Genomic DNA, 56,949 nt, shown 5'->3' on the forward strand with positions numbered 1-56,949 from the left:
CCCTGGCGCTGCTGCGACGTGTTTGTTTGGGCCCCGGCCCCGCCATCCCTGGCGGGTCGCAAGGTCGCGCACCGGGCAGTGCCCGGTAAACGCGCGCTGTCCGGTTGGGCCGTTGCGGGTATTTGGATTTGTGCACGCCATCCCTGGCGCTGCTGCGACGTGTTTGTTTGGGCCCCGGCCCCGCCATCCCTGGCGGGTCGCAAGGTCGCGCACCGGGCAGTGCCCGGTAAACGCGCGACCTTGCCCTGCTCAGGGCCAGCGTGTAAGGTAGCGCTCTTTTGGCGCGGCGGGCATCGGAACGCCAGCAGAATCTGGAGGCAATCTGACCATGCGAATCATTCTCCTGGGAGCGCCGGGGGCCGGCAAGGGTACTCAGGCCCGCTTTATTACAGAGAAGTTCGATATTCCGCAGATCTCCACCGGCGATATGTTGCGTGCCGCGGTGAAAGAGGGCACTCCGTTGGGGCTGCAGGCCAAGGACATCATGGCCGCCGGCAAGCTGGTGTCCGACGATCTAATCATTGCGTTGGTTAAGGACCGTATCGCCCAGCCGGACTGCGCCAACGGCTTCCTGTTCGACGGCTTCCCGCGCACCATCCCCCAGGCTCAGGCGCTGCTGGATGCGGATGTCGTCATCGATTATGTATTGGAAATTGCCGTGGACGACGAGGAGATCGTCAAGCGTCTGTCCGGCCGCCGGGTGCACGAGGGGTCCGGCCGCGTGTACCACGTCGAGTACAATCCGCCCAAGGAAGAGGGCAAAGACGATGTTACCGGCGAACCGCTGGTACAACGAGGTGACGACAGCGAGGAGACTGTGCGCAAGCGTCTCGCTGTTTACCATGAGCAAACCGAGCCGTTGGTGGGCTTTTATTGCGAGCTGGCCGAACGTTCCCCTGAGACGGCTCCCGTATATCGCAAGGTGATGGGGGTGGGCTCCATGGACGATATTCGCGAAAAGATACTCACAGCCCTGACCGTTTCAGAGGACAAGTGACAGAAGTCGGAGAACAGAGGGAACTGTCCTATGGACAAAATAGTGAAGAAAGCCGCCGGAACTTACCCGATACTTTCCGTCTTCTGTCCTCTGTTTTCTGATCTCTGACATGCCCACCGCCGTTATCCTGATGAACCTGGGTACCCCCGCTGAACCCACGCCCACCGCGGTGCGGCAGTTCCTACGTGAATTTTTGTCCGATCCGAGGGTGGTGGAAATACCCCGCCCGCTGTGGATGGCCATTTTGCACGGCTTGGTACTCCCACTGCGGCCGCGCCGCATCGCTCCCGCCTACCGCGAAATCTGGGATCGCAGCGCGGACGGCGAACCGGTAGAGGGTTCTCCCATCCTCTACTACACCCGCCGCCAGGCGGAATTGCTACAGGAATATCTGAGTGGTCAGCGCGCGGATATTACCGTCACCCACGCCATGACCTACGGCAAACCGGGGCTGGAGGAAACCGTCGCACACTTGCGCCGGGAAGGTTTCGGGTCATTTCTGGTTTTCCCGCTCTACCCTCAATACTCCGCCACCACCACTGCGGCGGTTTACGACCAGGTGGCGCGCTTGTATCGCAATAACCGGGATATTCCCGATATCACCCTGGTGCGGGATTACTACCGGCACCCTTTATATATCCGCGCCCTGGCCAACTCGGTGCGTGAGCACTGGCGGAAGCGGGGGGCGGCTGAAAAGCTGTTGTTGTCATTTCACGGTATCCCCAAGGCGAATATCGCCAAGGGAGACCCCTATTACCGCCAGTGCTGTGATACGGCGGAACACCTGGCTGCGGAGCTGGAACTGGGGGAGGACCGCTGGCAGATCAGTTTCCAGTCCCGTTTTGGCAAGGCAGAGTGGCTACAGCCCTATACCGATAAACAACTGATCGAATGGGGGGGGCAGGGCATTTCCAGTGTGGACGTGATCTGCCCGGCATTTTCCGCCGACTGCCTGGAAACCCTCGAGGAAATTTCAGTGGAGAATCGCGCTAATTTTCTCGACGCCGGTGGTAAAGATTACCGCTATATCCCCGCGCTAAACCTGCGCCCGGATCATATCGAAGTGCTGGCGACAATTGTTCAGGAAAAACTGCCCGAAAACCGCCAGTAAATTCCCATTTGCCAGCTCCAAATCGGCTGAAAACGGATTTGCGGGCGGATTTGCCAAAAAAATCCCCTTTTTATGTAAAAAAATCCATTTTTTTGACCTTTTTTCTTGCAAAGCCAGTTTTTTTTATTAACTTTGATACAGTTGCATCGAATTACACGTTGCGGCTGACCCTGAAATGACTTTTCCGCTGCCTTCCGGCAGTTTTTTTCATGGAGAGTCTTCAGAGAGAGAAAACGGCAATACTGCCGGCACACTTTTGAGTTTGCTGAGGTATTTCTTCCACCGAGTGAGGAGATAAGGGATGGCACGAGTAGCGAAAAAGAAAGCGCGGAAACGCCCCGCGAAACCCAAATCACCGGCAGCGGTATCGCCGGCCATAGACAAAGCGCAAAAGGCTGTGGATTCGGCGGCCAAATCGCTGGATGCCCAGCTGGATCGCGTCGCCAAGGCCCGGGCGCGGGTGCAAAAAAGTGGTACCGCCGCTGCCAGGAAATCTTTGAGCAGCGCGAACGCGAAAGCAAAAGACTTGCGCGCCAAAATGGCCGAGGCCAAGATTGCCCTAGCCAAGGCCAAAGCAATGGACTCAGTACGTGAAGCCGAGGAGGCCGCCAAGCAGAGAGTGGCCGAGATGGCGGAGAAACTGTCTTCCAAAGCGGAGAAGGACCTGGTCGCAGCGCTAAAAGCCTTTGAATCCCGCTGGGCCAGGGATCGCGCCAAGAAGGATGCCAAGAAAATAAAGGCGGCGGAGAAAAAAGCCTCGGCCAAGATAAAGGCTGCTGCCAAGAAAGCCGCGACTAAAGCCAAGGCCCTGGAGAAGAAGGCCGCGGCCAAATCCAAGGCAGAGGCCAAGAAGGCCACCAAGAAAGCGGCGAAGAAGGCCGGCCGTCCGAAGAAGAAAGCCGCAGCCAAGAAAACTGCAGCGAAGAAGACCACAGCCCGCCGCGGCCGCCCGCCGAAGAAGCGGGGACGCCCACCCAAGAAAACGGCGGCCAAGAAGTCTGCAGCTAAGAAGACTGCGACCAAAAAGACCGCTGCCAAGAAAAAGACCGCCCGTCGCGGCCGTCCGCCGAAGAAGCAGTAGTTTATAGCGGCGGCGATAATAGCCCCAGTTGTATACGGGGCTCTCCTGCAAAGCCCTGGCTGTGGCCGGGGCTTTTTCATTCGGGCCGTCTCTGGCCCTCACCCTTCGGTCAACCTTCGGTTATGCAAAACGGATGGCATGACTCATTGGGCGGGACATGACACAATTCGCCCCTCGCTTAGTATTGGATCGAGAGTGCTGTGAAAATCCTTGCCCTGGACACCACTTCCGGAGCCTGCTCCGTGGCCCTGCACTGTGACGGACAGACCCGCGAAGAGTTCGTGCTGGCGGAGCGGGATCACACGCGGCGCCTGCTGCCTATGGTGGACCGGGTGCTGGCGGACGCCGGGCTCACTCTCGGCCAGTTGGACACCCTGGCGGTGAGCCGCGGCCCCGGCTCCTTTACCGGGCTGCGTATTGCGATCAGTTGTACCCAGGGGCTGGCGTTCGCAGCAGACAAGCCGGTGGTACCGGTTTCCAGCCTCGCTGCGCTGGCCATGGGCGCCCGGCGGAATCACCCGGAGTGGGGCCAGGCGCCGGTCGCTAGCGCGTTGGATGCGCGCATGCAGCAGGTTTACTGGGGTGTTTACACCGCGCAGGCTCCGCACGACAGCCTGCTCCCGGAGGCGGTACAAAATCCCGAACAGGTGGTGCACCAGTTGAACCGGGCCGACTTGCCGCGACCGCTGTACGCTGCCGGTCCCGGCTGGCACTACGCCGAGTTCGCGGAGGCCCCGCTGACGGAAATCGACAGTCGGGTGCAGATCCACGCGCGGGATATTGCTGAACTGGCGCTGTCGCTGTGGCGGAAGGGGGCCGCGGTGGCTGCGGAGGAACTGGAGCCCCTGTACCTGCGCAATGAAGTCAGCTGGCAGAAAAGAAAGAAAATCCGTTCGCAGTAGTTAACACCCTATGGATACCATTCAGATAGTCGTTCTGGCCCTGATTCAGGGTCTTACCGAATTCCTGCCCATTTCCAGCTCCGCTCACCTGATTCTGCCCGCCGAGGTGCTGGGCTGGCCGGATCAGGGGCTGGCATTTGACGTGGCGGTGCACTTCGGCTCGCTCATCGCGGTGCTGGTATATTTTCGCCGCGATGTCTGGGTACTACTGCGGGACGGTTTGGGTGGGCTGGTGAACAATCGCTACACCGACGAGGGGCGCCTGGCCTGGCTGATCGTGCTGGCCACCATTCCCGCGGGTCTTGTCGGCCTGATTTTCAAGGGCTACATTGAAACGCATTTGCGTTCCGCAGCGGTGATCGCCGCTACCACCATCGGCTTTGGCGTGCTGCTTTGGTGGGCGGATATTCGGGGCAAGCGCACTGGGACACTGGCGCAGCTCAATTGGAAGAAAGCCCTGGCGATCGGAATCGCCCAGGCTCTGGCGCTGATCCCCGGCACTTCCCGCTCCGGCATCACCATGATGGCGGGCCTGATGCTGGGTATGAAACGCGAGGATTCCGCGCGCTTCTCGTTCCTGATGTCGATCCCGGTGATTGCGCTGAGTGCCATGCTGTTGAGTTTCGATTTGCTCTCCTTGGAGGTGGTGCCCTGGGGCGACATACTGCTGGGCACCGTGCTGTCCTGTATCAGCGCCTACTTGTGCATTCATTTCTTCCTGCAATTTATCAGCCGCATCGGCATGGCTCCTTTTGCAATCTACCGCCTGCTGCTGGGCGCCGCGTTAATCTGGATGATCTGGGGGTAATTTATTGTGAAAACAGTCGCTTTTATCGGTCTCGGCGTGATGGGTTACCCGATGGCTGGCTACCTGGCCAAGGCGGGCCACTCGGTGCGCGTCTACAACCGTACTGCCAGCCGCGCGCAACAGTGGCTGGCGGATTATTCGGGAGAGGCCTGTGCAACCCCCGCGGAAGCCGCGCGAGATGCCGAGATGGTATTCGCCTGTGTGGGCAATGACGATGACCTGCGCCAAGTGGTAGCGGGCGACCAGGGCGCCTTTGAAGGCATGGACAGCGGAACCCTGTTCGTCGACCACACTACCGCCTCCGCCGACATGGCGCGGGAGCTGGCTGCAATTGGCCGCGAAAAGGGGATCGGCTTTCTGGATGCACCGGTGTCCGGCGGCCAGGCGGGCGCTGAAAACGGGGCCCTGACCGTGATGGTGGGTGGCGAAGAGGCCGATTACCAGCGCGCCCATCCTCTGATCGACTGCTACGCGCGCGCGGTCAACCGGCTGGGGCCCGTGGGCAGCGGTCAGTTGTGCAAGATGGTCAACCAGATTTGCATCGCCGGGGTGGTCCAAGGGCTCGCGGAGGGTCTGCACTTCGCCGGGGCCGCGGGCCTGGACGCGGAACAGGTGATCGAGGTGATCTCCAAAGGCGCGGCCCAGAGCTGGCAGATGGAGAACCGCTACAAGACCATGCTCGCCGGCGACTACGAACACGGCTTCGCGGTGGACTGGATGCGCAAGGACCTGGCCATCGTCCTCGACGAGGCCCGGCGCAACGGCGCACTGCTGCCGGTCACCGCGCTGGTGGACCAGTTCTACAGCGAGGTGCAGGCCATAGGCGGCGGTCGCTGGGATACCTCCAGCCTGCTGGCGCGACTGATGAATGTGCGTTCCTTTGACTGAATGCCGATATCGGTGCAATGCACCCTGTAGGAGCGGCCGTTGGCCGCGATCGATGTCAGCGTCTTAACTTGCACTTGATCGCGGCCAACGGCCGCTCCTACACAGGATTGATCAGAGAATGAAAGTCCTGCTGCTCTCCGCCTACGACGCCGACAGCCACAAACGCTGGCGCGAGGGCTTAGTGGCGGCGATTCCGGAATGGCAGTGGACAGTGCTCACACTGCCGCCGCGCTATTTCAGCTGGCGTATCCGCGGCAATAGCCTGAGCTGGGGCAGGGGAGAGGCGGCGGAAACCCTGAGCCGCCCCTGGGACCTGATCGTCGTCACCTCCATGACAGACCTCTCTGCGCTGCGCGGCCTGGTGCCGCAGATCGCCGCCGTGCCCACCGCGGTCTATTTTCACGAGAACCAGTTTGCCTATCCGAGCACTGCGGATGCCTTCACCTCGGTGGAACCACAGTTGCTGAATATCTACACCGCGCTCAGCGGCAACCTGCTGCTGTTCAATTCCGACTACAACCGCCGCACCCTGCTCGAGGGCGCGCAGGAACTACTCGGGCGTTTCCCCGATTGTGTGCCCCCGGACCTCTGCCCGGAAATCGCCGATAAATCCCGTGTTCTGCCGGTTCCTCTGGAAACTGAAGTCTTTGCAGGTCCGGGAGCGAGGCCGGATAAGCCAACCTTTATCTGGAATCATCGCTGGGAACACGACAAGGGCCCCGATATCCTGCTGGCCGCTCTGCGCCGATTCGCACAACACCAATTGCCCTTTACCCTGCACCTGGTCGGCCAGCAGTTCCGCCGTCAGCCTGCGGAATTCGCGCGGATTCGCAAGTTGTTGCAAAAGCACAACGCACTGGGCGCCTGGGGCTATCGCCAGGACGGGGCGGAATACCGGCGGCTGTTGCGGGAAAGCCACGCGGTGCTCTCCACTGCGCGACACGATTTCCAGGGGCTGGCGGTACTGGAAGCGGTGGCCGCCGGCTGCCAGCCCCTGGTGCCGGACAGCTTGGCCTATCCGGAATGGTTCGGCCGTGGCGGTTACCACTTCCCCGAAGATACCGAGTCCTGCGCCGCCAACCTGAGCAGGGCCATGTTCGAGTGCGCGAACCGCATCGGTTGCGGTGAACCCCTGCCAGTGCCGGATGTTTCCGATCTCAGTTGGCAAAATCTGGCGGGCGAATATCGCAGCCTGCTCGCCGGCCTGGTCGGTTCCCTGTAGGAGCGGCGGGGCGGCCATCCGCCGCTGGCCGCGATCAGTCTCATTTCAGTGCTCGGTCTTCACGTCACGCCCACTACCTGAACCGATCGCGGCCAGCGGCCGCTCCTACATCGGGGCCGCAATGCCGGGCCATACAACCCCAGCCGGGAAAAGGTTATTATTCCGCCTTTCCCGAGAATGCAGCACGGACTATTGTGGATTTATGACTAAGCAGCGCATACTGACCGGCATCACCACCACCGGCACCCCCCACCTGGGCAACTATGTGGGAGCGATTCGCCCCGCCATCGCCGCCAGCCAGCAGGAAGACAACCAGTCTTTTTATTTCCTGGCAGACTACCACGCGCTGATCAAATGCCAGGACCCGGAGCTGGTGCACAGGTCCACCCTGGAAATCGCCGCCACCTGGCTGGCGCTGGGCCTGAATACCGACAAGGTGATCTTCTACCGCCAGTCCGATATCCACGAGATCCCGGAACTCACCTGGCTGCTCACCTGCATGACCGCCAAGGGCCTGATGAACCGCGCCCACGCCTACAAGGCGGCGGTGGACGCCAACCGCGCCGACGGCGAGGACTCAGACTTCGGCATCACCATGGGCCTGTACAGCTACCCGATCCTGATGGCCGCAGACATGCTGATGTTCAACGCCAATAAGGTACCCGTGGGCAAGGACCAGGTGCAGCATATCGAGATGGCCCGGGATATCGCCCAGCGTTTCAATCATCACTACGGTGAACACTTTGCGCTGCCGGAAGCAGTGGTGGACGACCATGTGGCGGTGCTGCAGGGCCTGGACGGTCGCAAGATGAGCAAGAGCTACGGTAACACCATTCCGCTGTTCCTGCCGGAAAAGCAGCTGAAAAAACATATCAACAAAATCAAAACCAACCTGCTGGAACCGGGTGAACCCAAGGACCCGGACACTTCCACCGTATTCCAGATCTGGCAGGCTTTTGCCAGCGAGGGGCAGACCGGGGAAATGCGCAAGGCCTTCGAGGAAGGCATCGCCTGGGGTGAAGCCAAGAAGCAGCTCTTCGAGCTGATCAACAGCCAGATCGGCGAAGCCCGGGAGCGTTACAACGAACTGCTGGCCAACCCGGCGCAGATCGAGGTTGAGCTGGAAAAGGGCGCGGAAAAGGCCCGCGCCTATTCGGCGCCCTTTATCGAAACACTGCGCCACGCGGTGGGCATTCGCAGGATTCGCTAACTCTCGCCGCCTCGGCGATCTGACTACTTTGTAGGAGCGGCGGCCATCCGCCGCTGGCCGCCCCGCCGCTCCTACAGAGAAGAAGTAGAAGAACAGGTAGGAAACAGGGAGTTTACCGATGGCTGAAGCGCAGACAGACCCCGGCAATCAGCCCGGAGGCGGCGGGAACGGTTGGGTCAACCGCGCCCTCAACTTTATCGAAGTCGTCGGCAACCGACTGCCGGACCCGGCGGTACTCTTCCTGATCCTGATGGTGGTGGTCTGGGTTCTCTCCTGGCTGCTCTCCGGGGTCGACTTCCAGGCCCTGCACCCTGCAACCGGTGAATCCATCCGGGTGACCAACCTGCTCTCCGGCAGCGAGATGGCCCGTTTTCTTTCCGGCATGGTCACCACCTTTACCAGCTTTGCACCGCTGGGCGTGGTGCTGGTGGCGATGCTCGGCGTAGGCGTGGCGGAGCAGAGCGGCTTTATCAACGCGGTGCTGAAAAAACTGCTGGCGGTGACGCCGCAAATGCTGCTCACCCCGATGCTTATTCTGGTAGCCATTGTCAGCCACACCGCGGTGGATGCGGGCTATGTGCTGGTAATTCCCCTGGGCGGAGTGATTTTCTATGCGGCGGGCCGGCATCCACTGGCGGGTATCGCCGCCGCTTTTGCCGGCGTCTCCGGTGGTTTCTCCGCCAACTTCGTACCCTCCGCCATCGATCCGCTGTTGCAGGGATTTACCCAGTCGGCGGCGCAGATCGTCGATCCGCAGATGCAGTTGAACCCCCTGAACAACTGGTTCTTTACTTCCGCTTCCTCGGTGGTGATCGTATTGCTGGGCTGGTGGCTTACCGACAAGGTCATCGAGCCGCGATTGGAGGGAGTCGCCATCGATGGCAACGATGAGGAAATGCCGGAGATCCGGGACCTCGGCGGACGCGAAAGAAAAGCGCTCTATCTCTCCCTGGCAGTGATGGTCGCAGGCATCGCCGGCTTGGTGGCCTGGCTGATCCCGGGAGCTTCGGCACTGCGGGATGCGCAGGGGCAACTGGCCTCCTTCGATGCGCCGGTGATGCGCTCCATAGTACCGCTGATTTTCCTGCTGTTTATTCTGCCCGGTGTGGTGTTCGGCTATGCCGCCGGCACCTTCAAAAAATCCAAGGACGTGATCGACGCGATGTCCCGGACCATGAGTTCCATGGCCTACTACATAGTGATGGCGTTTTTTTGCGCGCTGTTTATCGCCGAGTTCGCGCAGTCCGGCCTGGGGACATTGCTGTCGGTCAAAGGCGGCAATGCGCTTGCGGCGATGGATCTGCCGGGGCCGGTGACCCTGATCGGCATTATCCTGCTGGTGGGCTTCGTCAACCTGTTCGTCGGTTCCGCCTCAGCCAAATGGGGGCTGCTGGCGCCTATCTTCGTGCCTATGCTGATGCAGATCGGCTTTTCCCCAGATCTCACCCAGGCCGCCTACCGGGTGGGGGACTCCTCCACCAATATCATCACCCCGCTGATGCCGTACTTCCCGCTGGTGGTGGTCTACTGCCAACGCTACGTGAAGGGCACCGGGATCGGCACCCTGGTATCGATGATGCTGCCTTATTCAGTAGTATTCCTGGTGTGCTGGTCGCTGTTCCTGGTGGCCTACTGGTCGCTGGGTATACCGCTGGGGTTGCAGGCCAGCTACACCTATCCCTGAGGATGTCGATGAAAATAGCTTACCTGTACCTCGCGATAGCGATCGTTACCGAAGTCATTGCCACCACCGCGCTCAAGGCCTCGGAGCAGTTCACCAGGCCCATTCCCACCGTGATTGTGGTGCTTGGCTACGGCACTGCCTTCTATATGCTGTCCCTGGCGCTGCGCACCCTGCCAGTTGGCATCGCCTACGCCATCTGGGCGGGCCTGGGCATCCTCCTGGTGGCGGTTGCCGGGGCCGTAGTCTACCGGCAGGTGCCGGATTTGCCGGCGATGATCGGAATGGCGATGATCGTCGGCGGGGTAGTGGTGATCCATGTTTTTTCCGAGACGGTACAGGGCTGAAGGATGAGAGAGCTTCCGGAACGGATGGAGCTGCAACTTTTTGCGGCTCATCGGCGTACAGTGATGTTGTGGGGCCTGAATCCACGCCGAAACCGCCGATTCAGATGTAATTCAACCGGAACGTGACGCCTAGATGGAAGCGAAAGACGACGAACTGGCGATATTGATCGCGCGCTGTGCGATAAATGATCAGCAGGCCCTGCAAAATCTGTACGACCGCTGTGCCGGCTTTCTCAACAGTATTGCCTACCGCATAGTCGGAAGCGACGACTTGAGTAACGAAGTGCTGCAGGACGCCTTTGTACAGATATGGCAAAACGCCGCTTCCTACCGCCCGCACCTGGCCAGGCCATTAACCTGGATGAGCAGTATCGTGCGCTACCGGGCATTGGACCTGGTCAAGGCGGAAGCGAAGCATCGGCGCCGGCCTGTCGATGCCGGCGATGAAGAGCAGTGTCTCGAAAGCGCCAGCACCGGCGATACGCCGCAGGGACTGGTTGAACAGGGGCAGGACCGGAGAGCGATTGACGAGTGCCTGCGCGAACTCAACGTAAAAGTCGGGCGATGCATCGAATTGGCCTACCTTTACGGTTATTCCCGTGAGGAATTGGCAGTGACACTGGATACCAAGGTCAACACGGTGAAATCGTGGTTGCGCCGGGGCTCCGAGAGGTTAAGAGAATGTCTGGAAACGAAGATCGAGCTGGTGAATTGAACCGGGGGCTCGCTTTCGAGTATGTATCCGGCACCCTGCCCGGCGATGAGCGCGCGGCATTTGCGGCGCGCCTGCGCGAGGATCCCTGGCTTCAGCGCGAAGTCAGGTTTTGGGAGGAGCAGCTTATGGCGATCCAGGATGATAATCAGGTCCGCGCTCCAAAGTCCTCCACTTGGACAAGGATCCAGGCTCGCATCAATCGGGCAAATGACCCAGGGCGGCAGAGCGTTCACGTATGGCAGTGGCCGTGGAAGTACGCCGCCCTGACGCTGTCATTCGTGTGGATATTCAGCGTGGCTTTCTGGGCCTACGACCGCGAGCAGGTGCCGGCGCTGCCAAACGCCGATTATGTCGCGGTACTGGTCGCCGATGACGGTGAGCCCCTGCTGACCGCGTTGACCTCCAGCGATGGCAGGCAGCTCTGGCTGAAATGGGAGCAAACACTCGATTTACAGGATCACAGCGTGCAACTGTGGGCGGCGTCGCGTCGCGACGGGCAGGTGCGCCCGTTGCTGGTATTCGACAAGCAGCAGTCGGTGTTGTCACTTGACGAGGCAAACTATCGCCTGATTCGCGATTCCGCCTACCTGATGCTGACACGTGAAGAATACGGTGGCAGCCCGATCGATGAGCCCAGTGATGAGTTGCTGGCCAAAGGGGTCTGCGTGCGCCTGAACGAGCGCACCTGAAAATACATGGCGGCCTGAGACAGAGTGACTACGCGCACAATTTTGCTGTCCTCGGTTCGCCATCAAATTTCCCCTATGCTACGATGCCAAGCCGTTGGTGAACGGGCCAGTACTATGAACCTAGAAACCGCAGTTGGGTCACGAAAGTCCAGGCGAGCTCTTGGCGCACTTGGCAAATTTAAAAATCGACTCATCACCAATAAGGTGACCACGCGATCTTTAAATTCACTATGCACTCCAATATCTTATCTGCCTTTTTCACGCCCAACTGCGGTTTCCAGGTTGAAAAGAGTTATAAAACGCGGCTTGCCGCTCGCCGTGCTGATGCTTTTTCTGGCGCCGCTGGGGTGGGGCGAAGAGTTTGGTCTCGTGGACCCGCACCTCGCCGACTGTGTCTCCCGGCTTGCAAAGAAAAATGGCTGGACCTCCGCTGATCAGGTGACCGATATCCGCTGCCACAGCGAGGCGATTGAAAACCTGGCGGGGCTGGCCGGATTCTCCAACCTTAAAAGCCTTTCCCTGTATAAAAACCGCATCGCCCGCGCCCAGCTGCCACCCCTGAAGAAGCTTGAAACGCTGAACCTGGCCCGCAACCAGCTGCAGTCGCTGGAACTCGCTGACCTGCCATCCCTGGAGACGCTGTATTTATTCGGCAACGAGCTGAAGTCCTTGTCACTGGAGAAGCTGCCCAAGCTCAAGTTGCTGAAAGCCAATAACAACGTGCTAGAGGCATTTCACTATAAAGAACTGCCAAAGGTCGAAAAGATTTATATCTTTGATAACCAGCTTCAGCATGTCGATATCCACTCTCTTCCGGCGATGAATTATATGGATTGCCGGCAAAACCCTATGCCGGACCCGCTCTATGAAGAAATGGACGAAATGGGCCATGTCACTTTTTTGCACGACGGTAATGCCGACGATTGGTAGCTTCCGGCGTGCACCATTACTCAGTCTCACGCTCGGATTGAGTCTGATTGTTGCCCGGCCTGCCGATGCGCAAGAGCACGACCTGCATTTTGAATCCCGCCTGCGCGGCGCTTATGTGGATGCCGGGAATACCGACGGTCGCGCGACTTCCCTGCTATTGCGTTTCACACTGGAATCCGAGTGGAGTGGGATATTTTCCACCCTGGCTGAAATCGACCACGTTTCCACCGGGTGGCGGGATGAACACAGCGATGGCGCTCGCTTCAATGACATGCCCCTGATCCCCGACGTGCCGGGTACTGAGGTCAATCAGGCGGCACTGGGCCTGACTTTTTCCCAGGCGGAAGTCTTGTTGGGACGCCAGCGTATTACCCTGGACAATCAGCGGTTTATCGGTTCCAACGGTTATTGGCAGAACGACCAGACCTTCGATGCGCTCTCGGCCAGTTACGAATTGTTCAGCGCGTCCAGGCTGTTTTATGCCTACATCGCCAATGCCAACCGGATTTTCGGTGACGATGCCGACGGGCAGCCCCGCCGGAATGATGGTTATTATCCCGGGGGCAGCGATCCGGAGGAGAGTGGTTTTTTGGGGGATCACGAGCACAACAGCCACCTTATCAACGCCCATTTTAACGAGTGGGACTTCAGTGACCTGGGCATTTATTACTATCACATCGACAACCGCGATGTCGGAGCGGAGTCCAATCGGAGCCTCGGTTTGCTCTACGGCTTCGAGCGGCGTATTGCCGGTTTGAAGTGGCGCTCGGAAATTGAGGGCGCCCTGCAAAAGCGCATGCAGATCGAGGATGCGCCGACAAATTCATACTCGCGTATTGAATTCGCGCTGGCTTTACACTCCCTTGAAGTGGGGCTGCAGCAGGAACGTCTGGGTGCCAGCGGGGGAGTTGGATTTGTCACGCCGCTGGCATCAGTGCACGACTTCCAGGGCTGGGCCGACAAAGCCTTTGCCATTGATAGCGAAGGAATGGTTGATCGCGCAGTAAAAGCGAGCTGGAGAAAATCTCCGCTGAAAATTGACGCCCGCTACCATTTTTTTAAAAGCGTCACCGATGATGTCGACTGGGGGCGCGAATTTGACCTTGACCTTATCGTAAAGGTTGCCCGCCAACACCGCATCCAATTGCGCTACGCCAATTATCAGTCAGCGTCGCAGAGCGCTGTCCTTTCCGATGAGCAGCGTCTGTACCTGGATTACAGTTTTGAATTTTGACCCTGTCAGTCGTTAGAATCTGTTCATAATCGGCAAGAGCCGCGCCTCTCTCCAGTTGGGGGTAAAAGCGGGCGCCGCAGTGACGCCCGACGCTGAGAATCAGTTGCGTCCGGCCATCACGCCGCCGTCCACATTCCAGACGGCGCCTGTGACCCAGCTCGCCTTGTCCAGCAGCAGGAAGATGATCACTTCGGCGACATCCAGCGGGGTGCCGATGCGGCCGATCGGGTGGAAGTCGTTGAAGCCTTCCAGGACGCTTTTCACTTCGGCCTTCGGGATGAAGCCCTCGTAGATCGGGGTCTGCACCACCGCCGGTGACACTGCGTTGACGCGGATGTGCTTGGGTGCCAGTTCCATGGCCAACTGCTGGGTCAGGGAATGCAGGCCTGCTTTGGCCATGGAGTAGGCCGATGATGGGGTCGCCGCGATGGCCTGCTTGGCCCACATGGAACCGATGTTCACGATCGCGCCAGGACGGTCCTTGGCGACCAGGTTGGCGGCGACCTTCTGGGTAATGAAGAAGAACGCCTTGTTCAGCTTCATGTACTGGTCGTAGTCCGCGTCCTGGTGCTCCAGGAAGGGCTTGGGGAAGAAGACACCGGCCGCGTTGACCAGCAGGTCGATGTCCGGGTGCTGTTCGTCGATGGTCTTGAGCAGCTCGGCCAGCCCTTCCTCGCTGGTCAGGTCCGCTGTCAGCGCCGCAACCTGGCCCAGGGCGGCCAGTTCCTTGCGCGCCTCCTCGGTCTTTTCCTGGCGATGGCCCAGGATCACCGCGCTGCCGCCTTCGGCGAGTACCATCCGGGCCGTCTGCAGGCCCATCCCGCTGGTGCCGCCAACGACCAGCAGCTTCTTGCCTTTGAATTGATTGCTCATTGTGAGACCTCTCTACTCTCTATTGGGATAAGAAGAAAAACTATTCATACCGGCAGCGTCTGGGGCTTCCGGCGCCGGCCGCGGACCGCCTGGCTGTCTATCCTTGGCTTGAGCGGGATTCTTCGCTTATTTGCTAAAGTCGGCAAACGAGATAAAGTGTCTCTCATTGAAAGAAAAACTTTATCGCTATGAAATCACCCGTCCATCTGAACGCCTTGCGCGCGTTCGAGGCCAGCGCCCGTCATCAGAGCTTTTCCGCGGCGTCGGCCGAGCTCAACGTCACTCCCGCCGCGGTCGGCCAACTCGTGCGCACATTGGAGGAATGGCTGGGCACGCCCCTGTTCCACCGCGCTACCAGCGGGCGGGTTCGGCTCCTTCCCACCGAGACGGCCGAACGTGCGTTGCCGGACATCCGGGCGGGTTTCGACAGGTTGGCGCTGGGTTTGGAACGGCTTAAGGAGGGATCGGCCAGCGGTGTGCTCACCGTTACGGTCAGCCCGGCCTTTGCCGCCAAGTGGCTGCTGCCGCGCCTCGACAGCTTCCAGGTCGCCTGGCCCGACACGGACGTGCGCCTGGATACCAGCCTCAAGCCGGTGGATTTCGTGGCCCAGGGGATCGATATCGGCGTGCGCTACGGCGTGGGAAGCTGGCCGGGACTGATGGCGGAGAAGCTGATGGAGGAGGAGGTCTACCCGGTGTGCTCGCCCAAACTGCTACGCGAGCATCGGCGCTTGCAAAAGCCGAATGATCTGGCCCGGGAGACCCTGATCCACGACCTCTCGATGGACGGCCAGGCGGGCTTTCCCACCTGGGACGCGTGGCTGGGAAAAGCGGGCGTGACGGAGGTCGCCACCGCGCGTGGTATGAAGATCAACAATTCCGCGGCCGTCCTGCAGGCGGCGATTGAGGGGCAGGGTGTCGCGCTCGCTCGCAGCGTCATGGCGCACGACGACTTGGCAACCGAGCGCCTGGTTCGGCCGTTCCCGGAAATAACCTTCGCTTCGCCTTTGGCCTATTACGTCGTGTACCGTGCCGAGTGTTCCAGCTTGCCGAAGCTGGTGGCTTTCCGGGATTGGTTACTCAAGGAGGCGGCGTAAACAGGTCTTTAGAAGTTGTTTCACAACGTGGCGAGCGGGTGGCTGGTGGCGGTCGCCGATATTTCCCTGTAGGAACGGCGGCCGTTGGCCGCGACTGGCTTTGCTTCGTAGTGAAGGCGGTCGCGGCCAGCGGCCGCTCCTACAGGGAGAAGTAGTTGCCCTATCCTCAGAAATACAAGTGCGCCTGCACAAACAGATCCTTGAAGTTCCCCTGATCTCTCTGTGGTATGTCATCGCCGTTACGAATGCCGCCGCGCAACTGGATATTCGCGAAGGGCGTGTATTCGAGTAGGACAGAACTGCGCGCGCGCTCGTTGTTGTCGGTGTTGCTCTCCGGATCAAAGGTCTCGTGCGTGACCTTCAGGTTCATGCCTTTGCCCAGTTCCCGGTTAACCTCAAACAGTGTCACAATTTGTTCTGTTTCGTTGCCAAATCCATTGATTAACGACTCATCCACGATCTGGTCCACCTCGGCGAGCAGGGTAAAGCCGTAAAGGTGAGCCCCCGCGAAAACGCCCCATATCTTGCGCGTTCCGGAGGTGGACTCATTGACTAGCGCGCTGCCACCGATACGCCACTTTCTTTCGACATATTCACCGCGTACGACATATTGAAACCTGTCGTCATCGTTGTTTGTGGCACCAGTGCCGTTGCTCAGCACAACGTTAAACAATGCCTTGTCAAAATCCAGTCCCAGCTCAACGCCGTTGTCGCTGTTGTCGAAGGTGATTTGGGTCGCCTCGCGAATAAAGGCGCTGTCATCCTCAAGGCGGATGCCATAGGGCAACATGATTTTTCCGGCTTTGAGATAGTGATTGCCGGATAATTTCGCCATGACAAACGCTTCACGATTTAACGCCGCTCCCGGTGCGATCTGCTCATCGAGGTAGAATGAAAAGCGGGAGCCCTTGGGTTGAAAGTGCAAATACACCTGGGCGCTTTGGGTTTCAAAGCCCTGTGTTGCATCGGCACTGTCCTCCTCGTGACGTTGGAAGTTCGCACGCAGATTGGCGCCGACGCGGACGCTCTCAGTAAGGCTGCCGGAATCGAAACCCAGCGTGTCGCCGGGAAGTGCCGGCAGCACATGAGTGCCGTAATAGTTGCCGAAGGTATTGCGTGCACCACCGCCGATAGGGTTGACATGACAGGCGGAACACTTGTTGCCGGTCTTGAAGGCGAGATAGGGCTCCGCTTGCGCCGGCGTCAATAGTATTGCGAACAACAGCGCTGCAAACGCGGTTGCGGTCTTTTTAAAGGTCCAGGACATGGTGCTGCTCCCCCCCGTCAATGTCATTGGCGTCACCGTCCAGGACGCGCCCACGGAAGTCGAGAACGGTGCTGGTGAGTGGACTGTTAAAGCGAATGTCGACAGCTTTGGCCGACGCATAAGGTTCGGTGTTCATTTCCAGGATTAAATCCTGGCCGGCAACAAGATGCAGATCATAATCATCCGTGTTGGCGACCAGGGTGAAATCCTCGAAAATGAACTGCACGAGCACAGTATTTTTACTCAAGGTCGCGGGATCGAGGGCGCGGCTGAAGTGCATCCCGAAAACTGCCTTGGTTTCGCCGGATTCGAATGCAGATGCGGTGACTGTTGTGCTTGCGTCACCAGTGCCGGTGCGCGGTGCGCCGTTGGCGACCCAATCGCGGATACGCTGGATGTCGGCGTCAGAAAGCGGGTCCTGGCCCAGCGGCATACGACTGCCGATAATCGAGGAGCGGCCCTCAACTTTGTGCACCAGGTAGCTGTTATCAGGATTGCCTGGATCGACCCGCAGCAGGCTGGAGTCTTCACTGGAAGGTTGATCGACGAGAAAGTTATAGCTGTTCTCTTCACTGTCGAGACGCAGTCCCTGGGGCGCGCCACTGCCGACATGACACTGGGCACAGATGGGACCGAAGATATCGGTTTGCAGCTCGGCCAGCGTGACGCCGTCGGCGGGCTCCTCAGCCGGGGGCTCCTCACCCGGAGGCTCTTCACTTGGAGGCTCCTCAGCGGGGGGCTCCTCAGTGGGGGGCTCCTCAGTTGGAGGGGCCTCCTCACTGGGAGTCTCCTCCTCGTTGTTCGATTCCAGGGGAATGCCGTTTTCGTCCAAGCCTTCCCCGGAACCCGCGTCACAGGCTGCCAGTACCAGCGCCAGCAGTAGGATATAAATGGGTTTTACATTCATCGTGAATTCCTCAAACGTAGAGCGGGAAATCGATAATCGATAAAAGGCCGGGCAAGCCCGGCTTCATGCTCTAGGGAACCGCGACGTGCCAGGTCCCGTATTCGCCGGCGGTATCCCGCGGGCCGCTGTCGGAGACGTAGAAGTACAGGGGCTGTCCCTTGTAGGCCCACTGGTAGACTTCGCTGTCGTCGTCAGTGGCGATGCTGGGATCGTCGCGGCGGGTGACGGTGAAATCGCCGAAGTCTTTGGCTTCGGCGGTTGCGAACAGTGGCGGCCAGGCCACGGCGCAGCCGCCGAAACAGGTGGAGACGCCATCGGTATCATCGTCAAAGGTGTAGAGCGTGTAGTCCTGGTAAGTGTCGCTCGGCGTACCGCTCTCATCGATAAGGCCGCCATGGGCGGTAAACGCCGCAATCTCCTCGCCGTTCAGTGTCAACGTGGCCACCGCGACTGGAGCAAAGCGCGCCAAGTGCCAGACATCGCCCACGCCGTCGCCGGTCACATCGCCGGGCTCCACGTCGCCGACATAGGTGTACAGCGGTTCGCCGTTGACGGCCCACTGCATGACGCCGGGGTTGCGTTCAACCAGGGAGAAGGGCGGGGTTACCACGGCGCCCGGGTAGGCGATCAGCGCCGGCCAGGCGGCCAGGCAGTCATCCGAGCAGTTGCTGACGCCGCTGCTGTCCGGATCAAAGGTGTAGAGGGCGAAACCGTGCAGCGGTACCGCTTCCGGCTCGGCTGCGTCGTCGTCGGTGCTCAATGCCAGACCGCTGATGGCCAGGGTCGAGCCGCGTTCGGAATCGACAATCTGGGTGTTTTGCGGCCGCGCCAGGTGCCAGACATCGCCCAGGCCGTCGCCGAGGGTGGAGCCGGGTGCGGTATCTCCCTTGTAGAAATAGAGCGGCATTCCCTGGTAGGCCCATTGCAGCGCGGTCTCTCCGTCGCTGCCGAGTTTTCGCTCAATCAGGCTGTAGGGTGCCGCGGCGACATCGCCCTCTTCGGCGAGCAGTGCCGGCCAGTTGTCGAGGCAGGTGTCGTTGCAGTTGGATTCGCCGGGCGCATCGACGTCGAAGGTGTACAGGGCGAAGCCGAGGCGGTCCTCCTGGGCGGCGCTGAATACCGTGTCGCTGTCCATGGCGCTGACCCCGATTTGTCCGGAGGCCGTGAAAAACACCCCTTTGCCTGCGTCATTCGCCTGGGCGATCGGTTCGGCCAGGGCGGTATCCCAGAGGCCGCCAACCCCTTCGCCGTTGACTTCACCGGCGGCGCTGTCTCCCGCGAAAAAGTACAGCGGCTTGCCGCGCAGCGCCCACTGGCGGTTGCCGTCATCTCGAGTGATGATCGACAGTGGCGCTATCGCCGTGTCGCTGTCAGTGGCGATCAGGGGGGGCCAGTTATCGACGCAGCTGGCGGTGCAGACGGAGCTGTTTAGCGGGTCATTGTCGAATGTGTAGAGGGTAAATCCGCTCATGTCGAGGTTTTCCAATGAGAGCTCGTCTGCGTCGTTGCGCAGTAGCGTCACCATCCCGTCGACGCTGAAGGTTGACCCCATGGTTGTCAGCGATTTTTCAAAAGTGGCCGACACGGGCTCGGCCGGATCGGGCTCGGTCGGATCGGGTGTGGGTGTCGGTGTCGGTGTTGGTGTCGGCGTCGGCGTCGGTGTCGGTGTCGGCGTGTCGTCATTACTCCCGCCTCCGCCACCACACGCCGAGAGCGCCAGCACGGAAGCCAGAGTCAAGGTGTTGAAAATAGTGGAATGTTTCATGGCAGCCCCTGTTTTATTGTTGAATTCAACCAGGAAATACGACGCAGCCTTTAAAAAAGTTGCAGTGGATTGTTGATATATGCATGTGGGTAATCACAATCGCCTGACGGTCTGGGGCCTATCGGGCTATCGGATGATCGCGCCGGGTGCCTTCCTGTAGCCAGTTGGAGTCTCGCCCCGGCTCTCAGGCCGGGGGCAGGCCTATTCCCCCCAGGCGGGGAACGGGTCCGGCAGGGTTTGCCAGTGCTCGCGTCCGGCGAGCAGTTCGTCGTCATTCAACAGACAGTCGTCCAGCGCCTGGACGAATTGTTCCCGCTCGAGACCCTGGCCGATAAAAACCAGCTCCTGGCGCATATCGCCGAAGGGGCCCTGCCAGTTTTTTTGAATCGACGCGAGATATTCCTCATCCTCGGGCCAGCGTTCCCGGGGCACGGCGTTCCAGAAGGTCCCGGCAAAGCCATAACGGGCTATGCCGCCGGCCTGGCTCCAATGGCCGGCGAAATCCGGCCGGCTGGCCAGCCAGAAATAGCCCTTGGATCGGATCAGCGTGCCGTGGAAATTGTCACCGTGGAGAAAGTCGTAGAACTTTTGCGGGTGGAAAGGGCGCCGGGCGGTGTAGGTAAAGCTGGCGATGCCGTATTCCTCGGTTTCCGGCACATGCTCGCCGCGCATCTCCTTGAGCCAGCCCGGGGCCTGCTGGGCGCGCTCGAAACTGAATTTTCCGGTGCCGAGCACCTGGCTGATATCGACCTGGCCGTGATGGATGGGGACTATATCCGCCTCCGTATTGAGGGTTTTTAATACGGCGATCAGCTTCTGTAGGGTCGGATCATCCACCAAGTCGGACTTGCTGACCAGAATACTATCGGCGAATTCGACCGCCAGCAGGTCTTCCCGTAGCGTGCAGCAGATACAACCGTTGGTTTCGTAGCGCTTCAGGGTTTCAATATCTTTGGGCATGATTTGCCCGCTGTTTTCCACGCTGGATATCTCCGGGGCGAATGCCCCGAGGCCGCAAGCCATAAAAGAGATGATGTAACGTATCAATTAAAAGATCAAGCAGGGCCTGCGCGGGATCAATCCGCAGGCTGGATTTGACTCAGGCAACCCGGAGATGCCCAGAGGGCTGAAGGGTAGTGAAGCAAATGGTGGGGCAAATGAAGCTAAAAGGGTTTTCTCAACATTTCGATGTGGGGAATCCCGTCCTCCTCGTAGGGCTCGGAAACCTTTTCAAATCCAAACCCGCTATAGAAGCGCTTCAGATGCTGCTGTGCGGAGATGCGAATCGGCCTGTCGGGATACTCCCGCCCGGTGCATTCGATTGCCCGCCGCATCAATTCCCTGCCCAGGCCGGTGGCCCGGTAGGAAGCCCGGGTGAGCACCCGACCGATCGAGGGTTCGTCGGGGTATTTCTTTTCGGGGAAGACCACCCGCAGGTAGGCGGCCAGCTCCTGCCCCTGCGGAGCTGCATTCCAGCCCATCAGGTGCCAGGAATACTGGTCGAGACAGTCCGCGTCCTGATAGGCACAATCCTGCTCCACGGTAAAGACTTCCTGCCGCGCCCTGAGGATCTGGTAGAGCTGTTGGAGGGAAAGCTGTTCGAAGGATCGCCACTGCCAGTGAATCATTGTCGACTGAATTCTCCGTTTTTCAGGTAGTGGATGACCTGGTCGATCACTTTTTTGTTTTTCATCATGAATACGTGGGTCACCGGCATTTCCAGGTGGTCGTTCATGCCTTCGAGTTTGGTGCTCTCCACCGAGACTTTGCCGTCGTCGGTATCGGGAACCATCTGTGAGAGGATCAAATTGATACTGCGGGTGCCGGCGATAATGCCCACATTAAACTCCGCCGCGCCGAGTTTGTTGGGCACACTGAGGGCGCCGGTGCCCAGCTGCAGGCCGGCATCGCCGAGGATAAAGTGGAAGCCGGGGAAACCGCCCAGATTGTCCACCACCTCGCTGCCCTTGTTGGGTGGGCCCAGCATCACTACCCGGTTCAGGTTTTCGATCTGCACCTGGCTCAGGTATTGCCGTACCAGGATGCCGCCCAGGGAATGGGTGACGAAATTTACCTGGTCATGGTCCCGGCACTGGTCCAGCGCCGGGGCGATTGCCGGGCCGGCTAGTTCCTCGATCGGGTGATCGGTGGAGGGGTAGCTCACATTCACGGTGGTAAAGCCCACCGCTGCGATGGCTTTTTCCATTTTTTCCATGGAGCCGCTGGATTTTCCCAGGCCGTGCAACAAAATCACGCAGGAAGTCTGGGCATTAGCGGCGAGGGGCAGGGATAGAAGGGATAATAGTAGGGCCAGAAAAATATTTTTCATCTATCGGTTTCTCTGTCAGTTTTTTTATTTTCCAGCGCGGCGACAAACTTCTGCGGGTCGCCCGGAGTGACTACGAGGGTACGCCCGGGAAATTTTAGCACCACGGCTCTCGCCTGGTCAGTGGCGAAAGCCCGGTAGCGGCCCAGCCGGGAATTGCGGTAGAGCCCGGCAAAACAGAAGAGGCCGCCATTGCCGAAAACCCGGATGGAACCGCTCATGGCCTTCGGGTCCGCGGCCACTTCCTGCAGGCCCTGCAGGGAAATCCGTGTTTTCCAGCCGGGGCGGCAGATCAGCAGCGCATTGCCATTGATAAGGTACCCGCGAATGGCAAAGAAGGCGCTGGCGGCCAGTATAGCCAGTGGCAGCAGTACCATGCCCGACCGCCAGGCCATTTCGGCTTGCGGTATTTTGGCGAGGAGCACCAATGGAATACCCAGCAACAGTGCCGAAGACAGTGCGGTAATCCATTTAAGCTGGCGGCTCCAGGGGGCTTCGAATATTTCATTATTCATCTAGTAGAAGTTCCGGATTGCGTTGAAGGTGAGTCCGAACAGCATCAGGGTCCAGTTTTATTTGGGCCTTCGCGATGGCGGGCAGGCGGGTGACGTACATCCAGAGCCATATCACCAGGGACCAGGCGACCAGGGCGAGGATAGGGCTGGGCATTCCGTCTCCTTGTGGATTTATGTCATGGGTATTTTGCAATCTGGATTTTATGATGGAGGAGGTGACTTTTGGAACAAGCTGATGAGTATCAGCCGGCCCTTGAGCCTAATACTGGAACAGTCGTGAGGCGAAGATCCTGATGCTGGAAGCTTTTTGTGGGGCCGTCGGAGGCATGGATGCCGACGTGGGCTACTGGGTATCAGCGTCTTCCTATCACGATCAGTACTGTGAAAGAGCGCTACGCGTCATTCCCGCAGCGTCAGGCTGGCGAAGTGAGGTTCGAGCCGTGCCACCAGCTGTGCCATGGCGTTGGGGGCAGGTGTATTCGGTGCAGATTGGCAATAGACAGGCTCCAGGCACTGTTCGCTTCGCGCTTTCTGCAGGACGTAGCGGCGCACGCCGCAGTCGGCGAGGCTCAGGGCCATGCGTTCCACGTCGGCAAGGGAGAAGTCCCGCCAGTGTACGGTGGTGCGGCATTCGAAATCGATACCACTGTCGAGCAGCAGCTTCAGACTCCGGGAGTGCCGCTGCCAGATACCGGCCCGGCCGCAGATCCGGTCGTAGTCGGCCCCATGCCCCTTGACGTCCAGCCCCACCCAATCGAGCAGCGGCAGCAGCGCCGCCAGTCGTCCCGGATAGGGGCCGGCGGTGTGCAGCGCCACTTTGAAACCCATGGCCCGGACTTGTGCCGCGGCCCCTGGCAGGCCGGCGTGCAGGGTCGGTTCGCCGCCGCTGAACACCACGCCTTCCAGCAGGCCGCGACGGCTTTCCAGGAAGTCCAGGATCGACTGCCACTCATGGGATTCCCCGCGGCGCGGGGCGATCATCTGCGGGTTGTGACAGTAGCCGCAGCGCAACGGACAGCCCTGGGTGAATACCACGCAAGCCAGGTGCCCGGGGAAATCCAGGGTGGTGAGTGGAGTCAGGCCGGCGATCGGCAAGCGGATATCCAAGTGGGGCATAGTGGTATCGCGCGCCGGGAAACTCGCGTTCCCCGGCGGTTAGTCGGTTATTACAGGTCGGCAGTTTCCTGCCGGAAGTGGCAGCGTTCGCGGTGCTCGGAGCGTTTGCCGAGGTTGAACTGGCTCACCGGGCGGTGATAGCCCATCACCCGGGTCCAGACCTCGCAGCGCTGGCGCTGTTCGGTGGGCAGGCTTTCGCGTAGCGGAATTGCAATGGTCATATCGTTGACTCCTTCTGTGGGTGGTTGGTGATCTGCCGCTCGCCGGTCATGCTGCGTGATCGTGGTCGGAATTTTGCTTCGGGGCGGCGGCCCGGGCCCGCTGGGCCAGCAGGGCGTCGTCGCAATGTGGGCAGAACTCGTGCTCCCCGGCCAGGTAGCCGTGTACCGGGCAGATTGAGAAGGTCGGGGTGACGGTGAGATAGGGTAGCCTGAAGCGGGACAAGGCAGTGCGCACCAGCTTGCGGCAGGCATCCGCACTGGAGAGCCGCTCGCGCATATAGAGGTGCAGCACGGTGCCGCCGGTGTAGCGGGTCTGCAGCGGGTCCTGGTGGAAAAGCGCCGCAAAAGGATCGTCGGTATGCCCCACTGGCAGTTGGCTGGAATTGGTGTAGTAGGGGGCCTCCGGGGTGCCGGCCTGGAGAATGTGGGGGAAGCGGCGGGCGTCTTCCTTGGCGAAGCGGTAGGTGGTGCCTTCCGCCGGGGTCGCTTCCAGGTTGTAGAGATGCCCGGTGGACTCCTGGAACCCGCGCAGCCGTGCGCGCACATGTTCGAGCAGTTCCAGTGCGATTTCGCGGCCTTCCCCGCTGGCGATATCCAGGCAGTCAGCAGTGAAGTTGCGCACCATCTCGTTGAGGCCGTTTACCCCCAGAGTGGAGAAGTGATTGCGCAGGGTGCCCAGGTAGCGGCGGGTATAGGGGTAGAGGCCGGAATCCATCCAGGTTTGGATGCACTCGCGCTTGATCTCCAGGCTGTCGCGGCCGAGTTCCAATAGGCGGTCCAGTTCGCGATACAGCCCCGCCTTGTCGCCGGGGAAGCGGTAACCCAGGCGCGCGCAGTTGATGGTCACCACGCCCAGCGAGCCGGTCTGCTCGGCGCTGCCGAACAGGCCGTTGCCCCGTTTTAGCAGCTCGTTGAGATCGAGCTGCAACCGGCAGCACATGGAGCGCACCATGTGCGGCTGGAGGTCCGAGTTGAGGAAGTTCTGGAAGTAGGGCAGGCCGTACTTGGCGGTCAGGGCGAACAGCCGCTCGGCGTTGTCGCTCTCCCAATCGAAATCGGTGGTGATGTTGTAGGTGGGGATCGGGAAGGTGAATACCCGGCCCTGGCGGTCGCCGGCTTCCATAACCTCGAGATAGGCCCGGTTGAGCAGGTCCATCTCGTGCTGCAACTCGCCGTAGGTGAAGGGCTGCTCCTCGCCGCCGATTACCGGCACCTGGTCGCGGAGGTCCTCCGGGCATACCCAGTCGAAGGTCAGGTTGGTAAAGGGGGTCTGGCTGCCCCAGCGCGAGGGCACGTTGAGGTTGTAGATGAACTCCTGAATAGCCTGCTTTACAGCGGGATACTCCAGGCCGTCGCGACGTACATAGGGCGCCAGATAGGTGTCGAAGGAGCTGAAGGCCTGGGCGCCGGCCCATTCGTTCTGCAGGGTGCCGAGGAAGTTGACCATCTGCCCCAGGGCGCTGGACAGGTGCCGCGGCGGCTTGCTCTCGGCGCGGTCGGGTACGCCGTTGAAGCCTTCGTGGAGCAGGCTGCGCAGCGACCAGCCGGCGCAGTAGCCACCCAGCATGTCCAGGTCGTGCAGATGCAGGTCCCCTTCCCGGTGAGCCGCGCCGACTTCGGCCGGGTAGACCTCGTCGAGCCAGTAATTGGCGATCAGCTTGCCGGAGATATTGAGGATCAGCCCGCCCAGCGAATAGCCCTGGTTGGCGTTGGCATGCACGCGCCAGTCGGCCCGTTGCAGGTATTCGTCGACGGTGGAGGCCACTGCCACATGCCGGGCAGGACCGGAGCGGCAGGTAATGGATTGATTCATGAGAAACCCTATATATGGCGTTTTTGTATGCTTTAAACACTATATGTAGTGGGTGAGGTTAGAGGGTGTCGCAAGTGGCTGCCTTGATTCATGTCAAGGCAATGGCAAGTGATGTGCTCGGATGGAGGGCCGAGGTGCGGGCGGCCGGAGGTGGGTGGGGAAGCGCTGGTGGGCGGCCAAAGGCCGCCTCGGGTTATTCAGCTTGCCGGATTTTAAGTTTGCCGATGGGCCTGCGCTGGCCGGTTTGCTCCCCACCTGTGCTGCTGGCGCTGGTTTCTGCGTCGCTGTCGCTATAGTAGCTGGCGATCAGGCTGAGGTTTTCCAGGTCCCGGTCGACGGTGACGCTGTCCTTCTGGCCGCTGGCGGGGTAGTAGCCACAAGCCTCTCCGGCTTCGCAGATGGTACCGTCGGCGTCCAGGTCGGAGCCGGCGGCAATGGCATAGTTGCCGGGCTCCACGCCGGTGAATTCGAAGGTGTATTCGCCGTTGTCGGTGGATTTGGCCAGTTGCTGCACGGTTTCGTAGTCGGATATGCCGTCGCCATCCTCGTCGGTGGCCTTAAGGAGCCGGATATACAGGTATCCGGCGTAGTTGCCGCTGGCGGTGCCGCTCATCTGCACCTGCAGGTTAACCGGCAGGTGGTAATTCTCCGTGCCGTTCATGGGGAAGACCACTTCGCTGTTGTAGATGCCGTCGGTCATATCGCTGCGATCGACGCTGACTCTGTAGGTCCCGAATCCCTTGTCGTCCACGGATACGGCTTCCACGGTGCTGATCCAAGTGGCGCCCGGCAGGGGATCGCCGGATACGGAGGCGCTCTTGGCACCGATATTGTGGATCTCCACTTCGAGTTCGATCAGGGTGGCGGAGAAGTTCAGGGTTTCCGGATCGGCGGTGATCACCGGTTCGGCGGGTTCCTGCCCCGCTGCCTGCACCGCCTTGTAGGCGTCCAGCAGGCCGTAACCGTACGCCGGATCACGCCCGGCTTCGCCCTGGTCGGTGGTGAGTTGGCCACTGGCCAGCAGCGCGTCGATATCGTCCGGAGTCAGCAGGGGGTTGACGGCTTGCATCAGCGCGAAGACGCCGCTGGCGTGGGGGCTGGCCATGGAGGTGCCCTGCAGCGAGGCGTAGCTGGGAGAGAGTTTGCCTCCTCCTTTCGTTTCATTTACGTAGGTGCTGAGGACGCCGTCGCTGAAGCCGTCGACATTGGCATCCGCGGACATGTCGCCGCCGGGGGCGGCCAGGTCCACCCAGTCGCCGAAGTTGGAATAGGGGGCCTGTTCGTTGTTGAAATCGGTGGCGCTGACGGCGATCACGCCCTCCATGGCCGCCGGATAGATGGGGATGTCGCTGCTGTCGTTGCCGGCCGCGGCCACCAGGACAACACCTTGCGCGCGGGCCTCGCTGAGGGCGTTCTGCAGGGTCTGGGAAAAGCCGGAGCCGCCGAAACTCATATTGATCACGCCGGCCTTTTGCGCGGGTACCGTGCCCGAGTCGTTGGCGAGGCCCGCGGCGTAGCGCACCGCCTGGGCCACGTCGTAGGTGCTGCCGCCGGAAATTCCCAGGACCCGCAGCGGCATCACCAGGCTGTCCCAGCCGGCGCCGCTGACCCCGCTGGTGTTGTCGGTGAGTGCACCGACAGTGCCGGCCACATGGGTGCCGTGCCAGGAGCTGCGGTTTTGCAGGGCCTGGTCGCCCGGGTCCTCCGGGTCGTCGTCGATGCCATTGCCGTCGCCGGCGCTTTCCGGGTCGCTGATAAAGTCGTAACCGGGGGTCAGTTTGCCCTCGAAGTCTGGATGCGTTTTGTAGATACCGGTATCGAGTACGGCGACCACGGTGTCGGTGCTGCCGGTGGTGATATCCCAGGCCTCGGGGAGGTGGATATTCCGATAGTGCCACTGGCGCAGATAGAGCGGATCGCTGGGGGCGCGCAGGTTGTGATAGCGGTAGTTGGGTTCCACATAGTCCACCGCCGGGTCCGCCTGGAGTTGCTTAAGTTCCATCAGCGTGCGCAGTTTGGCCAGGGTGCGGGCATTCGCATTCGGGTGTGATTTCTGTACCGGGTGCAGCCGTGGCGAGCCCGGCTCGGCGGAATCCGCCAGCCGGTAGCGGCGTAACCGGCCGTCCCGGGCCGGGCTGCCGGCCGGTTGCAGCGCCCGCTCGTTCAGGGCGGCACCTGTGGGGGGCTGTTTCCACTGAACGATCAGCTCGCCGGGTGCGAAGTCGTCGCCCACCGAGGGCGAGGCCAGCAGGCCGCGGTCGTCGTTGCTGTCGATCTTCAGGGTGTAAGCGCTGATGCCTGCTACCGCGCGAACCTCTAACAGATAGTCGCCGCTCTCCGGGACCTGAAAGGATTCGCTGCTGGTGATGCCGCCGGTGCTGGATTCGACGGGGTTGCCGGTGTCGTCCGGCCGGTAGAGGTAGAGATCCAGGTCGTTCTGCAGCGGAGACAGGGGCTGGAAGCCGTGAATGGTGAGGCGGATGCTCTGGCCGGCGGACAGGGACAGGCTGAACCAGTCTTCGCTGTCGCCCTCGGACTGGAAGCGGTGTTCCGCCTGGCCGCTGCCCTCGGCGCTGGCAAACCCGCCCAGCACCACCGGGTTGCCCAGCAACTGGGCCTCGGAGGGCTGGTTGTTGGGGACGGCTGGCGCCTGTGGGTCGTTGCTGTCGGAATCGGTGTCGCTGAAGTGTTCGGCCCTTACGGTGCCGGCTATCCGGTAGTTGGTGCTGCCGGTGTCGTCGCCGACGTCATCGCCGGGGTCTGTGGGCTGGTCGCCGCCGTCGTCACTGCCGCTGTCGTCACTGCTGCCATCGCCGCTGTCCCCCTGCTCGTTGGGAGGGGGGCTGCTGTCGCTGCTGCCCCCGCCGCCGCCACAGGCGGCCAGGACCAACAACAGCAGGCTGCATACCAAAAGGCGGGCGAGAGACTTCATAGACGGTCACGGTTCTGGTGTTTGTTGTATGCCGGTCCAGTCTGGACCAACACCGGCCAATAATCCCAAAACCGCTTCACACTCTCAAGACTGGTCGGGGAAGCCCGGCTACCACATCAGGTCGTCGGGGATCTGATAGTCGGCGTAGGGGTCGTCTTCCCCGGCCGGTGTGCTGTCCGCCGGCGGCTGGACCACGGCGGTGGGGTTGCGCTCGGCAATCTTGTCGGCGATCACCCGCGGCACCAGCTCGAACTGGTCGTCCAGCCCGACGATCACCAGCCGCCCCGCTACCAGGTGCTCCTGTAGGGCAGTCGTTACGTAGAGGGTTTTGATCTTCTTTTCAAAGGTAAAGTTGTAGGCGATATTGCCGTTGCCCTTGGGCTGCCTGTTGTTGGCGACCATCTGCTTGATCTGTGCGGCGATGGCTCTCTGTTGCGCCGCGGCCTCGCGCTCGGCATTCAGCGCCCGGTCGCGGGCCACCTTTTCGGCTCGGGCCCGCTCCGCGGCCGCCTTGGTTTCATCGACGACCGGCTGGGCGGATTTCTTCGCAACCTTGTCCTGTTTGCGCTTTTCCTTGCTGACCTGCTTGGCCTTCTTCTTGTCGACAAGGCCGGCTTTCAGCAGTTGGTCCTGGAGTGAGCTCATGGCGATTACCTGCAAAGTCCCGAGAGTCAGGCATTCTAGCCGATCTGGCGGTGGAAGTTGTATCGGCAAAAATTTTTCAGACTGGGAAGACGGAGTGAAACGTTGAATCCGGGGGCGCTGGCGGCGGCAAATAACGTGAGGTGGGTCATCGCCGGTATTTTGCACTGGGTTCGCCATTGCCTGCCCCGGTTTTGGGCCAACCGGGGCAGGTTCGGAGGCGCTCCGGTCTCCCGGGCCCTGCCGCCGGTTGGTATACTTCGCGGCCTTTTTCAACCCTCCATTTCCTGTTTCCGGAGAGATCCATGGCAGAGTCTGATTCACTGTGCGATATCGGTTTTATCGGCGCAGGGGTGATGGGCAAGAACCTGATCATGAACCTGGCGGATAACGGCTACAAAGTCTGTGCCTTCGACCTGGACCACAACCGGCTCGATGCGCTGCTGGAGCAGGATGCGCGGGAGCGCGGCGAGCGGCCGCCGCGGGTGGAGGCCTGCAGTTCCTACACCGAACTGCTGGGCCGCATCAAAGCCCCGCACCTGGTCATTCTCTCCGTGCCCGCCGGCGCGCCGGTGGACGACGTGTGCCACAAGCTCTTGGACGCCGGCCTGAAGGCCGACGACATCGTGGTGGACACCGGCAACAGCCTGTGGACCGATTCGGTGGAGCGCTGTGAGCGTTTCAAGGGCCGGCTGATTTTCTTTACCACTGCCGTCTCCGGTGGAGATGTCGGTGCGCGATTCGGCGCCTCGCTGATGCCCAGCGGCGACCGCTATGCCTGGACCCGTATCGAGCCGGTGTTGAACGCCATCGCCGCCAAGGTGGATCCGGACAGCGGACGGCCCATCGAGCGCCGCGAGCCCGGCAGGCCGGTCTCCGGGGGCGAGCCCTGCGCGGCCTATATTGGCCCCATCGGTTCCGGCCACTACGTGAAGATGGTGCACAACGGTATCGAGTACGCCGATATGCAGCTGATCTGCGAGGCCTACCACATGATGCGCAGCGCGTTGGAAATGACCCCGGCGGAGATCGCGAAAGTATTTCGCGAATGGAACCTGGGGCCGCTGAACAGCTACCTGATCGATATCAGCGCCGAGGTGCTGGCGACCGTGGATACGGATACCAAGCAGCCGCTGGTGGATGTCATTCTCGATCGCGCCGGCCAGAAGGGCACCGGATTGTGGACCGCGCTGAGCAGCCTGGAAGTGGGCTGTCCCGCGCCGAGCATCGCCGAAGCGGTCTACGCGCGCTCGCTGTCCACGCGCAAGGTGCTGCGCACGCGGGCGGCGAAGAAACTGCTGGGCCCGGATGTGGCCCCAGTGGAGCCGGCGCGCCGGGCAGAGGTGATCGAGCAGCTGCACGACGCCCTGTACTGCGCCAAGATCTGTGTTTACGCCCAGGGCTTCGACCTGATGAAACTGGCCGCGCGGGAGCAGGGCTGGCAGCTGAACTTCGCCGAGATCGCCCGCATCTGGCGCGCCGGTTGCATTATTCGCGCGGTTTTCCTGCAATCCATCAGCGATGCCTACGAGCGGGACCTGAAGCTGTCCAACCTGCTGCTGGATGATTTCTTTGCCGGGCAGATCGCCCTCAACCAGCACAACTGGCGTCGCGCGGTGGCGGATGCCAGCCTGCTCGGCATCCCGGTGCCGGCCCTGTCCTCGGCACTCAGCTACTACGACGCCTTCCGCATGGAATCTTTGCCGGCAAATCTGCTGCAGGGGCAGCGCGACTTCTTCGGCGCGCACACCTTTTCCCGCGTGGACCGCCCGGAGGAGGAAAAATATCACGTGCAGTGGAGTGAGCCGGGGCGGCCGGTGGTGGAAGTTTGATTGTAGGATGAAATGGCTGGGGCGGGCCTGCTACCGGCGGCGTTTTGCGGGACACGCCGTGAATACATCCCTGTAGGCTTGTCTGCGAGGTCCCTCTCGCAGGCAGTCCCGCAAAACGCCCCCGGCATCAGGCCCTTCGCATCACGGTTGTCATTTGGCGTAGGGTGGCACATCACTATGCTTTGTTGCCCAATCTACAAGAAGAAATGGCTTAACCTGGTACCATTTCTCAGAACACAACTTCGTCGACCTCGCCCGCAGCCTGCTCCGCTTCGCCCCGCGAGGCCTTGGCCACTATCTCCTCGACACTGGCGGTATCCGTATTGACGCCGCCGAATGCCGCCAGCAGGTCCTTGAGCAGCGCTGAAATTTCCACGGTCATCACGGAAAACTCGATATCGAAACGCTGGGCCGCATTGCCGGCGTCCGCGCTGTCGGCTTTCTCCATCACCTCGTCGCCGAACTTCAGGCGCTTGATCGCCAACTGGTCGTCGATCACAAACTCGACGCCCTCGCGCCAGACCAAACCCAGCTTGTGCACCTGCAGGCCGGCCACCAGGTGGTTGTGAATCTCTTCCGCGCACAGGTCCTGGTTCTTGCAGCGGATTACACTGCCGCTGTCCTGTGGGTCCCGCAGCTCGCACTCATGGCCGAATTCAAAATGCTGCGGCGCCTCCGGTGCGGTGAGCCAGTGGGTCATGGTCTGCTGGGGGATATTCTTCGCCGCCAGCGGCACCACCGACAGGCTGCTGATCGCCTCGCGTAGGTTTTCCAGCAGCTCCTCCGCCGCCTTGGCGGAGGAGGCATCCACCACCAGCCAGCCCTCTTTGGGGGCGATATAGGCGTACTGCAGCCGGGAGCGGGCGAACGCCTTGGGGCGCATCTCCAGCAACACCTCGTCTTTCAGGTTCTGCCGCTCCTTGCGGCCGACATTGCGGGCCTCCTTGTCCGCGATGGCCTGGGCCATCTCTTCCACCTTTTCATTCACCACCGCGGCAGGGATCACCTTTTCCTGCTTTTTGGCGCAGACCATCAGGTAACCGTTGGCGCTGTGCGCCAGCTGGCTGCCGTGGCGCCCGAGGGGAGGCACCCAGCCGTAGCGGGCGGTGTCCTGGCTGCCACAGGGCGCGAAAGTGTTGGGTTCCAGCAATTCGTGCAATTTTTCGGCAGTGAGGGCAAATTCTTTGGTGAGGCGGTAGACGCGAAGATTCTTAAACCACATTACATCGGGCCATCTGTTCTGTTTGTCGAGTGGTTGGCAATTATGCGGAATCCGGGCGTTTACAGCCAGGGAAGAGGGGCTGAAATTGCCGGGAAAAGCGGGAGTCTTTGCTGAAGGGGACGGGTTGCGAACGCCGTTTAAATTTTGATCGATCGTGAATGTCACTGTAAACATGATAAAGAGCCCACTGCATAGCAGGCTCCGGTGAAACGATTAGTAGTCGACGCCGGGTGCGAAAGAATATGTGCTGAGTTGGGTTTACTGAGCCGTAGGGTGCGCCGTGCGCACCGAACACGGTTTCTGCGGCGACACTTATTCAGAAACTCCTCAGAAGTCGATGGTGGCAGACAGAGAAGTGGTGCGCGGCGCACCGATCCAGGCACCATTGGTGACCACTGTGCCCAGGTAGTCCTCATCGAACAGGTTGTTCACCACCAGGTTCAGGTTGACGCCGCTCAGGTATTCGCCCGCACCGAACAGGTTCACGCCCAGGTAGGCGTCGGTCACCATATAGGAGTCCGCCGTCCAGGTGTTGGTGAGATCCACATAGCGGTCTCCGGTGAACTTGGTGGAGAAGCCGCCGTAGAAAATCTCCGAGTTCCAGTCCAGGCCGATGGCAAACAGCTGGTCGGCGATACCGATCACATCGTTGCCCGGCACTAAGCCCAGGGCTTCGTCCACCGCAGTGTCGCCGGTGCCGAGATAAGAGGCCTCAATCATGGTGTAGGAGGCATAGACGTTAAACGTCTCGTTGATACTGTAATTCAGCAACAGCTCGATGCCGTCGGATTCGATACCGCCCGCATTGAAGTAGGTGCCGTTGGTGCCGACCAGGTAGTCGGGGCCCGCCTCGGTATTGTTGTCCAGGAAGATGATGCGGTTCTCGAAGTCGTTCTGGAAATAGGTGGCGGTGGCGGAGAGGCTGTCGGCCTCGTAGCGCAGGCCCAGCTCGATGGTTTCGGAGGTTTCCGGCTCGATATTGTCGAGGTCGGATTCCGGGCGCTCCAGGATATTATCGCCGATTGTCTTGAAGTTCTCCGCGTAGCCGATAAATGCCTCGGTGCCTTGCAGTGGGGTTTCCCACACCAAGCCCGCGGACAGCAATACGTCTGGGTCGGAATCGATGGTCACGTCGGGAGACTCGTTGAACAGGTCTTCGCGGGATACGTCCACCAGGAACTGTTTGACACCCAGGTTCAGGGTGAGCGAGTCGATGGTCAGCGAGTCCTGCAGATACCATTTGGTGGTTTCCTGCGGGTAGCTGCGGTTGTATTGGACCCAGTAGGGGGTGGAATCGAACCCATGGCCCTGGGTCGCATCCGCGATCTTGTGCCAATCCCGGTGCTCGTCGCGGGTGGCGTCCTCGTACCAGAGGCCGCCGCGCAATTCGTTCTGCATACCGGCGATGTCGCCCGTGTGAGTAAAGTCCAGGGTCAGGCCGCTGCGCTCTTTCTCGTAGTGGGTGTGGCGGTAGGACATTACCGGAATGGCGCCGGCCGGGTAGCAGGCCGGATCGTATTCGGCGCCGGCCCGGCCGTAGATGGTTACGATATCGGATTCGCAACCGGCGTTTGGCGTCAGTGCATTGCCGCTGGCGTCCACATAGTAAAAACGCCCGGTACTCGCCCCGCTATTAGCGGTGGAACCGCCCAGGAATTCGGACTGGCCGCCGGTGCCGTCGTCGGTGACGTCCACCAGGTAGGGCGGCACCCAGTCCCCGCGACCTTCATTCGTGTGGAAATAGACTCCGCCTTCCAGGTTCAGGCTGTCGGTGACATCGACATCAAATTGTACGTAGCCCAGCAGGTTTTCCCTCAGGGTCGACCAGCCGCGGCGGTATAGCTGGTCGATATAGGGGATGCCGGTCCACTCGCCGGTCAGGAAATCGTCTTCCGGAAACTGTTCGAACTGTGCATCGGAAAAGATGCGCTGATAGTTGTCCTCGTGAATATCGTCCCAGGAGATGTAGGCCTTGATGGTGCCCGCATCCAGTGTGGTGACCAGCTTTGCGGCGAGATGCTCGCGCTCGTTCTCTGCGGTTTCGGTAATCCAATCAGTGGCCTCCTGGTTGGAATAGGAGATCCAGGCCTTGGTATTGCCGGCAAAGGTTCCGGTGTCGTAGCGGAAATACAGGCGCTGCGCATCGAATTCGCCCAGGGACACCTCGGCGCGGGTGCGGCTGTTATCCAGCGGATCGTCCGTTCTGTAGTCGATGGTGCCGCCCAGCGCCTCGTGGGAGCGGGAGGCGATATCGGAAGTGCCTTGGGACACATCCACACCGCCGATATTGGCCGGGTCTACAAAACGGTTGGCCTTGGAACCGCCGCCGTAGGCGGAACCGCCGTTGGGAATGCCGTCGATGGTGGTGCCCACCTGCTGCTCATCCAGGCTGGTGGTAAAACCGCGCACGGTGATATTGGTGGACCAGTCATCAAAACCGTAAGTATCTCCCTCGTTCACCGACACCCCCGGCAGGTTGTCGATCAGGGCGTTGACGCTGGTAATGGTGGACTGTTGCCTGATCATCGACTCGGTAACGGAACTGCTGTTAAAGGTTGTGCCGGTACCGAGCACCATGACTTCCTCCAGCTTCTGGCCATCGGTCTCCTGCGCGGACAGCGGATTGGCGGCCATAGCGGTGGCGAGGGAAATGGCGGAAGCCAGATAGGTTTTTGCGGTTTTCATTGGGATGTCCCTGATTATCTCTTTGGTAATGCGGATCAATTGGTAGTCCTGCCCGGAAGTGTCAGCGCCTGGTAATGGTTGTATTCAACTGCGCTGATTAGTCGCGGGCGTACGATGCCCCGGCGTGATGACTTGCTTTTTACGCTTTGGTGAATTTAAAGTTACGGGCATATTGATGTGTAAGGGCAGGGCGCAGGACAAGCGGGTTGCCTGTTGCGATGTCGAGTAAATAAGCGCTGGAATCTTCAACCAGCGGGAGGCTGGCCTCTTGACCCGTATCCTCTTTCTCCTGTTATTCCTTTCCTGTGCCACCAGCGCCGCCGAGCTGCCCAAATGGCAGACGATACAGCTGGAAAAGCGCGCCTCCCTGCGCGGCAGCGCCGTAGGGCCGCACAGCCTTTGGGTCAGCGGCACGGACAATACCGTCTTCAAGAGCACGGACAATGGCAAAAGCTGGCGGGATGTTTCCGTAAAACAGGAGCCGGTAACCGATTTCCGCGATATCGCCCTGTTTGACGACAAGACAGCCATGGTGATGGGTGTTGGCAGCGGGCCACAGTCGCGGCTCTACCTGACCGAAGACGGCGGCAAGTCCTGGCAGTTGCTGTATGAAAACCCTGACGAGGACGGCTTCTTCGACTCTATCGCCTTCTGGAACCGCAACCACGGCCTGCTGCTGGGAGACCCGGTGGATGGCTACTATGTGGTCATGGTGACAAAGGACGGCGGCCGTACCTGGACGCGTATCGCGAAAGACAAAATTCCACCGTTAATTCCCAACGAAGCCGCCTTCGCCGCCAGCGGCAATACCCTGATCACCGGTCCAAAAGGCAGCGCCTGGTTTACCACTGGCGGGCTTCAGGCCTCGGTCTACTCCAGCGAAGACTCCGGCCAGAGCTGGCGACGTAGCCCGGTAAACCTGCATCGGCAGACCCAGACAGCCGGTGGCTACGCACTGGCGCTGAACCGGCGCGGCCAAGTCTTTGTGATGGGCGGAGACTATCGGGACAGACCGGGTAAATACAACAACCTGGCCACGCTCACCGGCAATGGGTGGCAGAGCGCAGATAACGGCCAACGCGGCCTGCGCACGGCCATGGCCTGTGCTGACAGCATTTGTGTCGCCAGCGGCAAGACAGCCAGTGATATCTCATTCGACGATGGCGACAACTGGCAGCTACTGCCGGGGGAGGGGTTTTATACCCTGGCTGCGGGGGAAGACCTGATTCTGGGAGCGGGCACCGAAGGTCTTGTAGGAGTGCTCGCCATACCGTCAGAATAGACAGCAGGAATGAAACATTGACTGGAGAACGAGAGGGAAAAGGGAGAAATATATGCGCGCTATTGGCAACTTTTTATGGTTTATCCTGGGCGGTGTGTTTATGGGGTTGATGTGGTGGCTGGCCGGGATAATCGCCGCAATCACGATCGTCGGCATTCCCTGGGCCAAGGCCTGCTTTGTGATAGGGCAATTCACCTTCCTGCCATTTGGCCGCGAGGCGATCAGCCGTGAGGAGTTGTCGAACCAGGAGGATATAGGCACCAGCGGTCTCGGTGTACTTGGCAATATTATCTGGTTTGTATTCGGCGGCCTGTGGTTGGCGCTTGGGCATCTGTGCAGTGCGCTGTGCTGCTTTATCACCATTATCGGGATTCCGTTCGGAATCCAGCATCTGAAACTGGCCGGCATTGCCCTGTGGCCGATTGGTAAGACGATTGTGAGTAAAGAAGTTGCCGCGGCGGCGCGCAGGGCCAATGCTGAGGTGCAGGTGGCGGGGATTCGTAGATCTGTTTAATCCGAAGGAAATTCCCGGAACTATCAGAGAGAAGGATCTCGCGGCAAAACCTGCGGGGATGTATTCTCAGGATACATCCCGGAAACTTCCACTAGGCATAAGGCCCACCAGGATTTAGGGCTATGCTTTCGTAGTTCTCGGTAACGAATTATCGTTGGTCAGCAGCGAGGTTCCAATGGTCCTCAAACCCATTTCTTACCATATAGCCGTAAACCTTATTGAAAAGTTTGTGCATCCAAAATTCAATATCAGAAATACCTTCTATGGTTTTTCCGTTGCTGTTGTCGTCTATTGCCATGTCAGTCATTTCCCAAAAACCGTCAATAACAGCCTTTGCCTCTTCCGGAGAGGTGACATCTTTCAAAGATGCCATAAAATCAATCAGCAATTGGTTGCCTACTTTTTTGGCATAATATACAGCCAATGTTTGAGCGTTCTTTGTGTTTTCATTAAATTCAAGCATCTTTGTATGCCTCTAAAGATAAATCATCTATTGTAGTCATTCTTTGTGCAATCCATTTTAATTTAAATACCAAGTCGGAAATTTTCATATCTTTTGTAATGGTGAGCAAATAGTGTTCAGGGTTGTCTGGGTCTTGAACGAATTCCATATCTTTTGGAATTGCTTCGTTATTTTCCAATATCCAATAAGCACAATTTATTTTTGTCCCTTTCTTTTGAAACCCTCCCAGGAACTTCATTGTGTTTACGGCGTGCTTCATTGTGGCGGAAAAAGATAGTCCATGCTCAGGGCTTGCCAGTACCCAATTCGGGTCTGATTTGGAAATTTTGTAATCACACTCGCGAACACCCTCAAAAATCTCCCCTTTTCCATGGTGGCCTTGCTTATATAAAGTCGGTTCATTTGGGTCGATCACGGTGCGAAAGACAATACCAAGGTGACTTCCACTTAGTTTTCTATGTTCGACTATTAGCTTGTTAATTTTATCTTCTAAGTTCTCTAAAATTTTTAGCTGATTTATAAAAACTTTCTTTTTGTCCTTTTTCTTGCCCATACTGCTCATCCTTAATTCTTCGATGAATTCGGAATTTTATCTTAGAATCCACTATCCAATAAGAGTTGTGGGGTAATATTGGCGCAACAATCAACTTGTAAATAAGCTGAGTCAGAGTAAAGCCTTGAGGTCTAAATTTTTTAGGCAGTTAATAGCTATTTTTGTCTTTTTCAATGGCAATTTCCCTAGTTTGATTGAGAGCAAATGCGATCGGAACTAAAACTAATAACTGTTTTTGCTAAATAATTCTACGGTAAAATCTTACTCTAGCCCCAATTATTATTCTCTCTCCATCCCCTCAGGAATGGTTAAAGAAGTGGTTGCATATAGTGTACGTTAACTGAGGTGGTACAGAGTTTGCGATCATCTGCCTAAGCTCAGTGATTAAAGACACTTTTGAGAAGCTAAAAGAATCAGGAAAACCTTGAATTCTAGCTGCTTCACGTGAATTTATTGTTCTTCTTTCAGTAGGATGTATGTATCTTCCTTGTCCCATGGATCCATAACCTGAGGTAAGCGTTTGTGCTGGTTTGTCGTATTTTAGTCTTCCATATGACGATTTGTATGAGTGCGTCTTATCTTTATGACATGAGGGCCTTAACTCATTTGGTAAATCGTAAAGATTGTTCTCAAATAGAAATTTGACACGTTCAATATTATCTTTCGATAACTTCCCTGTTTGGAACATCATGGAATTTTCTGGTTCTATATCTGAGATGAAATCTTCTAGAGTTGGGATTTGTATTCGTTTGTTAGTTGGCGTTAAAGATTCGCAAAATTCTTTATTTTTTGACGCAACTAAAACATGGCGTTTTCTAGACTGGGGGATTCCCAAATCTAGAAAGTTAACATTAAGGTGTTTTACGTGATAGCCAATCTTTTTTAGATTCTCTTCCGTGGTTTGAACTACCCCCTCAGTTGAATGCACGACAGTTGGTACATTTTCAATAATTATTAGATTTGGATTGAATATATCTACAGCTCTTAAGCAGGCCAAATAGAGGTTGTTTCTGGGGTCTTTTCTTCTTGTTGAATTGTTTAGGTTCGAATGGCCTTGACAGGGTGGTCCTCCAACTAATATATCAATTTTTCCAACTTTCTTTTGAAGTGTCCGCTCATTTTCGGTTAATCCGGACTTGCATTCAATGTTGATAATATCGAGAATATTTTTATTTATTATCGAGTTTTTTTCATGGGGAATGTTTTCTTCATAAACTTTGAGCGGGGCTTTATTTGAATCAATAGCTAGTGCGCATATAGATTTTGATTTATTCTTTAGTGATGATTGATGTATTCCATAGGATAGACCTCCGCATCCTGCGAACAAATCAATAAATCTAATTTCTCTTTTTGGTTTACGTGAAGGGGTAAGCTTTGGATTTTTTATCCAGCTAAGCGCTTCATATTTGTCTAAAAATATCTCATGCTGCATATTGTGTTCTTTCTAAGTACTTCTTCACGTTTTTTAATGAGCTTCTTAAATAAACTACAGTTTGCTTCTTGATTCTTATGATATCTTGAATCGAGTATTCCTGGCCGCAATCTGCAAAGCCTATATTTCCATGGGCTAAAGAATTCCTTTTATCTTTGACCGTCTTTAGTTCTCCTCCATCGACGGCTCGGTAGTGGACTTTGGTTGGTATTTGATGTAGTAAAAAAATTTCTCTGATTCTTCTGGCGTCAAGATTTCCACTTATTTGAAGTTCTTTGGGATCCAGGAAAATTGGGTTTGATGCTAAAATGTTGCCAACCATCTCTTTGACAAGTTTCAAGTAGCTGCTGTGATTACTTGATAGTGGGTCGATTTTCTTCCTGAAGTTTTGTGCAATCCATATCTCTTTTACACAAGCTTTAAAGCTAGCTAGGTCATGGTTTTCTGCGTTAATTTTTTCGTAAAGTGTCGCTAGCGAATCTCTGATAGAAGACTCTACAAGGTTGTATAGCATTAAGAAACATGAAGCCTTCATAGTCTTTATGGCAATGTTTTCGATTCGCTTTGGTCTTTTACCTTGTCTGTGAATTCTTGCATCCGGTTCTGAAATTAGCTCAATAAGTTTTAGGTATTCGTCGATCTCTTGGGTTCTTTCTTCGAATTTTTCTAAAATGCTATCCATGATCAATCCTTTAAGAGTTGCTCCTTTACATATTCGACTCGCCCCCGCAATTTGGGACCAGAATTGCTAGCATGGGTTGTGGTATGTTTTTGGAATTCCTCAGAATTAAGCCAGTTCATATTTTTAGGGACTAAATGTGGGTTTTCTCTCAAAGCCAAATTAGTCCCAACTGCAATGGCTTCAAATCGTACTCTAGGAGTACTCTTGGAGTTCTTGGTTTTTGCAAAGCCAGCGGGAAAATACCTATCTACAAACTCGACCATTCTTTCGAACTCTGTTTTTAGGGTTGCATGATCGAAGTTGTCTTCATTCTTGGATAGGTACTTGTCTAAAAAATTTCCGACATCATGCTTGAACTCTTTGTAAGAGTTGGAGTAGGCAAAGAATCTTAAAGTAAGCTCTTCTCGTTCTCTTCTATTAGCCAGGCCTTTACTAACAGGGCATAGTTCAATGAATTTTTCATTCTTTGAGCATTCTATAATAAACTGTAAAAATGGAGAGTCATAATTTCCTCTTCGGATTTCACTTGGCCGAGCCTTGACTGATCCAGTATTTATGCGATGGAAAATTTCTTGCCGCCTTGATTCTGAGGTGGAGTCCTCAAGGATTACCATTCTTAAAGCTTTTGTATTAAATTTTCTTTGTTGAGAAGGTGATAAATCATAGTAAGTGAAGTCATCCAATGCTGTGAGTATCTTTAGACTCTTTAGGGTTAGGTCGCCATTTCGGAACTGTTCTAAAGTTTGAATCCTTTGGGCCCCATCTACAATTTCTAAGCGTCCATCATCTAAATCTGCTACAAACATCATGGGTATTGGTAAGCCTAGAAGAACAGACTCTATAAAGTCGACTCTGTGCTTTTCCGGCCAAATAAACTCCCGCTGATAATCAGGAATAAAAAAGAGATCGTTACGGAATTCTTGGACTATGTAATCAATCGTGAAATCACGAAGATCATACTTTGTTTCTTTTTGTTGCTCCTTGATTTGGAGTTCAGCATTCGCTTTAGCTTCTTCGGTTATTTCCTTTTTTCTTTTAGCCATAGTTAAATTCCCAATGGGCTGTGATTTTGGGTTCTCTGTATATTTTTTGTTCGTTTTCTGCTGGTTGGATGCTTCAAGACGCGAGCCAGACCTCCAGCCTACAGTGGGAAAGGCCTTTCATAAATTTTAAATATAAATACAGGTAAATGGTATCGTATTAGTTTTCTCATGGAAGACTTGACAAGGGCTGGAAAACCTGTAAGGGGGTTAAGCCATAACCTTAATAGCTTCCGGTTAGTGGCAAGAAGCTATTTGGCTGAGAGTGGCCTTAACTCGCGGGTACGACCTCTATTACTCGCAAAAAGTACTCCCAAAATTTCCCCACACTCTCAATATGCACCCGCTCCTCCGGGGAATGCGCCCGGCGGATAGTCGGCCCGAAGGAGACCATATCCCAATGGGGGTAGGGCTTGGCCAGCAGGCCGCATTCGAGGCCGGCGTGGATGACTTTTACTTCCGGCTCTTCGCCGGTCATTTCCTTGTACACATCTTTCATCAGCGCCAGCAGCGGGGACTGCATATTGGGTGTCCAGCCGGGGTAGGCGTTGTCCAGGGAAGTGTGGGCGCCGGCGAGTTCGAAGGCGGCGGCGACGTTGAGGCCGTGCTGGTCGCGGGCGCTGTCGGAGAGGCTGCGTACCAGGCACTGGATGCGGACCTGGTTTTTGCCTTCAGCTTCTTCAGTTACTACCCGGGCCAGGTTGTTGGAGGTGTCGGCGATGCCTTCCAGTGCGGTGCTCATGCGCTCGACGCCGTTGGGGCAGCAGCGGATTGCGCGGATCAGATTCTGCTGGCTGGCCTGGTCCATCACGCTGGTTGGTGTCTCGGCGGCCTCCAGGGCGATTTCCAGTTTGGCTTCGTTGTCCAGTTCGCGAATGATTGCGTGGCATTCGCTGGCGATGGTTCTCTGCAGTTTGAGCGCCAGATCCGCCGGCACGGTGAGGGTGCTGAAGGATTCCCGCGGAATGGCATTGCGCAGGCTGCCGCCGTCCAGGGCGGCGATGCGCAGTTCGGGAATCTCGCGCTGGGCGGTGTCGATAAGGCGGTTGGCGATTTTGTTGGCATTGCCGCGGCCCTTGTCGATATCCAGGCCGGAGTGGCCGCCTCTCAAACCGCGCACGCTCAGTCTGAACGCCTGGTGGTCCGCGGGCACCGGTTCGGCGGAATAGGGCAGTTGTACATTGATGTCCATGCCGCCGGCGCAACCCACATAGAGTTCACCCTCGTCCTCGGTGTCCAGGTTGAGCAGCAGCTCCGCTTCAAAGAGTCCGGGTTGCAGGTTCTTGGCGCCGGTCATTCCGGCTTCCTCGTCGATGGTGAGCAGGGCTTCCAGGGGGCCGTGGGGGGTATCGGTGGATTCCATCAGCGCGAGGATAGCGGCCACGCCGATGCCGTTGTCGGCGCCCAGGGTGGTGCCTTCGGCGGTGACCCATTCGCCGTCGATAGTGGGGCGGATGGGGTCTTTAAGGAAGTCGTGGTCGGTGTCGGCGTTTTTCTGCGGGACCATATCCACGTGGCTTTGCAGGGCGAGGGTCTTGCGGTCTTCCATACCCGGCGTCGCCGGTTTTTTGATGATGATGTTGCCGATCTTGTCCAACTGGACGTCGAGGCTGCGATTTTTGGCGAAGTCGACGATATATTCCACCACCCTTTGTTCGTGTTTGGAGGGGCGGGGGATTTGGCAGAGTCTGGCGAAGTGTTGCCAGAGGGGTTTGGGGCTGAGTTCGGCTATGGAGGACATGGGGTTCCTTCTTTCTGAGTCTGGGTGGCGACTTAGGTTTTTGGCCGGTCCGGGCTTTTGGCTCGGGGGCTTGGAATCATTCTGGTTGTTGCGGGTGGTGGCCCTCTCCCCCGGCCCCTCTCCCGCAAACGGGAGAGGGGAGGAGGAGCGGAGCTGGAGCTCCGCGGTCCCGGGGGGCTTTTATTCGGGTTGTTCGGCTTCTGCCAGGGCCAGGGCGATGCGGCGTTTGTCGACGTCCACGGCGGTGACTTTTACGGTGACCGGCTGCTCCAACTGGTAGGTCTTTTCGTTGCGGGTGAGGACCAGGTGTTTGCCGTCGAATTCCGGCAGGTTCTTCTTGTTGTTGTTCAGGCGTACGAAGCCGTCGATACCGTTGTCGTCCAGGCGCACGCCGAGGCCGGCGCCATTGACCAGGGTGATCCTGCCGCTGAAAGTCTGGCCGACCTTGTTTTGCATAAACTGGCTGTAGAGCCACTGTTCCAGGGCGCGGTTGGCCTGGCGGCCGTTGACCAGGCTCTGTTGCAGGGCCTCGATCTGCTCGTCGCTCAGGGTTTCGGGCTGGCGGTCTTCGGCGGCGGCGCGCAGTATGCGGTGGTTGTGCAGGTCGTTGTATTTGCGGATTGGCGAGGTGACGGTGGCGTAGGCCTCCAGGCCCAGGCCCAGGTGTGGCGCGGCGCTGTTGCTGAGCTGACCGGGGCGCAGCATGCGCTTGAGGACCGCGAGCAGGTTCTGCATCGCCGGTTCCTGATGTGCCTCCAGGTGTTTGACCAGCGCCAGATAGTTTTCCAGCTTGTGCAGGTCCTTCTCCGCGTATTCCGGTAAGGCCTCCTTTAGCAAGCTCTTTACTTCGCCCATGCGCTCGTCGCGGAAGCCCAGGTGCACGGAGAAGCAGCCCCGCCCCAGGGCGGCGAGTTCGCGGCCCATGCAGATATTGGCGGCGAGCATGGCTTCCTCCACCATGCGCTGGGCGACGTTGCGCTCGCGCTTTTCGATGCGCTCGATCTTGCGCTGATCGTTGAGCAGGATTTCGTAGTCGGGGCGATCCTCCATCATCAGCGAGTGGCCCGCGCGGTAGGCCGCCCGCGCCTCGCCCATTGCGGCCAGGCTGCGCAGGCTTTGGTGCTGAGCCTCCGGCGCCGCGCTGTCATCGCCCTCGACAAATCGGCTGACCCGGTCGTAGCTCAGTTTGTGCCGGGAGCGGATGGCGGCGAACTCGTAGCGGCTCTCGCCGAGGGCGCCGTCGCTGTCGATATCGATATGCAGTACCAGCGCCGGGCGCAGTTCGCCCTCCACCAGGGAGAAGAGGTTTTCGCACAGGTCCGGGGGCAGCATGGGCAGGGTTTCACCGGGCAGGTACTGGCTGTGGGCGCGCTTGAAGGCTTCCCGGTCCAGCGGGCTGCCGGCCTCGATCAGGCTGGAGGGGTCGGCCACGGCGATATGCAGGGTCCAACCGCCGTCCCGCTCGGTGACCGCCAGGGCGTCGTCCATATCCAGGGTGGATTCCGCATCGATGGTGGCGAAGCCGATATCCGACAGGTCCCCGCGTTCGGCGGTGAGGGCTTCCAGCTTGCCTTTGATTTCTTCCGCCTGTTTGAGCGCCGCGCCGCTGAACCGCTCCGGCAATTGGTGCTGGGCGACCACGAAGGCGTGCTCGATGCCGGGCATGTCCGCCTTGCCGATCACGCTTTCCACTCGCGCCTGGGCCTTGCCGTCCTTGAACGGATGGCGGTTGACGGCGCAGGCGATAAACTCGCCGGGCTGCGCTTTGCCGCGGGCCTTGGGGGGCAGGAAGATCCAGCGGCTGAGGCCGTTCTGGCTGGGCTGCACGAAGTGGCCCTGGCCGCGCTGGACGTACTGGCCCACCAGGTATTTGAGTCCGGACTCCAGCAGGGCGTCCAGTTCCGCGGCGAGCTTGCCTTTGCCTTCGTCGCTGAGGCTGATGCGCACCCGGTCGCCGGGGAAGACCCGCTCCATTTCCGGCGGCGGCAGGAAGGCCTCGCGGCCGTCGTCCAGTACCACAAAGCCGAATTTGCCGTTGCTGCCGCGCACCCGGCCCTCGGCAAACTCCTTGCTGGAGCGGATATTGGATTTCAGTTGGGAGAGCTGTTTGAGGGCGTCGGCATCGAGCATCGGGGTGGTCCATGGGTCAATTTGGGCGCGGATTCTACCAGAAGCAGGTTATCGGGCCAGTTTCAGTGGCGGCAACAAGTTTCAGTCGATGACTGTAAGGGTCCCGCTGTTTCCATGTGACCCTTTATCCTAAAATTTTGCCTATGACGTTATATTTTAATCGTCCTGCCGGGTTGCTGCGCAAAGTTTGCAAAGCCTATATCCGAATGGTGGATATAATCTTACTTCCGATATAAGCAGAAAGGCTGTGGTTGTTTCCCAGCTGTAGAACCGGCCTCCGGAGAGGAACAGTTAATGAGTATTTTTTCCCATTCCGCCTATGACAAGCACGAACAAGTGGCTTTCTATCAGGACGCCAAAAGCGGACTGAAGGCGATTATCGCGGTGCACAACACCAATCTGGGACCCTCACTGGGCGGTTGCCGCATGTGGCCCTACGCTGACGACGGTGAGGCGTTGAACGACGTGCTGCGCCTGTCCCGCGGCATGACCTACAAGTCCGCCATGGCGGGCCTGAAGCTGGGCGGCGGCAAGTCAGTGATTATAGGCGATCCGCGCAAGGACAAGACCCCGGAACTGCTGCGCGCCATGGGGGATTTTATCAATACCCTGGGCGGGCGCTACATCACCGCGGAGGATTCCGGCACCAGTGTGGCGGATATGGAGATTATCGGCGAGCGCTCCCGCTATGTATCCGGCGTGGTTCACGGTTCCGAGCACGGCGGCGATCCTTCCCCCTCCACGGCCTACGGCGTATTCGTAGGCCTGAAGGCTGCGGCGGAGCACCGCTGGGGTCGCACCGATCTGAACGGCCTGAAAGTGTCCCTGCAGGGCGTGGGCAATGTGGGTTTCCGCCTGGCCCGGCTGCTGAAAGAGGCGGGGGCCGAACTCTATATCACCGATATCTTCCAGGACAATATCGATCGCGCAGTCGATGAGCTGGGGGCCACCGCGGTGGGCGCCGACGAGATCTTCGACCTGGACGCGGACCTCTTCGCCCCCTGCGCCCTGGGTGCGGTGCTCAACGACGACACCATCGCCCGCCTGAAAGTGGGTGCCATCGCCGGCGCCGCCAACAACCAACTGGCGGAGGAGCGCCACGCGGAAGTGCTGCGCGACAGGGGCGTGCTCTACGCGCCGGACTATGTGATCAACGCCGGCGGCATCATCGATGTCTACTTCCAGCAGCAGGGCAGTTACGACCCGGCGCAGGTGCAGGAGCATATCGAGACCATCGGCACCACCCTGCAGGAGGTCTTCCAGCGCGCCGAAGAGAGCGGCGAGACCACCGCCCATGTGGCAGACCGGGTGGCGGAGGAGCGTTTCGGGCACGAGGACGCAGTAAAAAAAACTGACACGGAAGCTGCCTGAATTTTAAGCGGACCGATTTGAGCCGGGTTTGCCGGTGTTTTGGTTGTATAGCTTCTCTCTTAGAGATATTTATTGGGCGCTTCGGCGCCCATTTTTTTTTGTTCGGACAAGGTCTTGGCCCTTGCCAATAGCTGCTTTTTCCCCACACAAATAGATCGATTCCAAATAGATATCCCGGCTTAATATTTCCAGTGCCCCCCTGCGGCAAATCAACTGCGGATTCCCTTGGGCTTTGTCACTGCCGACTCTAGAGTATGCGGGACATTCCAAGGCTCACTGTGAGGTGAACGATGAATCTCTGGAAATCGACGATTGGCGGTATGGCTCTGGCAGCTTTGGTAACAGCGGTACCAACGCAAGTGCTGGCACATGACCACTTCGAGCGTATACATGAACACATGGAAAAGTGGGAGGAAAAGCTCGACCTGAGAAAAGAGCAGAAGGATGAGCTGAAAGCCCTGCGCGATGCCATGAAGGCGGAGCGCAAGACTCTCAAGGAGCAGAACCGGGCCTTGTACAAACAGGTCAAGGAGGCCATAAAGTCCGGCGCGGACCAGGGCACCCTGGATAATCTGGGTGCACAGCTGGGCAAGGTGCAGGTTGCCAAGATGCAGCTGATGGACAAACACTTCAAGGGCTTTGAAAAAGTTCTCGACGAGGAACAAAAAGCCAAGTTCGAGGCGATGAAAGCCGAGAAGAAAAAGCGCTGGGAAGAGAAACACCAAGACATGGATGACGATGATTAGGAATGACTGGAGCGGCACAGGGAAGTGCGGCTGACGGGCAGTCTGTTCCAGCCGGGGCCAGGCTTCGGACTGCGCTAGAGAGAGCCCCTATGTGTACGCGGGCTCTATGGCTCGACAGTGGGCAGGGTGTCATCGTGGGGCGCAACATGGCTGGGAGCGGACCTGGGCCCCAGCCTCTGGTACTGCCCCGGGGGATCGAACGTACCGGTATCGACGGTGGTTCCAACACGCTCACCTGGCGCTCGGACTCTCGGACTACGGCAGCTTGAGTACATCGACGGCGCCTCCAGGGTGATGACCAATTCCCCTTCCTTTGACCAGCAACTGGATCATCTGCGCATGGCTTCGGCGGCAGCGAAGCGGCTGCCGGGCACGCGGAACTCTTCGCCTTCCTGCCCGCCTGAGGCGCCGGTTCTCAGCCTCAGCCGCCGTCCGGGGAACCTCGCACTGGCGTTCCATTGATACCCACTGGTCAATGTCGCTGAGCGCCCGCTGGAAACCAAAAGGGCCCGAAATGGGTCTATAGTGCTTTCATTCCGACAGGTACTTCTCCGTCCGGCGCCACCGGATCGAATTTGAAGGACGAGAACACAGCGAGACAGATAAGCGATATGCCCAGACTTTTCCCCACCTTGTTTATTGTCGTCCTGGCGCTCGGCGCCTGCGGGGAGCGCGACGAGCCCCCACGTGCGCTGACCGTGGATCGGGAGGCGGCGGCCAGCAGCAAGGCGGCGGCGGCCGATAACGCCGCTTATATCCAGCCGCCCAAGCTAGAGATTCCTTTCCACAAGGAGACTCTCGACAACGGCCTGACGGTGATTGTGCACGAGGACCACAAGGCACCGGTGGTGGCGGTCAATATCTGGTACAAGGTGGGGTCCAAGGATGAACAGCCGGGCAAGACCGGTTTTGCGCATTTGTTCGAACACCTGATGTTCAACGGCTCGGAAAATTTTCCCGGAGAATATTTCGAGCCCTTCCAGCGGTCCGGTGCCACCGATATGAATGGCACCACCGATAACGACCGTACCAACTATTTCGAAACCGTGCCGGTAGGGGCGCTGGATATGGCGCTGTGGATGGAGTCCGACCGTATGGGACACTTCAGCGGCGCCATCAGCCAGGAAAAGCTCGACGAACAGCGCGGGGTGGTAAAAAACGAAAAGCGCCAGGGGGAGAACGCCCCCTACGGCAAGGCCATGGACACGATCGCCGAGAGTACCTTTCCGCCCTTCCATCCCTATTCGTGGACGCCTATCGGCTCCATGGAGGACCTGGACCAGGCCAGCCTGGAAGATGTGAAGCAGTGGTTCGCCGAGTACTACCAGCCTGCCAATGCCATCCTGGTGATCGCCGGCGACATCACCGTGGATCAGGCCATGGCCAAGGCGCGACAGTATTTCGGCGCTATTCCCAGCACCTCGGTGCCGCCGCGGTTGAAAAACTGGGAGCTGCCCGTGCAGCCCAACAAGCGCGAAATCCTGTTCGACCAGGTGCCGCAGGCCCGTATCTACAAGGTGTGGAACGTACCGGCCATCGGCAGCAAGGAGGAGGATGCCCTGGGCCTGCTCGCCTCCCTGCTGGCCAACCGCAGGAATTCACTGCTCTACCGCCGCCTGGTGCTCGACGAACAGGTGGCCACCAATGTGAGCTCCTTTTACTACGGGCGCCAGCTCGCGGGCCAGCTGATCGTGGTCGTGGACGTCAAACCCGGGCAGCCACTGGAAAAGGTCGAAGAGCTGCTGAACAAGGAACTGCTGGCGTTCGCGCAAAAGGGGGTGAATGTCGAAGAGTTGCGCCGTATCAAGCAGAGCGAGTTTGCAGAGCTGGTCAAAGGGCTGGAAAAGAACGGCGGCTTTGGCGGCAAGAGCGATATTCTGGCCCGCTCAGAGTTCTACTACGGTGATCCCGGTGCCCTGGTCAACGGATTGCAAAAATATGCCGAAGTCTCGGTCGGCGAGGTACAGGAGATCGCCAATCGCTGGCTGAAAGCCGACAGTTACACGCTGATCATCAAGCCCAAGTCGGAGTACTCGAGCACCTCGCAGGATGTGGATCGCTCCAAACTGCCGGCGGTGGATAAAACCGTGGAGCTGGAACTGCCGCAACAACAGCCATTCGCTCTCGACAACGGTCTCAAAGTGGTACTGGCCGAACGCCATGACACCCCGGCGGTGTTCATGAGCCTCCAGTTCCGCAGCGGCGCCGCCGTGGACGGCGAGAAACCGGGGCTGGCTTCCATCGCCGCGCGCATGTTGAGCGAGGGCGCCGGTGACTACGACAACCTGCAGTTCAGCGCCCGGGAGGAAGAACTGGGTGCGAATATTGCCGCCGGCAGCGGGCTGGACTACAACAGCATCAGCCTCACCGCGCTGAAGAACCAACTGGAGCCCTCCCTGGACTTGCTGGCCGACGTAATCACCAAGCCGCTCTTTGCAGAGGAGAATCTGGACCGGGTGAAGTCCAACCGGCTCGACGCCATCGCCCAGGAAAAAGCGCAGCCCCAAGGGCTGGCCATGCGCACGCTACCGCCGCTATTGTTCGGCGATCAGCATCCTTACGGTTCGCCGTTGACCGGCTCAGGTACCGTGGAAGGGGTCGAGGCCATCGGACGCGATGATCTGGTGGCATTTCACGAAACCTGGGTGCGCCCGGACAACGCCACCCTGATCGTGGTGGGGGATGTGACCCGGAAGGAACTCGAGCCCCTGCTCAATAACGCCTTCTCCGGTTGGAATGCACCGCGTGAATCGCTACCGGAAGTGAATATCCCGGCCGTGGAACGGCCGCAAAAGGCAAGGGTTTACCTGCTGGACCGCCCGGGGGCCCAGCAGAGCTACATAATGGCCGGTTTGGTGATACCCCCCTGGCGGCCTGAAGGTGCCGAGGCCTTCGATGCCATGGCCGATATTGTCGCTGGCAAATTCACCTCGCGAGTGAATATGAATTTGCGCGAGGACAAAAACTGGTCCTACGGCGCCAGGGCGGTGTCCCTGGATACCGTGGGCCAGCGGCCCTACATCCTGTTCGCCCCGGTACAGACCGACAAAACCGCTCCGGCAATGCGGGAACTGCTCAAGGAGTATCGCGATTTCCTGGGTGACCAGCCGGTGCGCAAAGAGGAACTGGCGGATTACCGCGAGGATGAAGTGCTCAAGCAGAGCGCCCGCTTCCAGACCAAGGGGCAGTTGCTCTCCAGTATCGCCTGGCAGGTTGAAAAGGGCCTGCCGCCGGAGTATCTCGCCGAATATCCGCAGCGGGTGGCGGCGCTCACCCAGCCACAGGTGGAGGCGGCAGCCCGGGAATTCCTCGCCCCGGACCAGTTTACCTGGGTGGTAGTGGGGGACCTGGACAAGATCCGGAAAGAGGTGGAGGCGTTGGATATCGGTCCCGTTATAGTGATCGGTGAGCAGTAACGATTGCCCAGGGACGAACACAAAGTTCGTCCCTATGCCCATTCGTCATTCCGGCGCAGGCCGGAATCCAGCGTCGCCGAGCACTCAAGCTCGTGCGCTCGGCCGCTCATTCACCTCGTCGCGCCAGCGCTTCAGATTCGGGTGCTCCTCCGCACCCGGGCGCAGCTCCACCACTTTGCCGAAATCCAGTGAACAAACCATGCCGATATCCGCCACCGAGAAATAATCCCCCACCAGATAGCGGTTCTCCGCCAGGTGGTTGTCCAACACCTGGAAAAACTTCAGGGCTTTTTTGCCGCTCTCCTCGCCGAATTCCGGAAACACTTTCATACGGTCAGCAAAAAAGCCGCTCGTGTGCTGAAAGCACATACCCACGGTGAGCATCACGTTGAAGTCCGCGCGCCGGTTCCACATCTCCACCAGCGCCTTTTCCTTCGGGTCGCGGCCGAACAGCGGCGGCTCCGGGTGCAGTTCCTCGAAGTAGCGTTGGATCGCCACGGATTCGGCGATACAGCTGCCATCTTCCAGCTCCAGCACCGGTACCTTGGCGTTGACATCCTTGCACCGGTACTCTTTGGTGAGATTTTCCCCCTTGGCCAGGTCCACTGGTAAATAGTCCATGTCGATGCCTTTTTCCGCCAGGTACATGCGTATCCGGCGGCAATTGGGTGCGCTGGCGTATTCGTAGATTTTCATCGAGGCTTCCTCTCAGCTCCGCAGATGGGTTAGATTGTGCATCGTTTATAGGTAGATGCTGAAGGCGGGACAATGACAACAAATACCAATCCGACAAACCTTCGCGGGCGTGCGGCCGGCATCCTGCTGGCCCTGTGTGCCGGGCTCTTCGCGACCCAGGCTGTGGCGGAGACGCTGGCGATTTACGCGGGGCAGCTGTTCGACAGCGAGAGCGGCAAGCTGTTGGAAAAGCGCACCGTCCACGTGGAGAACGGGCGCATCGCGTCGGTGCAGAAGGGCTTTGCCAAGCGCGACCGCGAAAAACTGGTGGACTTGCGGAAGTACACGGTGCTGCCGGGCCTGATGGATATGCATACACACCTGGCATTCGAGTTCGGTCCGCGCACATATATGGAGACCTTCACCTGGAATGCGGCGGACTACACCCTGCGCGCTGTGAACACCGCCGGGCGCACCCTCCGGGCCGGCTTCACCACAGTGAGAGACCTGGGTGACAGCGGCAATGTGACCGTGAGCCTGCGCAACGCCATCGAGAAGGGCACCATCGAGGGGCCGCGTATCTTTACCGCGGGCAAATCCATCGCCACCACTGGCGGCCACGCGGATCCGACCAACGGCTATCGCCACAGCCTGATGGGTAGCCCCGGCCCTGCGGAGGGGGTAGTAAACGGTCCGGCCAGTGCCCGCGAAGCGGTGCGCCAGCGCTACAAGGACGGGGCCGACCTGATCAAGATCACCGCCACCGGCGGCGTGCTGAGCGTGGCCAAGAGCGGCCAGAACCCCCAGTTTATGGATGACGAACTGGAGGCGATCGTGGCCACCGCCAGGGATTACGGCTTTACCGTGGCGGTGCACGCGCACGGCAAAGAGGGCATGGAGCGGGCGATCCGCGCCGGTGTGGATTCCATCGAGCACGGCACCTACATGGACGAGGAAACCATGGACCTGATGAAGCGCCACAACACCTGGTATGTGCCCACCCTTCTGGCGGGGGACTGGGTGGCCAAAAAAGCCGCCATCGAAGGTTTCTTTCCGGATCTGGTGCGCCCCAAGGCGGCGAGAATCGGCCCCCTGATCCAGGGAACCTTTGCCGAGGCGCACAGGCGCGGCGTGAAGATCGCCTTCGGCACTGATTCCGGTGTGAGCCGCCACGGCGACAACGCGCAGGAATTTGCGTTGATGGTGCAGGGCGGCATGTCCCCCGCCGATGCCATCCGCAGCGCCACCTGGAACGCGGCCCAGTTGCTCAAGGCCGAGGATGAGCTGGGCAGCATCAGCGAGGGCAAGAGGGCGGACATCATCGCCGTGGCCGGCAATCCGATGGAGGACATCACCGAGCTGCAGCGGGTGCAGTTTGTGATGAAAGACGGCCAGGTATTCAAGCGGCCAGCCGCAAGTGACGGGCTTGTTGTCGGCGAGTGAGGCTTGTTCTTCGCTCCGCCTGTCCCCTGTCGCGCGGATCGTGGAGGCTTCAGTGGGAGATGAGGCACCGCGTTTCACCGTTTTACCAGCAGCTTTCCGGCGGCGAGCAGCCGGCGTATATCGTGATGATCCCGCGGGAAAACTACGCCTTCTTTGCCTTTGGCAAGGCGGTTCACTGGCCGGACTGGTTGAACTGAAGCTGGACGGCGAGTTGCGCGAGCAGACGCTCGACGCCCTGTCGCAGAGTATCGGGAAAGTGCACAGCGAGAGCTGGTCTTATCGAGGGGCGTTGAGTTACTTCCCGGAGGAGTGATCGGCAGCGGTGCCGCGGAGAGGGCGATGCCCGCTCCGCGCACGTCTATTATTTGCCCAGTTCAAACATCAGGTCCAGATTCACTGCCAGTGTGGTTTCCCCCGGCGCTACCGGCGTGGCGGTGTCGGCTTTGGCGGTGGCCATTTCCATACGCATCATCGGGCGGGGCGGGCCGTCGCTGCCGTTTTCGGAAATGCTCAGGATGCGGCGCACCTTCATCCCGAGAGCATCGGCGTAAGTCTCGGCGCGGGCCTGGGCCTGCTTGAGCGCCTTGCGCCGGGCCTCGTCGTACACCGGCTCCGGCTCGCCGATTTCGAAGCTGGGGCCGTGAATCTGATTGGCGCCTTCGGCGGCCATAGCGTCCAGTACCTTGCCCAGGCGACCGATATCGCGCACTTTGATATTGACCGTATTGCTGGCCTGGTAGCCGGTGATCTCGGGCTTCCTGTTCTGGTGATATTGGTAACGCGGTGAGAGGCTGATGCCACTGGTCTGCACATCCTTGTCGGCGATGCCAGCCTTTTTAATCGCGGCCATCAGTCTTTCCATCTCCTCGGCGTTTTTGCGCAGCGCCTTCTCGCTGTCCTCGTCTTCGGTCACCACGCCGGCAGAAATATTGGCCACGTCCGGCACGCGGCTGGCTTCCGCGCGGGAGGAGACGGACAGCAGTATGCCATCCTTGCCGATATCGAAGTTCTCGGCCGCTGCAGCGGTGACTGAGACAAACAGAGTGAAAATTGCGATCAACAGAGTGTTTGACTTCATAGGGATTTCCTTTTGATCAGGTGAGATGCGATTTTCCGTACGAACCCTTAACCGGGAGTGAACATCGCAAAATTTTCCGTAGGCGAATATACAGTGATTGTGCTTCCGGTGCTTTATCAAGAGACAAATACTCGCCGGTAAGTTTCCCCTTCCGGGTGGTAGATGGCAAAGCCCAGGCGCAGCAGCTGTTTGCGTCGGTCGCAGAGTACGCCGCGGGACAACAGCTCTTCCTGCAATTGCTCCGATCGCCCGCTGTCGCCGCAGTCGAAGGTAAAGAAATGGCCGTGGCTGTTTTCCAGGTCATGGTGGATCAAATTCTCGCGGTTCAACAGTGGGTGTCCGGCACTGTCCATGGTGTCGAGGAAGCGCCGCTGGGCGGCCAGTACATAGCGGTGGATCTTTTCCACGGTAATGCCCTCGCGTTCGAACAGCTGGAATATCGCCAGGCCCTTGTACAAGGTGGAGTAGTCCATGGTGGCGCCGGCAAAGCGCAGCCAGTTGTCCGCGTAGGCCACGCGCTCGGCGCGGTTCTCCAGTTCTGCCAGTTCGGCAAACCAGCCGGTATTGAGCGGGCGCAGGCTACAATTGGCGGGAATGCTCATGAAACAGAGCCCCTCGCCGGCGCCCAAGTATTTGTAGGAGCCGGCGGTGTAGAACACCTTGTCGGCCACCGCGGCGAGATCTGAGGGGCGGGCGAAGAAGGCGTGGTAACCGTCGATTGCGAACTCGGTCCGTTCGGGTTTGCGCGCGGCGATCTCCAGCAACCGCGGGAATACCACGCCGGAGTCGAAAAACACCTGGCTGGCGTAGGCCAGTTGATAGTCGCCGCCGTGCAGTTCCTCCTCGAAGCGCTGCGCCAGGGTGGCGTAGGGCTCCTTGGGAATGCGCGTGACCCGGACATTGGGTTCCTCTTCCAGCCGCTGCAGCTGGCGGGCAAAGCTGTAGAATTCGCCATCCGTGGTGAGAATACGCAGCGGCTGGCGCAGCAGGTCGAAGGCGCTGAGCAGGCGGTACACCAACTCGTGGGTATTGGGGGCAATGGCGATACGTTCTGGTGCCGACAGCCCGAGGACGCGGGCGACGGCCTCCTGCCATGCGGGGATTTTCTCTTCGAAGAGAGGGCCCCATTTGTTGTCGGCCAGGGCAGCTGCGTCGCGCCAGTATTGCTGCACCGCTTCCAGGGTCACGTCGGGCCAGTAGTGGTGGGAGTGGCATGCCATATGCAGCGCAGGCTCCCCTCGTTTGGGAGCCTGCAGGAATTGTCGATAATATTTTTGATACATTTCGCGCTGGTGTCCGCGTTGATATGCTTTTATTTTGTCCCGCGATTGTAGTCGCAGAGAAGGAGGAGTTGCAGTGGAATATTTACACACAATGGTACGCGTATCGGACCTGGATGAATCGCTGAAGTTTTATTGCGAAAAGCTGGGGCTGCAGCAGGTCAGCCGCAGCGATCACGATAAAGGGCGCTTCAGCCTGATTTTCCTCGCCGCACCCGGGGATGCGGACAGCGCCCGCGAAAACAAGACCCCCTGCCTGGAATTGACCTACAACTGGGACCCGGAGACCTACACTGGGGGGCGTAACTTCGGCCACCTGGCCTACCGGGTGGATAATATCTACGCAACCTGCCAGCGGCTGATGGACAGCGGCGTCACCATTAACCGGCCGCCCCGCGATGGCCACATGGCTTTCGTGCGCTCGCCGGACGGGATTTCCATCGAGCTGCTGCAAAAGGGCGAGCCCCTGGAGCCGCAGGAGCCCTGGGCCTCGATGGAGAATACCGGCGAGTGGTGAGTTGTCGGCACGATGGATAGAGGCGAACCCGGTGTTCGCCCGAAGAGGCTTGTTTAGAGGTCAGAAGTGAAAAAATCATCCTGCGTGTTGCTGGCCGGCGCCACCGCGGCGAAACGTATTCGCGAGGAGGGGCTCCGCCAGGAGCAGTTCTCCACTTTGGTGGGCGCCTCCGGCGGGCCCAAGTGGCTGGTCATCAGCCAGTTGGACCGGGTGCTGATGGGCGAATTCTTCCGGGACCGGAGTGATCCCATCGTCAGTCTGGGCTCCTCCATCGGTAGTTTCCGCAATATGTGTTACGCGATGGACGACTCCGTGGGCGCCCTGGAGCGGCTGGAGTACGGCTACATCCACCAGACTTATGCCTCGGCCAAGCCCGCGCCGGCAGAGATCACCGCCACCGGGGAGCGGATACTGCGCGAAGTGCTGGGCGGAGAGGGCGCCCGCCAGGTGGCGGAGAACTCTGTCTGGCAAAGCCATTTCGTTGCCGTTCGCGGCCGCGGCCCTCTGGCGAGCGAACGGCGGGCGCTGCTGGCGCCGGCGCTGCTGGCCTCGGCGCTGGCCAACGCGGTGTCGCGGCGCGCCTTGAGTGCCTTCTGGGACCGGGTGGTGTTCCACTCGGGGGAGAGCGCCGGGGTGCGCTTCCAGCATTTGCGCACCATCGACACGCCGCTGTCGGCGGAGAATGTGTGTGCCGCGGTGCTTGCCAGCGGTTCCATTCCCCTGGTGATGACCGGGGTGCAGAATCCGCTGGGCGCGCCGCTGGGCAATTACCGCGACGGCGGTATTACCGATTACCATTTCGACCTGCGTTTCGAGCACCCGCAGGGGCTGGCGTTGTATCCGCACTTCTTTCCCTATATGGTTCCCGGCTGGTTCGACAAGCGCTTTGCCTGGCGCTGGGTGCGGGGCGGGGTCATGCAGAATACCCTGCTGGTGGCGCCGTCGCCGGCGTTTGTCGCCGCCGAGCTGCCCTATGGCAGGATCCCCGACCGCGACGATTTCTACAAGCTCAGCGCGGCGGAGCGGGTAGGCTATTGGACCTCGGTGGTGGAAGCGAGCAAACAGGTGGCGGAAGACTTTTACGAGCTGTGGCAAACCGGCGCCATAGCGGACCAGATGGTCGAAGTCGGTGTCGACGATATACCGCATAAATTGACCAGGATAACGGCTGCATGAGCGAACAGCAGGAATTCAGTGCCCCCCAGGAGGAGTACCGCACCACCCAGGAGCGGGTCTACTACCAGGTGCGCGACGCCATCCTGCGGGGCAAATTCCTGCCCGGCCATCCGGTCACCATTCGCGGCCTGGCCGCGGAGCTGGACTGCAGCCCGATGCCGGTGCGCGAGGCGCTGCGCCGGCTCACTTCTGAGCGTGCCCTGGAGCTGTCCGACACCCGGCGGGTGACCGTTCCCACCATGACCCCGGAAAAGCTCGCCGAGATATGCTCGGCGCGGGTGGCGCTTGAGTGCCAGGCGGCGGAGCAGGCGCTGCCGTTCGTGGAGCCGGAGGCGCTGGAGCAATTGCGCCGGCTGGACGAGCGGGTCACCGCGGCACTGGA

The 56,949-nt window shown here is 59.0% G+C and carries 51 protein-coding genes and 1 pseudogene (1 of these 52 running past the window's edge); 26 read left to right on the forward strand and 26 right to left on the reverse strand.

Translation table 11 applies throughout. The annotated features are described in order from the left end of the window. The first annotated feature begins 328 nt into the window (after nt 1-328). The 14 genes from adk to FHS09_RS05575 all read left to right on the forward strand — a co-directional run bounded on the left by adk (nt 329) and on the right by FHS09_RS05575 (nt 13,815). Nucleotides 329-997 (forward strand): adenylate kinase, encoded by a 669-nt coding sequence (gene adk, locus FHS09_RS05510; protein WP_183457561.1) that lies wholly within the window; start codon nt 329-331, stop codon nt 995-997. Between the two features lie 109 nt (nt 998-1,106). Next, the gene (hemH, locus tag FHS09_RS05515) at nt 1,107-2,108 is read left to right on the forward strand and encodes a ferrochelatase (RefSeq protein ID WP_183457563.1); all 1,002 of its coding nucleotides are present in this window, start codon (nt 1,107-1,109) and stop codon (nt 2,106-2,108) included. 397 nt (nt 2,109-2,505) lie between these two features. Beyond that, nucleotides 2,506-3,189, forward strand: a complete 684-nt coding sequence (locus FHS09_RS05520) for a hypothetical protein (protein ID WP_343057409.1) — start codon at nt 2,506-2,508, stop codon at nt 3,187-3,189. Nucleotides 3,190-3,389: 200 nt separating this feature from the next. Further along, nucleotides 3,390-4,091 (forward strand): tRNA (adenosine(37)-N6)-threonylcarbamoyltransferase complex dimerization subunit type 1 TsaB, encoded by a 702-nt coding sequence (gene tsaB, locus FHS09_RS05525; RefSeq protein ID WP_183457567.1) that lies wholly within the window; start codon nt 3,390-3,392, stop codon nt 4,089-4,091. Between the two features lie 10 nt (nt 4,092-4,101). Then, on the forward strand, nt 4,102-4,899 hold the full coding sequence (locus tag FHS09_RS05530; RefSeq protein ID WP_183457569.1) for an undecaprenyl-diphosphate phosphatase: 798 nt from the start codon (nt 4,102-4,104) through the stop codon (nt 4,897-4,899). Between the two features lie 6 nt (nt 4,900-4,905). Further along, nucleotides 4,906-5,787 (forward strand): NAD(P)-binding domain-containing protein, encoded by an 882-nt coding sequence (locus FHS09_RS05535; RefSeq protein ID WP_183457571.1) that lies wholly within the window; start codon nt 4,906-4,908, stop codon nt 5,785-5,787. A 118-nt stretch (nt 5,788-5,905) separates the two neighbouring features. Continuing rightward, nucleotides 5,906-7,009 (forward strand): tRNA-queuosine alpha-mannosyltransferase domain-containing protein, encoded by a 1,104-nt coding sequence (locus tag FHS09_RS05540; RefSeq protein ID WP_183457573.1) that lies wholly within the window; start codon nt 5,906-5,908, stop codon nt 7,007-7,009. Nucleotides 7,010-7,211: 202 nt separating this feature from the next. Then, entirely contained in the window at nt 7,212-8,219 is a 1,008-nt protein-coding gene (locus FHS09_RS05545; RefSeq protein ID WP_183457575.1) for a tryptophan--tRNA ligase, read from the forward strand. A 118-nt stretch (nt 8,220-8,337) separates the two neighbouring features. Next, on the forward strand, nt 8,338-9,903 hold the full coding sequence (locus FHS09_RS05550) for an AbgT family transporter (protein ID WP_183457577.1): 1,566 nt from the start codon (nt 8,338-8,340) through the stop codon (nt 9,901-9,903). An 8-nt stretch (nt 9,904-9,911) separates the two neighbouring features. Further along, a complete protein-coding gene (locus FHS09_RS05555; RefSeq protein ID WP_183457579.1) occupies nt 9,912-10,247 on the forward strand; it encodes a DMT family transporter in 336 nt (111 codons plus the stop codon). A 133-nt stretch (nt 10,248-10,380) separates the two neighbouring features. Next, nucleotides 10,381-10,962: an RNA polymerase sigma factor gene (locus FHS09_RS05560; protein ID WP_183457582.1), complete on the forward strand. Its 582-nt coding sequence runs from the start codon at nt 10,381-10,383 to the stop codon at nt 10,960-10,962. Continuing rightward, nucleotides 10,929-11,651, forward strand: a complete 723-nt coding sequence (locus tag FHS09_RS05565) for an anti-sigma factor (protein WP_183457584.1) — start codon at nt 10,929-10,931, stop codon at nt 11,649-11,651. Before FHS09_RS05560 ends, FHS09_RS05565 begins: the two co-directional genes overlap by 34 nt. A 282-nt stretch (nt 11,652-11,933) precedes the next feature. Continuing rightward, on the forward strand, nt 11,934-12,581 hold the full coding sequence (locus FHS09_RS05570) for a leucine-rich repeat domain-containing protein (RefSeq protein ID WP_183457586.1): 648 nt from the start codon (nt 11,934-11,936) through the stop codon (nt 12,579-12,581). Next, nucleotides 12,517-13,815 (forward strand): hypothetical protein, encoded by a 1,299-nt coding sequence (locus tag FHS09_RS05575; protein WP_183457588.1) that lies wholly within the window; start codon nt 12,517-12,519, stop codon nt 13,813-13,815. Before FHS09_RS05570 ends, FHS09_RS05575 begins: the two co-directional genes overlap by 65 nt. Before the next feature lie 99 nt (nt 13,816-13,914). Here the strand turns inward: FHS09_RS05575 and FHS09_RS05580 are convergent, their stop codons facing one another. After that, nucleotides 13,915-14,688 (reverse strand): SDR family NAD(P)-dependent oxidoreductase, encoded by a 774-nt coding sequence (locus FHS09_RS05580; RefSeq protein WP_183457590.1) that lies wholly within the window; start codon nt 14,686-14,688, stop codon nt 13,915-13,917. A 188-nt stretch (nt 14,689-14,876) separates the two neighbouring features. On the opposite strand from FHS09_RS05580, the gene gcvA reads away from it, so the two are divergent. Continuing rightward, nucleotides 14,877-15,785: a transcriptional regulator GcvA gene (gene gcvA / locus FHS09_RS05585; RefSeq protein WP_183457592.1), complete on the forward strand. Its 909-nt coding sequence runs from the start codon at nt 14,877-14,879 to the stop codon at nt 15,783-15,785. A gap of 166 nt (nt 15,786-15,951) precedes the next feature. Here the strand turns inward: gcvA and FHS09_RS05590 are convergent, their stop codons facing one another. The 13 genes and pseudogenes from FHS09_RS05590 to FHS09_RS05650 form a co-directional block, all read right to left on the reverse strand. Beyond that, the gene (locus FHS09_RS05590) at nt 15,952-17,052 is read right to left on the reverse strand and encodes a hypothetical protein (protein WP_183457594.1); all 1,101 of its coding nucleotides are present in this window, start codon (nt 17,050-17,052) and stop codon (nt 15,952-15,954) included. Next, complete coding sequence (locus FHS09_RS05595) at nt 17,036-17,959, reverse strand: hypothetical protein (RefSeq protein ID WP_183457596.1); 924 nt, start codon at nt 17,957-17,959, stop codon at nt 17,036-17,038. The genes FHS09_RS05590 and FHS09_RS05595 overlap by 17 nt, the downstream gene beginning before the upstream one ends. Nucleotides 17,960-18,029: 70 nt before the next feature. Then, on the reverse strand, nt 18,030-19,724 hold the full coding sequence (locus tag FHS09_RS05600; RefSeq protein ID WP_183457598.1) for a COG4315 family predicted lipoprotein: 1,695 nt from the start codon (nt 19,722-19,724) through the stop codon (nt 18,030-18,032). A 201-nt stretch (nt 19,725-19,925) separates the two neighbouring features. Next, nucleotides 19,926-20,615, reverse strand: a pseudogene (locus FHS09_RS05605) (GTP-binding protein); the annotation flags it as partial. 272 nt (nt 20,616-20,887) lie between these two features. Continuing rightward, nucleotides 20,888-21,352 (reverse strand): GNAT family N-acetyltransferase, encoded by a 465-nt coding sequence (locus FHS09_RS05610; protein ID WP_183457600.1) that lies wholly within the window; start codon nt 21,350-21,352, stop codon nt 20,888-20,890. Next, nucleotides 21,349-22,053 (reverse strand): esterase/lipase family protein, encoded by a 705-nt coding sequence (locus FHS09_RS05615; protein ID WP_183457602.1) that lies wholly within the window; start codon nt 22,051-22,053, stop codon nt 21,349-21,351. The genes FHS09_RS05610 and FHS09_RS05615 overlap by 4 nt, the downstream gene beginning before the upstream one ends. Further along, a complete protein-coding gene (locus FHS09_RS05620; RefSeq protein WP_183457604.1) occupies nt 22,050-22,565 on the reverse strand; it encodes a PH domain-containing protein in 516 nt (171 codons plus the stop codon). Before FHS09_RS05620 ends, FHS09_RS05615 begins: the two co-directional genes overlap by 4 nt. Beyond that, nucleotides 22,558-22,719, reverse strand: coding sequence for a hypothetical protein (locus FHS09_RS22540; RefSeq protein ID WP_221191810.1), 162 nt, complete (start codon nt 22,717-22,719; stop codon nt 22,558-22,560). The genes FHS09_RS05620 and FHS09_RS22540 overlap by 8 nt, the downstream gene beginning before the upstream one ends. 245 nt (nt 22,720-22,964) lie before the next feature. Further along, nucleotides 22,965-23,681 (reverse strand): anaerobic ribonucleoside-triphosphate reductase activating protein, encoded by a 717-nt coding sequence (locus tag FHS09_RS05630; RefSeq protein ID WP_183457612.1) that lies wholly within the window; start codon nt 23,679-23,681, stop codon nt 22,965-22,967. A 50-nt stretch (nt 23,682-23,731) separates the two neighbouring features. Beyond that, the gene (gene nrdD / locus FHS09_RS05635) at nt 23,732-23,902 is read right to left on the reverse strand and encodes an anaerobic ribonucleoside-triphosphate reductase (protein WP_221191811.1); all 171 of its coding nucleotides are present in this window, start codon (nt 23,900-23,902) and stop codon (nt 23,732-23,734) included. 46 nt (nt 23,903-23,948) lie between these two features. Next, the gene (locus FHS09_RS05640; protein WP_183457613.1) at nt 23,949-25,715 is read right to left on the reverse strand and encodes a ribonucleoside triphosphate reductase; all 1,767 of its coding nucleotides are present in this window, start codon (nt 25,713-25,715) and stop codon (nt 23,949-23,951) included. Nucleotides 25,716-25,908: 193 nt separating this feature from the next. After that, nucleotides 25,909-28,647, reverse strand: a complete 2,739-nt coding sequence (locus FHS09_RS05645) for a S8 family serine peptidase (RefSeq protein WP_183457615.1) — start codon at nt 28,645-28,647, stop codon at nt 25,909-25,911. Nucleotides 28,648-28,755: 108 nt separating this feature from the next. Further along, nucleotides 28,756-29,292, reverse strand: coding sequence for a DUF2058 domain-containing protein (locus FHS09_RS05650; protein WP_183457617.1), 537 nt, complete (start codon nt 29,290-29,292; stop codon nt 28,756-28,758). Nucleotides 29,293-29,594: 302 nt separating this feature from the next. Between FHS09_RS05650 and gndA the strand changes: the two genes are divergently transcribed. Beyond that, on the forward strand, nt 29,595-31,121 hold the full coding sequence (gene gndA / locus FHS09_RS05655) for an NADP-dependent phosphogluconate dehydrogenase (protein ID WP_183457619.1): 1,527 nt from the start codon (nt 29,595-29,597) through the stop codon (nt 31,119-31,121). A 229-nt stretch (nt 31,122-31,350) separates the two neighbouring features. Here gndA and rdgC read toward each other — a convergent pair whose 3' ends face one another. Together rdgC and FHS09_RS05665 are read right to left on the reverse strand one after the other, a co-directional pair. Beyond that, the gene (rdgC, locus tag FHS09_RS05660) at nt 31,351-32,343 is read right to left on the reverse strand and encodes a recombination-associated protein RdgC (RefSeq protein ID WP_183457621.1); all 993 of its coding nucleotides are present in this window, start codon (nt 32,341-32,343) and stop codon (nt 31,351-31,353) included. A gap of 327 nt (nt 32,344-32,670) precedes the next feature. Next, nucleotides 32,671-35,028, reverse strand: coding sequence for a TonB-dependent receptor domain-containing protein (locus FHS09_RS05665; RefSeq protein ID WP_183457623.1), 2,358 nt, complete (start codon nt 35,026-35,028; stop codon nt 32,671-32,673). Between the two features lie 268 nt (nt 35,029-35,296). Here FHS09_RS05665 and FHS09_RS05670 point away from each other — a divergent pair, with 268 nt between their 5' ends. Both FHS09_RS05670 and FHS09_RS05675 read left to right on the forward strand, forming a co-directional pair. Continuing rightward, nucleotides 35,297-36,310 (forward strand): WD40/YVTN/BNR-like repeat-containing protein, encoded by a 1,014-nt coding sequence (locus tag FHS09_RS05670; protein ID WP_183457625.1) that lies wholly within the window; start codon nt 35,297-35,299, stop codon nt 36,308-36,310. 52 nt (nt 36,311-36,362) lie between these two features. After that, nucleotides 36,363-36,824 (forward strand): YccF domain-containing protein, encoded by a 462-nt coding sequence (locus tag FHS09_RS05675; protein WP_183457627.1) that lies wholly within the window; start codon nt 36,363-36,365, stop codon nt 36,822-36,824. Nucleotides 36,825-36,972: 148 nt separating this feature from the next. Here the strand turns inward: FHS09_RS05675 and FHS09_RS05680 are convergent, their stop codons facing one another. The 7 genes from FHS09_RS05680 to FHS09_RS05710 all read right to left on the reverse strand — a co-directional run bounded on the left by FHS09_RS05680 (nt 36,973) and on the right by FHS09_RS05710 (nt 44,865). Further along, nucleotides 36,973-37,287: a hypothetical protein gene (locus FHS09_RS05680; RefSeq protein WP_183457629.1), complete on the reverse strand. Its 315-nt coding sequence runs from the start codon at nt 37,285-37,287 to the stop codon at nt 36,973-36,975. Continuing rightward, on the reverse strand, nt 37,280-37,840 hold the full coding sequence (locus FHS09_RS05685) for a hypothetical protein (RefSeq protein WP_183457631.1): 561 nt from the start codon (nt 37,838-37,840) through the stop codon (nt 37,280-37,282). The genes FHS09_RS05680 and FHS09_RS05685 overlap by 8 nt, the downstream gene beginning before the upstream one ends. A 298-nt stretch (nt 37,841-38,138) precedes the next feature. Beyond that, nucleotides 38,139-39,272 (reverse strand): DNA cytosine methyltransferase, encoded by a 1,134-nt coding sequence (locus FHS09_RS05690; protein ID WP_183457633.1) that lies wholly within the window; start codon nt 39,270-39,272, stop codon nt 38,139-38,141. Continuing rightward, the gene (locus FHS09_RS05695; protein WP_183457635.1) at nt 39,262-39,954 is read right to left on the reverse strand and encodes an MAE_28990/MAE_18760 family HEPN-like nuclease; all 693 of its coding nucleotides are present in this window, start codon (nt 39,952-39,954) and stop codon (nt 39,262-39,264) included. Before FHS09_RS05695 ends, FHS09_RS05690 begins: the two co-directional genes overlap by 11 nt. A gap of 2 nt (nt 39,955-39,956) precedes the next feature. Next, complete coding sequence (locus tag FHS09_RS05700) at nt 39,957-40,997, reverse strand: DUF262 domain-containing protein (protein ID WP_183457637.1); 1,041 nt, start codon at nt 40,995-40,997, stop codon at nt 39,957-39,959. A gap of 268 nt (nt 40,998-41,265) precedes the next feature. Beyond that, nucleotides 41,266-42,735: an aminoacyl-histidine dipeptidase gene (locus FHS09_RS05705; RefSeq protein WP_183457639.1), complete on the reverse strand. Its 1,470-nt coding sequence runs from the start codon at nt 42,733-42,735 to the stop codon at nt 41,266-41,268. A 180-nt stretch (nt 42,736-42,915) separates the two neighbouring features. Next, entirely contained in the window at nt 42,916-44,865 is a 1,950-nt protein-coding gene (locus FHS09_RS05710; protein ID WP_183457641.1) for a VacB/RNase II family 3'-5' exoribonuclease, read from the reverse strand. Between the two features lie 294 nt (nt 44,866-45,159). Here FHS09_RS05710 and FHS09_RS05715 point away from each other — a divergent pair, with 294 nt between their 5' ends. From FHS09_RS05715 to FHS09_RS05725, 3 genes are all read left to right on the forward strand, one after another. Further along, nucleotides 45,160-46,236 carry a Glu/Leu/Phe/Val dehydrogenase dimerization domain-containing protein gene (locus tag FHS09_RS05715; protein ID WP_183457643.1) on the forward strand — a complete coding sequence of 359 codons (1,077 nt, stop codon included), beginning with the start codon at nt 45,160-45,162 and terminating at the stop codon, nt 46,234-46,236. A 290-nt stretch (nt 46,237-46,526) separates the two neighbouring features. Then, the gene (locus FHS09_RS05720) at nt 46,527-46,982 is read left to right on the forward strand and encodes a Spy/CpxP family protein refolding chaperone (RefSeq protein ID WP_183457645.1); all 456 of its coding nucleotides are present in this window, start codon (nt 46,527-46,529) and stop codon (nt 46,980-46,982) included. A 611-nt stretch (nt 46,983-47,593) separates the two neighbouring features. Beyond that, nucleotides 47,594-50,398: a M16 family metallopeptidase gene (locus FHS09_RS05725; protein ID WP_183457647.1), complete on the forward strand. Its 2,805-nt coding sequence runs from the start codon at nt 47,594-47,596 to the stop codon at nt 50,396-50,398. Nucleotides 50,399-50,482: 84 nt separating this feature from the next. Here FHS09_RS05725 and FHS09_RS05730 read toward each other — a convergent pair whose 3' ends face one another. Next, nucleotides 50,483-51,094 carry a glutathione S-transferase family protein gene (locus FHS09_RS05730; RefSeq protein WP_183457649.1) on the reverse strand — a complete coding sequence of 204 codons (612 nt, stop codon included), beginning with the start codon at nt 51,092-51,094 and terminating at the stop codon, nt 50,483-50,485. A 72-nt stretch (nt 51,095-51,166) separates the two neighbouring features. Here FHS09_RS05730 and FHS09_RS05735 point away from each other — a divergent pair, with 72 nt between their 5' ends. Continuing rightward, a complete protein-coding gene (locus FHS09_RS05735; protein WP_183457651.1) occupies nt 51,167-52,516 on the forward strand; it encodes a metal-dependent hydrolase family protein in 1,350 nt (449 codons plus the stop codon). A 59-nt stretch (nt 52,517-52,575) separates the two neighbouring features. Then, nucleotides 52,576-52,713 (forward strand): hypothetical protein, encoded by a 138-nt coding sequence (locus FHS09_RS05740; protein WP_183457653.1) that lies wholly within the window; start codon nt 52,576-52,578, stop codon nt 52,711-52,713. A gap of 164 nt (nt 52,714-52,877) precedes the next feature. Here FHS09_RS05740 and FHS09_RS05745 read toward each other — a convergent pair whose 3' ends face one another. Together FHS09_RS05745 and FHS09_RS05750 are read right to left on the reverse strand one after the other, a co-directional pair. Further along, on the reverse strand, nt 52,878-53,594 hold the full coding sequence (locus FHS09_RS05745) for an SIMPL domain-containing protein (RefSeq protein ID WP_183457655.1): 717 nt from the start codon (nt 53,592-53,594) through the stop codon (nt 52,878-52,880). Between the two features lie 116 nt (nt 53,595-53,710). Then, on the reverse strand, nt 53,711-54,814 hold the full coding sequence (locus tag FHS09_RS05750; protein ID WP_246394572.1) for an aminotransferase class V-fold PLP-dependent enzyme: 1,104 nt from the start codon (nt 54,812-54,814) through the stop codon (nt 53,711-53,713). A gap of 136 nt (nt 54,815-54,950) precedes the next feature. Here FHS09_RS05750 and FHS09_RS05755 point away from each other — a divergent pair, with 136 nt between their 5' ends. The 3 genes from FHS09_RS05755 to FHS09_RS05765 form a co-directional block, all read left to right on the forward strand. Next, a complete protein-coding gene (locus FHS09_RS05755) occupies nt 54,951-55,391 on the forward strand; it encodes a VOC family protein (RefSeq protein WP_183457659.1) in 441 nt (146 codons plus the stop codon). A 66-nt stretch (nt 55,392-55,457) separates the two neighbouring features. Continuing rightward, nucleotides 55,458-56,567, forward strand: a complete 1,110-nt coding sequence (locus FHS09_RS05760; protein WP_183457661.1) for a hypothetical protein — start codon at nt 55,458-55,460, stop codon at nt 56,565-56,567. Further along, nucleotides 56,564-56,949, forward strand: partial view of a GntR family transcriptional regulator gene (locus tag FHS09_RS05765; protein WP_183457663.1) — the 5' portion only. 286 nt of this gene lie beyond the right edge of the window; only the first 386 of its 672 coding nucleotides appear in the window; its start codon is at nt 56,564-56,566; its stop codon lies off the right edge, out of view. The genes FHS09_RS05760 and FHS09_RS05765 overlap by 4 nt, the downstream gene beginning before the upstream one ends.

The organism is Microbulbifer rhizosphaerae, from assembly GCF_014191725.1.
GTDB classification, from domain to species: Bacteria; Pseudomonadota; Gammaproteobacteria; order Pseudomonadales; family Cellvibrionaceae; genus Microbulbifer; species Microbulbifer rhizosphaerae.

Coding starts and splice junctions, on each gene's coding strand:
- FHS09_RS05650 (WP_183457617.1), bottom strand. CDS start 29,292: ATGAGCTCACTCCAGGACCAACTGCTGAAAGCCGGCCTTGTCGACAAG.
- FHS09_RS05550 (WP_183457577.1), top strand. CDS start 8,338: ATGGCTGAAGCGCAGACAGACCCCGGCAATCAGCCCGGAGGCGGCGGG.
- FHS09_RS05675 (WP_183457627.1), top strand. CDS start 36,363: ATGCGCGCTATTGGCAACTTTTTATGGTTTATCCTGGGCGGTGTGTTT.
- gcvA (WP_183457592.1), top strand. CDS start 14,877: ATGAAATCACCCGTCCATCTGAACGCCTTGCGCGCGTTCGAGGCCAGC.
- FHS09_RS05735 (WP_183457651.1), top strand. CDS start 51,167: ATGACAACAAATACCAATCCGACAAACCTTCGCGGGCGTGCGGCCGGC.
- FHS09_RS05595 (WP_183457596.1), bottom strand. CDS start 17,959: ATGAATGTAAAACCCATTTATATCCTACTGCTGGCGCTGGTACTGGCA.
- FHS09_RS05610 (WP_183457600.1), bottom strand. CDS start 21,352: ATGATTCACTGGCAGTGGCGATCCTTCGAACAGCTTTCCCTCCAACAG.
- FHS09_RS05575 (WP_183457588.1), top strand. CDS start 12,517: ATGAAGAAATGGACGAAATGGGCCATGTCACTTTTTTGCACGACGGTA.
- FHS09_RS05720 (WP_183457645.1), top strand. CDS start 46,527: ATGAATCTCTGGAAATCGACGATTGGCGGTATGGCTCTGGCAGCTTTG.
- FHS09_RS05645 (WP_183457615.1), bottom strand. CDS start 28,647: ATGAAGTCTCTCGCCCGCCTTTTGGTATGCAGCCTGCTGTTGTTGGTC.
- FHS09_RS05750 (WP_246394572.1), bottom strand. CDS start 54,814: ATGGCATGCCACTCCCACCACTACTGGCCCGACGTGACCCTGGAAGCG.
- FHS09_RS05530 (WP_183457569.1), top strand. CDS start 4,102: ATGGATACCATTCAGATAGTCGTTCTGGCCCTGATTCAGGGTCTTACC.
- nrdD (WP_221191811.1), bottom strand. CDS start 23,902: ATGACCATTGCAATTCCGCTACGCGAAAGCCTGCCCACCGAACAGCGC.
- FHS09_RS05745 (WP_183457655.1), bottom strand. CDS start 53,594: ATGAAGTCAAACACTCTGTTGATCGCAATTTTCACTCTGTTTGTCTCA.
- FHS09_RS05690 (WP_183457633.1), bottom strand. CDS start 39,272: ATGCAGCATGAGATATTTTTAGACAAATATGAAGCGCTTAGCTGGATA.
- FHS09_RS05695 (WP_183457635.1), bottom strand. CDS start 39,954: ATGGATAGCATTTTAGAAAAATTCGAAGAAAGAACCCAAGAGATCGAC.
- FHS09_RS05590 (WP_183457594.1), bottom strand. CDS start 17,052: ATGTCCTGGACCTTTAAAAAGACCGCAACCGCGTTTGCAGCGCTGTTG.
- FHS09_RS05680 (WP_183457629.1), bottom strand. CDS start 37,287: ATGCTTGAATTTAATGAAAACACAAAGAACGCTCAAACATTGGCTGTA.
- FHS09_RS05555 (WP_183457579.1), top strand. CDS start 9,912: ATGAAAATAGCTTACCTGTACCTCGCGATAGCGATCGTTACCGAAGTC.
- FHS09_RS05540 (WP_183457573.1), top strand. CDS start 5,906: ATGAAAGTCCTGCTGCTCTCCGCCTACGACGCCGACAGCCACAAACGC.
- FHS09_RS22540 (WP_221191810.1), bottom strand. CDS start 22,719: ATGCCCAGCCCTATCCTCGCCCTGGTCGCCTGGTCCCTGGTGATATGG.
- FHS09_RS05580 (WP_183457590.1), bottom strand. CDS start 14,688: ATGAGCAATCAATTCAAAGGCAAGAAGCTGCTGGTCGTTGGCGGCACC.
- FHS09_RS05700 (WP_183457637.1), bottom strand. CDS start 40,997: ATGGCTAAAAGAAAAAAGGAAATAACCGAAGAAGCTAAAGCGAATGCT.
- gndA (WP_183457619.1), top strand. CDS start 29,595: ATGGCAGAGTCTGATTCACTGTGCGATATCGGTTTTATCGGCGCAGGG.
- FHS09_RS05740 (WP_183457653.1), top strand. CDS start 52,576: ATGAGGCACCGCGTTTCACCGTTTTACCAGCAGCTTTCCGGCGGCGAG.
- adk (WP_183457561.1), top strand. CDS start 329: ATGCGAATCATTCTCCTGGGAGCGCCGGGGGCCGGCAAGGGTACTCAG.
- FHS09_RS05630 (WP_183457612.1), bottom strand. CDS start 23,681: ATGCCCCACTTGGATATCCGCTTGCCGATCGCCGGCCTGACTCCACTC.
- FHS09_RS05620 (WP_183457604.1), bottom strand. CDS start 22,565: ATGAATAATGAAATATTCGAAGCCCCCTGGAGCCGCCAGCTTAAATGG.
- FHS09_RS05565 (WP_183457584.1), top strand. CDS start 10,929: ATGTCTGGAAACGAAGATCGAGCTGGTGAATTGAACCGGGGGCTCGCT.
- FHS09_RS05725 (WP_183457647.1), top strand. CDS start 47,594: ATGCCCAGACTTTTCCCCACCTTGTTTATTGTCGTCCTGGCGCTCGGC.
- FHS09_RS05600 (WP_183457598.1), bottom strand. CDS start 19,724: ATGAAACATTCCACTATTTTCAACACCTTGACTCTGGCTTCCGTGCTG.
- rdgC (WP_183457621.1), bottom strand. CDS start 32,343: ATGTGGTTTAAGAATCTTCGCGTCTACCGCCTCACCAAAGAATTTGCC.
- hemH (WP_183457563.1), top strand. CDS start 1,107: ATGCCCACCGCCGTTATCCTGATGAACCTGGGTACCCCCGCTGAACCC.
- FHS09_RS05710 (WP_183457641.1), bottom strand. CDS start 44,865: ATGCTCGATGCCGACGCCCTCAAACAGCTCTCCCAACTGAAATCCAAT.
- FHS09_RS05615 (WP_183457602.1), bottom strand. CDS start 22,053: ATGAAAAATATTTTTCTGGCCCTACTATTATCCCTTCTATCCCTGCCC.
- FHS09_RS05545 (WP_183457575.1), top strand. CDS start 7,212: ATGACTAAGCAGCGCATACTGACCGGCATCACCACCACCGGCACCCCC.
- FHS09_RS05715 (WP_183457643.1), top strand. CDS start 45,160: ATGAGTATTTTTTCCCATTCCGCCTATGACAAGCACGAACAAGTGGCT.
- FHS09_RS05730 (WP_183457649.1), bottom strand. CDS start 51,094: ATGAAAATCTACGAATACGCCAGCGCACCCAATTGCCGCCGGATACGC.
- FHS09_RS05665 (WP_183457623.1), bottom strand. CDS start 35,028: ATGAAAACCGCAAAAACCTATCTGGCTTCCGCCATTTCCCTCGCCACC.
- FHS09_RS05685 (WP_183457631.1), bottom strand. CDS start 37,840: ATGGGCAAGAAAAAGGACAAAAAGAAAGTTTTTATAAATCAGCTAAAA.
- FHS09_RS05640 (WP_183457613.1), bottom strand. CDS start 25,715: ATGAATCAATCCATTACCTGCCGCTCCGGTCCTGCCCGGCATGTGGCA.
- FHS09_RS05705 (WP_183457639.1), bottom strand. CDS start 42,735: ATGTCCTCCATAGCCGAACTCAGCCCCAAACCCCTCTGGCAACACTTC.
- FHS09_RS05560 (WP_183457582.1), top strand. CDS start 10,381: ATGGAAGCGAAAGACGACGAACTGGCGATATTGATCGCGCGCTGTGCG.